Annotated in this window: 49 protein-coding genes, 1 tRNA gene, 1 pseudogene and 1 riboswitch (2 of these 52 running past the window's edge); of the genes and pseudogenes, 33 read left to right on the top strand and 18 right to left on the bottom strand. The window is 67.3% G+C overall.

The window, feature by feature from the left end; genetic code table 11:
* Positions 1–415: the 5' end (the start) of a hybrid sensor histidine kinase/response regulator gene (locus LXT13_RS10600; RefSeq protein ID WP_233371886.1), read on the bottom strand. The gene continues 746 nt to the left of window position 1, outside the view; only the first 415 of its 1,161 coding nucleotides appear in the window; the start codon lies at positions 413–415; its stop codon lies off the left edge, out of view.
* 218 nt (positions 416–633) lie between these two features.
* On the opposite strand from LXT13_RS10600, the gene LXT13_RS10605 reads away from it, so the two are divergent.
* The 5 genes from LXT13_RS10605 (at position 634) to LXT13_RS10625 (ending at position 6,577) form a co-directional block, all read left to right on the top strand.
* On the top strand, positions 634–1,101 hold the full coding sequence (locus LXT13_RS10605) for a hypothetical protein (protein ID WP_233371887.1): 468 nt from the start codon (positions 634–636) through the stop codon (positions 1,099–1,101).
* A 48-nt stretch (positions 1,102–1,149) separates the two neighbouring features.
* Entirely contained in the window at positions 1,150–1,515 is a 366-nt protein-coding gene (locus tag LXT13_RS10610) for a response regulator (RefSeq protein WP_233371888.1), read from the top strand.
* Positions 1,516–1,539: 24 nt separating this feature from the next.
* Complete coding sequence (locus tag LXT13_RS10615) at positions 1,540–3,693, top strand: chemotaxis protein CheA (protein WP_233371889.1); 2,154 nt, start codon at positions 1,540–1,542, stop codon at positions 3,691–3,693.
* 25 nt (positions 3,694–3,718) lie between these two features.
* The gene (locus LXT13_RS10620; protein WP_233371890.1) at positions 3,719–4,249 is read left to right on the top strand and encodes a chemotaxis protein CheW; all 531 of its coding nucleotides are present in this window, start codon (positions 3,719–3,721) and stop codon (positions 4,247–4,249) included.
* A 183-nt stretch (positions 4,250–4,432) separates the two neighbouring features.
* Positions 4,433–6,577, top strand: coding sequence for a Cache 3/Cache 2 fusion domain-containing protein (locus LXT13_RS10625; RefSeq protein ID WP_233371891.1), 2,145 nt, complete (start codon positions 4,433–4,435; stop codon positions 6,575–6,577).
* A 333-nt stretch (positions 6,578–6,910) separates the two neighbouring features.
* On the opposite strand, the gene alaS is transcribed toward LXT13_RS10625, so the two are convergent.
* On the bottom strand, positions 6,911–9,535 hold the full coding sequence (gene alaS, locus LXT13_RS10630) for an alanine--tRNA ligase (RefSeq protein ID WP_233371892.1): 2,625 nt from the start codon (positions 9,533–9,535) through the stop codon (positions 6,911–6,913).
* Positions 9,536–9,628: 93 nt separating this feature from the next.
* On the opposite strand from alaS, the gene LXT13_RS10635 reads away from it, so the two are divergent.
* The 4 genes and pseudogenes from LXT13_RS10635 to LXT13_RS10650 all read left to right on the top strand — a co-directional run bounded on the left by LXT13_RS10635 (position 9,629) and on the right by LXT13_RS10650 (position 12,874).
* Complete coding sequence (locus tag LXT13_RS10635) at positions 9,629–11,113, top strand: NAD-dependent succinate-semialdehyde dehydrogenase (RefSeq protein ID WP_233371893.1); 1,485 nt, start codon at positions 9,629–9,631, stop codon at positions 11,111–11,113.
* Positions 11,114–11,515: 402 nt separating this feature from the next.
* Positions 11,516–11,839 (top strand): annotated as a pseudogene (locus tag LXT13_RS10640) (helix-turn-helix domain-containing protein); the annotation flags it as partial.
* Positions 11,836–12,303 (top strand): helix-turn-helix domain-containing protein, encoded by a 468-nt coding sequence (locus LXT13_RS10645; protein WP_233371895.1) that lies wholly within the window; start codon positions 11,836–11,838, stop codon positions 12,301–12,303. The pseudogene LXT13_RS10640 and the gene LXT13_RS10645, both read left to right, overlap by 4 nt.
* A gap of 67 nt (positions 12,304–12,370) precedes the next feature.
* Complete coding sequence (locus LXT13_RS10650) at positions 12,371–12,874, top strand: VapC50 family PIN domain-containing toxin (RefSeq protein ID WP_474100262.1); 504 nt, start codon at positions 12,371–12,373, stop codon at positions 12,872–12,874.
* A 521-nt stretch (positions 12,875–13,395) separates the two neighbouring features.
* Here LXT13_RS10650 and LXT13_RS10655 read toward each other — a convergent pair.
* Entirely contained in the window at positions 13,396–16,923 is a 3,528-nt protein-coding gene (locus tag LXT13_RS10655) for a TonB-dependent receptor (protein ID WP_233371896.1), read from the bottom strand.
* A gap of 388 nt (positions 16,924–17,311) precedes the next feature.
* Between LXT13_RS10655 and LXT13_RS10660 the strand changes: the two genes are divergently transcribed.
* The 3 genes from LXT13_RS10660 to LXT13_RS10670 all read left to right on the top strand — a co-directional run bounded on the left by LXT13_RS10660 (position 17,312) and on the right by LXT13_RS10670 (position 22,672).
* Positions 17,312–18,988, top strand: a complete 1,677-nt coding sequence (locus LXT13_RS10660) for a bifunctional metallophosphatase/5'-nucleotidase (RefSeq protein ID WP_233371897.1) — start codon at positions 17,312–17,314, stop codon at positions 18,986–18,988.
* Positions 18,989–19,178: 190 nt separating this feature from the next.
* Positions 19,179–21,737, top strand: coding sequence for a response regulator (locus LXT13_RS10665; RefSeq protein WP_233371898.1), 2,559 nt, complete (start codon positions 19,179–19,181; stop codon positions 21,735–21,737).
* Complete coding sequence (locus LXT13_RS10670; RefSeq protein ID WP_233371899.1) at positions 21,734–22,672, top strand: diguanylate cyclase; 939 nt, start codon at positions 21,734–21,736, stop codon at positions 22,670–22,672. The genes LXT13_RS10665 and LXT13_RS10670 overlap by 4 nt, the downstream gene beginning before the upstream one ends.
* A gap of 743 nt (positions 22,673–23,415) precedes the next feature.
* On the opposite strand, the gene LXT13_RS10675 is transcribed toward LXT13_RS10670, so the two are convergent.
* On the bottom strand, positions 23,416–23,994 hold the full coding sequence (locus LXT13_RS10675) for a TMEM165/GDT1 family protein (protein WP_233371998.1): 579 nt from the start codon (positions 23,992–23,994) through the stop codon (positions 23,416–23,418).
* A gap of 2 nt (positions 23,995–23,996) precedes the next feature.
* A riboswitch (yybP-ykoY riboswitch) is annotated at positions 23,997–24,170 on the bottom strand.
* Between the two features lie 309 nt (positions 24,171–24,479).
* Here LXT13_RS10675 and LXT13_RS10680 point away from each other — a divergent pair.
* The 11 genes from LXT13_RS10680 to LXT13_RS10725 all read left to right on the top strand — a co-directional run bounded on the left by LXT13_RS10680 (position 24,480) and on the right by LXT13_RS10725 (position 34,039).
* Complete coding sequence (locus LXT13_RS10680; protein WP_233371900.1) at positions 24,480–25,343, top strand: STAS domain-containing protein; 864 nt, start codon at positions 24,480–24,482, stop codon at positions 25,341–25,343.
* Between the two features lies 1 nt (position 25,344).
* Positions 25,345–25,728: an STAS domain-containing protein gene (locus LXT13_RS10685; RefSeq protein ID WP_233371901.1), complete on the top strand. Its 384-nt coding sequence runs from the start codon at positions 25,345–25,347 to the stop codon at positions 25,726–25,728.
* Complete coding sequence (locus LXT13_RS10690) at positions 25,712–26,116, top strand: anti-sigma regulatory factor (protein ID WP_233371902.1); 405 nt, start codon at positions 25,712–25,714, stop codon at positions 26,114–26,116. Before LXT13_RS10685 ends, LXT13_RS10690 begins: the two co-directional genes overlap by 17 nt.
* 4 nt (positions 26,117–26,120) lie before the next feature.
* Entirely contained in the window at positions 26,121–27,104 is a 984-nt protein-coding gene (locus LXT13_RS28795; protein WP_233371903.1) for an ATP-binding protein, read from the top strand.
* A gap of 16 nt (positions 27,105–27,120) precedes the next feature.
* Entirely contained in the window at positions 27,121–27,969 is an 849-nt protein-coding gene (locus LXT13_RS10700) for a sensor histidine kinase (protein WP_233371904.1), read from the top strand.
* Positions 27,966–29,957, top strand: coding sequence for a hybrid sensor histidine kinase/response regulator (locus tag LXT13_RS10705; RefSeq protein ID WP_233371905.1), 1,992 nt, complete (start codon positions 27,966–27,968; stop codon positions 29,955–29,957). The genes LXT13_RS10700 and LXT13_RS10705 overlap by 4 nt, the downstream gene beginning before the upstream one ends.
* Positions 29,958–30,202: 245 nt before the next feature.
* Positions 30,203–30,331 carry a hypothetical protein gene (locus tag LXT13_RS28470; protein ID WP_255719361.1) on the top strand — a complete coding sequence of 43 codons (129 nt, stop codon included), beginning with the start codon at positions 30,203–30,205 and terminating at the stop codon, positions 30,329–30,331.
* A gap of 387 nt (positions 30,332–30,718) precedes the next feature.
* Positions 30,719–31,570: a hypothetical protein gene (locus LXT13_RS10710; protein WP_233371906.1), complete on the top strand. Its 852-nt coding sequence runs from the start codon at positions 30,719–30,721 to the stop codon at positions 31,568–31,570.
* Positions 31,571–31,764: 194 nt separating this feature from the next.
* The gene (locus tag LXT13_RS10715) at positions 31,765–32,175 is read left to right on the top strand and encodes a hypothetical protein (protein ID WP_233371907.1); all 411 of its coding nucleotides are present in this window, start codon (positions 31,765–31,767) and stop codon (positions 32,173–32,175) included.
* Between the two features lie 314 nt (positions 32,176–32,489).
* Positions 32,490–32,714, top strand: coding sequence for a helix-turn-helix domain-containing protein (locus LXT13_RS10720; protein WP_233371908.1), 225 nt, complete (start codon positions 32,490–32,492; stop codon positions 32,712–32,714).
* Positions 32,711–34,039, top strand: a complete 1,329-nt coding sequence (locus tag LXT13_RS10725) for a HipA domain-containing protein (protein WP_233371909.1) — start codon at positions 32,711–32,713, stop codon at positions 34,037–34,039. The genes LXT13_RS10720 and LXT13_RS10725 overlap by 4 nt, the downstream gene beginning before the upstream one ends.
* Before the next feature lie 692 nt (positions 34,040–34,731).
* On the opposite strand, the gene LXT13_RS10735 is transcribed toward LXT13_RS10725, so the two are convergent.
* Positions 34,732–34,805 (bottom strand) — tRNA-Gly (locus tag LXT13_RS10735).
* Between the two features lie 136 nt (positions 34,806–34,941).
* Here LXT13_RS10735 and LXT13_RS10740 point away from each other — a divergent pair.
* From LXT13_RS10740 to LXT13_RS10770, 7 genes are all read left to right on the top strand, one after another.
* On the top strand, positions 34,942–35,346 hold the full coding sequence (locus tag LXT13_RS10740) for a PA2779 family protein (RefSeq protein WP_233371910.1): 405 nt from the start codon (positions 34,942–34,944) through the stop codon (positions 35,344–35,346).
* Complete coding sequence (locus LXT13_RS10745) at positions 35,343–36,293, top strand: PA2778 family cysteine peptidase (protein ID WP_233371911.1); 951 nt, start codon at positions 35,343–35,345, stop codon at positions 36,291–36,293. Before LXT13_RS10740 ends, LXT13_RS10745 begins: the two co-directional genes overlap by 4 nt.
* Positions 36,294–36,348: 55 nt before the next feature.
* Positions 36,349–38,913, top strand: coding sequence for an ABC transporter permease (locus tag LXT13_RS10750; protein WP_233371912.1), 2,565 nt, complete (start codon positions 36,349–36,351; stop codon positions 38,911–38,913).
* Positions 38,910–42,074: a PAS domain S-box protein gene (locus LXT13_RS10755; protein ID WP_233371913.1), complete on the top strand. Its 3,165-nt coding sequence runs from the start codon at positions 38,910–38,912 to the stop codon at positions 42,072–42,074. The genes LXT13_RS10750 and LXT13_RS10755 overlap by 4 nt, the downstream gene beginning before the upstream one ends.
* A gap of 31 nt (positions 42,075–42,105) precedes the next feature.
* On the top strand, positions 42,106–42,606 hold the full coding sequence (locus tag LXT13_RS10760) for a chemotaxis protein CheW (protein ID WP_233371914.1): 501 nt from the start codon (positions 42,106–42,108) through the stop codon (positions 42,604–42,606).
* Positions 42,607–42,750: 144 nt separating this feature from the next.
* A complete protein-coding gene (gene rpoH / locus LXT13_RS10765) occupies positions 42,751–43,674 on the top strand; it encodes an RNA polymerase sigma factor RpoH (protein ID WP_255719363.1) in 924 nt (307 codons plus the stop codon).
* Between the two features lie 391 nt (positions 43,675–44,065).
* Positions 44,066–44,614 carry a hypothetical protein gene (locus tag LXT13_RS10770; RefSeq protein WP_233371915.1) on the top strand — a complete coding sequence of 183 codons (549 nt, stop codon included), beginning with the start codon at positions 44,066–44,068 and terminating at the stop codon, positions 44,612–44,614.
* An 81-nt stretch (positions 44,615–44,695) separates the two neighbouring features.
* Here the strand turns inward: LXT13_RS10770 and LXT13_RS10775 are convergent, their stop codons facing one another.
* The 5 genes from LXT13_RS10775 to LXT13_RS10795 are packed head-to-tail and all read right to left on the bottom strand — an operon-like array spanning position 44,696 to position 48,666.
* Complete coding sequence (locus LXT13_RS10775; protein WP_233371916.1) at positions 44,696–45,304, bottom strand: SCO family protein; 609 nt, start codon at positions 45,302–45,304, stop codon at positions 44,696–44,698.
* A complete protein-coding gene (gene cyoE, locus LXT13_RS10780) occupies positions 45,301–46,206 on the bottom strand; it encodes a heme o synthase (RefSeq protein WP_233371917.1) in 906 nt (301 codons plus the stop codon). The genes LXT13_RS10775 and cyoE overlap by 4 nt, the downstream gene beginning before the upstream one ends.
* Before the next feature lie 6 nt (positions 46,207–46,212).
* Positions 46,213–47,307: a COX15/CtaA family protein gene (locus LXT13_RS10785; protein ID WP_233371918.1), complete on the bottom strand. Its 1,095-nt coding sequence runs from the start codon at positions 47,305–47,307 to the stop codon at positions 46,213–46,215.
* Between the two features lie 8 nt (positions 47,308–47,315).
* Positions 47,316–48,014: an SCO family protein gene (locus LXT13_RS10790; protein ID WP_233371919.1), complete on the bottom strand. Its 699-nt coding sequence runs from the start codon at positions 48,012–48,014 to the stop codon at positions 47,316–47,318.
* On the bottom strand, positions 47,965–48,666 hold the full coding sequence (locus tag LXT13_RS10795; RefSeq protein ID WP_233371920.1) for an SURF1 family protein: 702 nt from the start codon (positions 48,664–48,666) through the stop codon (positions 47,965–47,967). The genes LXT13_RS10790 and LXT13_RS10795 overlap by 50 nt, the downstream gene beginning before the upstream one ends.
* A gap of 30 nt (positions 48,667–48,696) precedes the next feature.
* Between LXT13_RS10795 and LXT13_RS10800 the strand changes: the two genes are divergently transcribed.
* Positions 48,697–48,918 (top strand): DUF2909 domain-containing protein, encoded by a 222-nt coding sequence (locus LXT13_RS10800; RefSeq protein WP_233371921.1) that lies wholly within the window; start codon positions 48,697–48,699, stop codon positions 48,916–48,918.
* 54 nt (positions 48,919–48,972) lie between these two features.
* Here the strand turns inward: LXT13_RS10800 and LXT13_RS10805 are convergent, their stop codons facing one another.
* The 7 genes from LXT13_RS10805 to LXT13_RS10835 all read right to left on the bottom strand — a co-directional run bounded on the left by LXT13_RS10805 (position 48,973) and on the right by LXT13_RS10835 (position 54,870).
* Complete coding sequence (locus LXT13_RS10805) at positions 48,973–49,857, bottom strand: cytochrome c oxidase subunit 3 (protein ID WP_233371922.1); 885 nt, start codon at positions 49,855–49,857, stop codon at positions 48,973–48,975.
* Between the two features lie 49 nt (positions 49,858–49,906).
* Positions 49,907–50,149 carry a DUF2970 domain-containing protein gene (locus tag LXT13_RS10810; RefSeq protein ID WP_233371923.1) on the bottom strand — a complete coding sequence of 81 codons (243 nt, stop codon included), beginning with the start codon at positions 50,147–50,149 and terminating at the stop codon, positions 49,907–49,909.
* Entirely contained in the window at positions 50,146–50,763 is a 618-nt protein-coding gene (locus tag LXT13_RS10815; protein ID WP_233371924.1) for a cytochrome c oxidase assembly protein, read from the bottom strand. Before LXT13_RS10815 ends, LXT13_RS10810 begins: the two co-directional genes overlap by 4 nt.
* A gap of 12 nt (positions 50,764–50,775) precedes the next feature.
* Entirely contained in the window at positions 50,776–50,889 is a 114-nt protein-coding gene (locus LXT13_RS10820; protein WP_233371925.1) for a cytochrome oxidase small assembly protein, read from the bottom strand.
* A gap of 10 nt (positions 50,890–50,899) precedes the next feature.
* Positions 50,900–52,546, bottom strand: coding sequence for a cytochrome c oxidase subunit I (ctaD, locus tag LXT13_RS10825; protein ID WP_233371926.1), 1,647 nt, complete (start codon positions 52,544–52,546; stop codon positions 50,900–50,902).
* Between the two features lie 30 nt (positions 52,547–52,576).
* Complete coding sequence (gene coxB, locus LXT13_RS10830) at positions 52,577–53,767, bottom strand: cytochrome c oxidase subunit II (protein ID WP_233371927.1); 1,191 nt, start codon at positions 53,765–53,767, stop codon at positions 52,577–52,579.
* Positions 53,768–53,937: 170 nt separating this feature from the next.
* The gene (locus LXT13_RS10835) at positions 53,938–54,870 is read right to left on the bottom strand and encodes a class I SAM-dependent methyltransferase (RefSeq protein ID WP_233371928.1); all 933 of its coding nucleotides are present in this window, start codon (positions 54,868–54,870) and stop codon (positions 53,938–53,940) included.
* A gap of 23 nt (positions 54,871–54,893) precedes the next feature.
* Here LXT13_RS10835 and LXT13_RS10840 point away from each other — a divergent pair, with 23 nt between their 5' ends.
* Both LXT13_RS10840 and LXT13_RS10845 read left to right on the top strand, forming a co-directional pair.
* Entirely contained in the window at positions 54,894–55,649 is a 756-nt protein-coding gene (locus LXT13_RS10840) for a ComF family protein (protein ID WP_233371929.1), read from the top strand.
* Positions 55,642–55,815 (top strand): hypothetical protein, encoded by a 174-nt coding sequence (locus tag LXT13_RS10845; RefSeq protein WP_233371930.1) that lies wholly within the window; start codon positions 55,642–55,644, stop codon positions 55,813–55,815. Before LXT13_RS10840 ends, LXT13_RS10845 begins: the two co-directional genes overlap by 8 nt.
* Before the next feature lie 138 nt (positions 55,816–55,953).
* On the opposite strand, the gene LXT13_RS10850 is transcribed toward LXT13_RS10845, so the two are convergent.
* Positions 55,954–56,434 carry the final stretch of a type II toxin-antitoxin system HipA family toxin gene (locus LXT13_RS10850; protein ID WP_233371931.1) on the bottom strand. It continues 842 nt past the right edge of the window, so only the last 481 of its 1,323 coding nucleotides appear in the window; the start codon falls outside the window, past its right edge — the gene reads right to left on this strand; it ends in the stop codon at positions 55,954–55,956.

Below are 56,434 nucleotides of genomic sequence, written 5' to 3' on the forward strand. Positions count from 1 at the left end.
TGTGCCGTGCCCGCTCGTTGTCCGCAGCGTCGATGGCATGCAGCAGCGCCGGCACCAGGCGCGCCAGGTTGTTCTTCAGCAGGTAGTCCGATGCGCCGTTGCGCATGGCCGAGACGGCCGCGTCCTCGCCGATCTCGCCGGACACGAGGATGAACGGCATCAGCAGTTGCCGCGCCTTGATGGCCTCCAGCACATCCAGGCCGGAGTAGCCGGGCAGGTTGTAGTCCGAGATGACGGCGTCCCAGCGGCGGTCCAGCGCCGCCAGCACCGCGGACAACGCGTCCAGCCGCTCCATCTCCACGCGCACGCCGGCTCGGGTCAGCTGCGCGAGGATGAGCTGGTGGTCAAGGTCGGAATCCTCGACATGCAGCACGCGCAGGACCCGGTTCGTCCGCTCTACACCAGAAATCGTCATGGTCGCGCAGTATGCCGTCAGCCGCACGGGCAAGCCCCCCGCAGCGGCCGCGCCACCCCGCCACACTCAACGGGCCCGAGAGCGGTAATACGGCTCGTTCTCGGCCCATCTCAACGTCGACACGGGTCGAAAATGGGGTGAACATGCCATGATTGATTCGCCCTGATTACATCCATAGGGCCTTGGGACAAGAAGCAGCATCCCCTCGCGGAGAAACGATGCAGACCGATACCTCCAACGCAGCCGAACTCGACGGAGCCATGGGCGCCATGCCTTTGCTGGCGGCTGCGGAGCTGCAGGATCACCTGATGACGGTGACCAACGACCTCGAGCGGCTGCAGCGCCTTCTCGACGATGCCGGCGAGGCCCTGTCGACGCACTTCTACAGCGCGTCCGGCCAGGTCATGACGCTGCTCAGCGGCAGCGACGGCAGCGCCGCCTCTGAAGGTCTCAAGCAGATCATGCAAGACATCGCGGGCGCCATCACGGCCCTGCAATTCCAGGACATGGCGACGCAGCTGATCGCCCACACCAGCCAGCGCCTGCGCAACTGCGCCGACCAGCTAGCGCGCGACACCTTCGGCATGGACGACGAGGACGGCGTGGCCGTCGTCGAGATTGCGCCGCTGCGACCCAATCCGGTCACGCAGGATGAGATGGACGCTGGATCCATCGAACTTTTCTGAACCCCGCCACCTCCCACCCAGGCAACACGTTCCCTCGGAGATAACCAGATGACCCACTCAATCCTTGCTGTCGACGACTCGGCCTCGATGCGCCAGATGGTGGCCTTCACGCTCAAGAACGCCGGCTTCAACGTGGTCGAAGCCGTGGACGGCCAGGACGCCTGGGAAAAGTCCGGCCAGCGCGATTTCGACCTGGTGCTGACGGACCAGAACATGCCGCGCATGGATGGCATCAGCCTGACCAAGAAGCTGCGCGAGAACCCGAAGTTCAAGACTACGCCCATCCTGATCCTGACCACCGAGTCCAGCGATGCGATGAAGCAGGCCGGCCGCGCCGCGGGGGCCACGGGCTGGCTCGTCAAGCCGTTCGATCCTGCCAAGCTGATCGAGGTGATCGGCAAGGTCATCCGCTGAAGGTACGCGAGGGGAGCATCAGCCATGGGTGACATGACTTCAGAAGGCGCCAGCATCAGCGCCGGTATCGACCTTAGCCAGTTCTACCAGGTCTTCTTCGAGGAAGCCGGCGAGAACCTCGACAACATGGAGCAGTTGCTGCTCAACGTGAACGTCGAGGCTCCCGACGACGAGGAGATGAACGCCATCTTCCGCTGCGCCCACTCCATCAAGGGTGGCGCGGCGACGTTCGGCTTCAGCGACGTCGCGGAGCTGACTCACCAGATGGAGACGCTGCTGGACAAGCTGCGCCGCCATGAACTGCAGCCCACCGCCCCGATGGTGGACGTGCTGCTGCAGTCTGGCGACGCGCTGCGCGCCCAGCTCGGCCGCCATCAGGGATCGGGTGCCGACCCCGTCGACACTGCCGAGTTGCTGCAGAACATCAAGCGTTTCGTGGAAGGCGGCGGCGCCCCGGCACCCGCTGCGGCCACCCCGGCACCGGCTCCGCAAGCGGCCCCCGCTGCGGCGCCCGCCGCCGCACCCGCGGCCAAGGCCAGCCCCGGCGCCCGGCTGCTCGAGTTGCAGGTCGGCCCGCTGCCTGACCCCGCCGTGGCCGACAACCTCGTCGAGCTGTTCAAGGAAATCACCGACCTCGGCACCATCGAGCCGCTGGACGCCGGTCAGAGCTCCGACGGCATGCGCCGCTTCAAGGTGCTGACCAGCTCCACCGACAACGACCTGCTCGATCTCTTCACGTTCCACGTCGCTCGCGAACAGGTCAAGCTGATGCCGCTGGGCACGGGCTTTGGCTTCTACGACGGCGCCCCCGGCGCACCGCCGGCCGAGGCGCCGTCCACCGACCCGGGCTACGGCTTCTTCGACGACGCGCCCGGCGTGCCGGAAGGCTCGGCAGCCGCGCCCGAACCCGCCGCTGCGGCCCCTGCGCCGGCCGTGGCGACAACTGCAGCCATCGTTCCGGCCCGTCCGACCACGCCCGCCAAGACCGAGGCCAAGCCGGCCGGCGGCGGCCTGGACCAGACGACGCTGCGCGTGTCCATCGAGAAGGTCGACCAGCTCATCAACCTCGTCGGTGAACTCGTCATCACGCAGGCCATGCTCGCGCAAAACAGTCGCGAGCTGGATCCGGCGCTGTACCAGCAGCTCACCAGCGGCCTGGCCGACCTGGAGCGCAACACGCGCGACCTGCAAGAGTCGGTCATGTCGATCCGCATGATCCCGATGGCCACGGTGTTCAACCGCTTCCCGCGCATGCTGCGCGACCTGGCGGCCAAGCTGGGCAAGAAGGTCGAACTGGTCACGCAGGGTGAAGCGACCGAGCTGGACAAGAGCCTGGTCGAGAAGATCACCGACCCGCTGACCCACCTCGTGCGCAACAGCTGCGACCACGGCATCGAGATGCCCGCTGACCGCGTCGCCAAGGGCAAGTCCGAGCAGGGCACGATCACGCTCGTCGCCTCCCACCAGGGTGGCAGCATCGTCATCGAGGTGCGCGACGACGGCCGCGGCCTGAACCGCGAGAAGCTGATCAAGAAGGCCCGCGAGAAGGGCATCGACGCGCCGGACACGATGACCGACGCCGAATGCTGGAACCTGATCTTCGCGCCGGGCTTCTCGACCGCAGACGTGGTGACCGACGTGTCGGGCCGCGGCGTCGGCATGGACGTGGTCAAGAAGAACATCACGTCGCTGGGCGGAACGGTGGAAATCGACTCCGCCGAAGGCTACGGCATGAAGGTGTCCGTGCGCCTGCCGCTCACGCTCGCCATCATGGACGGCATGAGCGTGGGCGTGGGCGACGAGTGCTACATCCTGCCGCTGTCGTCCGTCGTCGAATCCTTCCAGGTGCAGGCCGACACGATCAAGACCGTCGCCGGCTCCGGCCGCGTCGTCGAGGTGCGTGACGAGTACATGCCCGTCATCGAGCTCGAGAAGGTCTTCGATGTGCCGCGCTTCGACTTCGAGCACGTGAGCTCGATCATGGTCGTCGTCGAGGCCGAAGGCGGCCGCGTCGCGCTGCTGGTGGACGAGCTGCTCGGCCAGCAGCAGGTCGTCGTGAAGAACCTCGAAGCCAACTACCGCAAGGTCAACGACGTGTCCGGCGCCACCATCATGGGTGACGGCCGCGTGGCCCTGATCCTGGACGTCGGCAGCCTGGTGCGCCGCTCGCGCCACTAACCAACTACATACGAGGAGAGGCCGCATGGAAGCCAGCAACGTCCCCGCCCTGCGCCAGACCGGCGCTGTCACCACCACGAACAAGACCCATGGGCCTGCCAGCGGCGAGTACCTGACCTTCCGGCTCGGCTCCGAGGAATACGGCATCGACATCCTGAAGGTGCAGGAGATCCGCTCCTACGAACCGCCCACGCGCATCGCCAACGCGCCGGACTTCATCAAGGGCGTCGTCAACCTGCGGGGCGTCATCGTCCCCATCGTCGATCTGCGCCTGAAGCTGAACTGCCCCACGGCCGAGTACAACAGTTTCACCGTCGTCATCGTGCTGAACGTGCGCAACCGCGTCGTCGGCGCCGTCGTGGACTCGGTGTCCGACGTGCTGGAACTCAACCGCGATGCCATCAAGCCCGCTCCGGAGCTGAACGCCGCCTCGGTGGACACCAGCTTCATCACGGGCATCGGCTCGGTGGCTGAGCGCATGCTGATCCTGATGGACATCGAAGGCCTGATGAGCAGCGCCGAAATGGGGCTGATGGAAGCCGCCGTCGCGGCCTAAGGGCCGACAAGCACCTCGAGGCGCTGCCCCCCCCAAAAGGGGCGGTTGGAGACAAGGAAGACCTGACGCGCCGGGCGCTTACGAGCCCCGGACCGCCAGGTCTTCGCCGTTCTGCCGAACTCCACGACAAGAAGGGAGCGGCAGGGCGTCACATCGTCTTGCAACCGGATTCAGGAGGTGCCCGTGCATCAACCCGTTCAGTCAATTGCCCGGCAGGTGTCGCTGTCCGGCGCCACGGCCGTCGCTGCCATTCTGCTCGTGGTCAGCCTCATCGTCGGCGCGCTGCTGAAGCGCTCTTCCCAGGACCAGGTTCAGACCTGGGTGCAGGACAAGGCCGGCACGCTCGCCGACACGATGAAGGCCATGGACGATCTGGCCGCGACGCAGACCCGGCGCGCGTTCGGATCGTTCCGCCAGGAGTTCCCGGGGAACTTCACGCTCGACGAGTCCACAGGCGAACTGCGTAGCGGCGACACCAAGATCAACGGCAACTTCGCGCAGGTGGACAGGTTCGCCGAGGTCAACGGCGGCGTCGCCACGGTGTTCGCGGCCAAGGGCTCGGACTTCGTGCGCATCACCACGTCGGTGAAGAACGAAAAGGGCGAGCGCGCCATGGGCACGCTGCTCGACCGCCAGGGCGCTCCCTACGCCGCGCTCTCGGAGGGCAAGTCCTTCACCGGCCGTGCGCAGCTGTTTGGCCGCTCCTATATGGCCTATTACGAGCCCATCAAGAGCACGGCGGGCCAGGTGGTCGGCATCCTCTTCGTCGGCTACGACCTCGAGGCCTTCGAGGCCACGATGGACCGCATGGCCCTCGGCGCTCGCTTCTTCGAGCATGGTGGCACCTACGTCGTCCAGGTGCCCAAAGACCCGACCAAGGCCAGGCTCGTCACCCACCCCACCGCCAAGGGCAAGCTGCTGACCGACGTGGCGCCGGGCATCGAGAAGGTGCTGGCCGAACAGCAGGGCACCATGGCCTTCATCGAGGATGCTCCCGACGTGCTGGGCAACGGCCTGAAGGACAACTTCGCCATCGCCCGCCGTACGGAAAAGAGCAGCTACTGGGTCGTCGCCCAGTTGTCGCGGGCCGAAGCAGAGGCCGTCGGACGCTCGACGCTGTGGTTCTTCTGGGGAGCGCTGGCGCTGACGACCGTCGCGCTGGGCTTCGGGCTGATGTGGATGATGCGCCGCTGGGTCGCACGCCCGCTGCGCACGCTGCAGCGCGCCGTCGGCGCCATCGCCGAAGGCGACCTGGGCCAGTCGGTCAGCAGCGAGCGCAACGACGAGATCGGCGCGCTGATCGAGGATGCCGAGCGCATGCGCCTGCGACTGGCCGACACCATCGGCACCGTGCGCCACTCGGTGGACAGCATCGGCACGGCCAGCACCGAGATCGCCAGCGGCAACCTCGACCTCAGCCAGCGCACCGAACAGACCGCCAGCAACCTGCAGAACGCCGCCTCGTCGATGAGCGAGCTGACCGGCACGCTGCGCCAGACCGCCGACTCGGCCCGCACGGCCAACCAGCTCGTGCAATCGGCGGCCGCGGCAGCCACGCGCGGCGGCGAAGTCGTCGGCCAGGTCGTCACGACGATGGACGAGATCAATGCCGCCAGCCGCAAGATCGCCGACATCATCGGCACCATCGACGGCATCGCGTTCCAGACCAACATCCTGGCGCTGAACGCGGCCGTCGAGGCGGCACGGGCCGGCGAGCAGGGCCGCGGCTTCGCCGTCGTGGCAGGCGAGGTGCGGTCGCTGGCCGGGCGCAGCGCCGAGGCGGCCAAGGAGATCAAGTCGCTGATCGGCAACAGCGTCGAGCGCGTAGAGAACGGCGCCCGCCTCGTCCAGACGGCCGGCACGACGATGACCGAGATCGTCACCGGCGTGCAGCGCGTGCACGACATCATGGGCGAGATCACCGCCGCCGCTGCTGAGCAGAGCGAGGGCATCGCGTCCGTCAACACGTCAGTCGTGCAACTGGACCAGATGACGCAGCAGAACGCCGCGCTCGTGGAGGAGTCTGCCGCCGCCGCGCAAAGCCTGAAGGATCAGGCGCACCGGCTGATCGAGGCGGTCTCGGTGTTCCGCGTCTCCGGCTCCGGGTCGGGGCCCACGCCGCCTGCACCGGCCCGCACGCGCTCACCCACGCTGGCCACGGCTCGTCCGCCGACACCGCCAGCCCCGAAGCCGGCAATCACCGCGCACGTGGCGAGCAACCCCGCCCCGCGCGCGAAACCGCCGGTGGCCGAGCCGGTGGCTCCGCGCCGGGCACCCTCGCCGTCGCCCGCCGCCACGGCGAGCGAAGGCGACTGGGAGACGTTCTGAGCTGCCGCCCACGCCCCAACGAACAGGCCCGCGACAAGCGGGCTTTTTTCGTGTCGGCGCCGGAGCCCCTACGACGGCCATCAATACGTATCGCTAACAGAGCCACAAGAATAGCCATTCGACGCCGGTGACCTGGCGACGTTGCGTTGCATCGCGAACACCGAGCTGGATCAATTGGATCAGCTCAACTGTGCCCGCTATGACCTGGCGCGAGCGATGACACAGAGATGGATTGACACCGGGCGGCGCAGGTAAGCCATCTGCTCGGGGCTTGGGCGCCCCCCTCTTCTAGAGCAGGCAGCTCATCAGGCTGCCAGTTGTCCCGAACCCGGATCAGACGCGCTCGGCTACCCAGCCCACAACGCTGCTCAGCGCCGCAGCCACGCCGGCCGGCTGCGTACCGCCAGCCATGGCCATGTCGGGCTTGCCTCCGCCCTTGCCGCCCACCTGCTGGGCGACAAAGTTCACCAGCTCGCCAGCCTTGACCTTGCCCACGCTGTCGGCGGTCACACCGGCGGCCAGCTGAACCTTGTCGCCGTCCACCGCTGCCAGCACGATGGCCGCGGTCTTCAGCTTGTCCTTGAGCTTGTCCATCGTCTCGCGCAGCGTCTTGGCATCGGCGCCTTCGAGCTTGGCGGCCAGCACCTTCAGGCCCTTGACGTCCACCGCTTGGGCCAGCAGCTCATCGCCCTGAGCGGAGGCCAGCTTGCTCTTCGCGGCGGTGAGCTCCTTCTCGAGCTGGCGCACCTGCTCCAGCACGCCGTGCAGGCGCTGGCCCAGCTCGTGCGGCGAGGTCTTCAGCGTCATCGCTGCCCCCTGCACGGTGGTTTCAAGCATCTGCAGGTAAGCCAGCGCGTTATCGCCGGTGACGGCCTCTACGCGGCGGATGCCGGCGGCCACGCCCGACTCGGCGACGATCTTGAACAGGCCGATGTCGCCGGTCGCCTTCACGTGCGTGCCGCCGCACAGCTCCTTGGACGAGCCGATGCTGAGCACGCGCACGGTCTCACCGTACTTCTCGCCGAACAGCATCATCGCGCCGGACTTCTGCGCGTCCTCCAGCGCCATAACCTGTGCCTGTGCACCGGCGTTGGCCAGGATCTCGGCGTTGACGAGCGACTCGACCTCGCGGATCTCCTCGGCCGTCATCGGCGCGTTGTGCGCGAAGTCGAATCGAGTGCGCTCGGCATTGACCAGCGAGCCCTTCTGCTGCACATGGCCGCCCAGCACCTCGCGCAGGGCCTTGTGCATCAGGTGGGTGGCGCTGTGGTTGCGCACGGTCTTGGCGCGGCGCTCGGTGTCGACCTTGGCGGTGAACGTGTCCCCGACCTTGACCGTGCCTTCGACGACCTGACCATGGTGGCCAAAAACATCGGCCTGGATCTTGATCGTGTCGGCGACGACGACGCGCGTCGTGCCGTTGCGCAACTCGCCAGCGTCGCCCACCTGGCCGCCGCTCTCGGCGTAGAAGGGGGTTTGGTCCAGCACGATGACGGCGTCGTCGCCGGCGTGTGCTTCATCCACCTGCGCGCCGTCCACGTAGACGGCGGTGACCTTGGCCGTCTCGACGGTGAGGCCGTCATAGCCATGGAACGCGGTAGGCGCGCCGCTGTAGGCCAGGCCCTGCGCCATCTTGAACTTGCCGGCCGCACGAGCGCGGGCCTTCTGCTCTTCCAGCAGTTCGTGGAAGCGGGCCTCGTCCACCGTCACGCCGCGCTCGCGGCAGACGTCGGCGGTCAGGTCGACCGGGAAACCGTAGGTGTCGTGCAGCTTGAAGGCGGTGTCGCCGTCGACGTTGCCGCCCTTGGACAGCGCGCCTTCCAGGATCTCCATGCCGGTGGCGATGGTCTGGAAGAAGCGCTCCTCCTCCTGCTTCAGCACGTCGGTGACGCGCTTCTCGGACTGGCGCAGCTCGGGGTAGGCGTCGCCCATCTCGGCGACCAGCGCCGCGACGAGCTTGTGGAAGAACGGCGTGCGCGCGCCCAACTTGTAGCCGTGGCGGATGGCGCGGCGGGCAATGCGGCGCAGCACATAACCACGACCCGCGTTGCCGGGAATGACGCCGTCGACGACAGTGAAGGAGCAGGCGCGGATGTGGTCGGCGATGACCTTCAACGACGGGCTGTCCTTGTCGCAGTCCCCACCGCCGGCTTCGTCCACGGCCTTCTTGGCCGCGGCCAGCAGGTTCACGAACAGGTCGATCTCGTAGTTGCTGTGCACATGCTGCAGCACCGCCGCCAGCCGCTCGAGGCCCATGCCGGTGTCCACCGACGGCTTGGGCAACTTGTGCATAACGCCGTCTTCAGTCCGGTTGAACTGCATGAAGACGTTGTTCCAGATCTCGATGTAGCGGTCGCCGTCCTGCTCGGCCGACCCCGGGGGGCCGCCTGCGACGTCGGGGCCGTGGTCGTAGAAGATCTCGGTGCAGGGGCCGCAGGGGCCCGTGTCTCCCATCATCCAGAAGTTGTCGGACATGTAGCGCGCGCCCTTGTTGTCGCCAATGCGCACGATGCGCTCGGCGGGCACGCCAACGATCTTGTTCCAGATCTCGTACGCCTCGTCGTCGTCCTGGTAGACGGTGACCCACAGCTTGTCGGCCGGCAACTTGAAGTGCTGGGTCAGCAGCTCCCAGGCGTAGGAGATCGCGTCCTTCTTGAAATAGTCGCCGAAGCTGAAATTGCCCAGCATTTCGAAGAAGGTGTGGTGGCGCGCGGTGTAACCGACGTTGTCCAGGTCGTTGTGCTTGCCACCGGCGCGGATGCACTTCTGGCTGGTCGTCGCACGCGTGTAGGCGCGCTTGTCGAAGCCCAGGAAGACGTCCTTGAACTGGTTCATGCCCGCGTTCGTGAACAGCAGCGTGGGGTCATCGCCAGGCACCACGGGGCTGGAGGCGACGATCTGGTGACCCTTGGACTCGAAGAACTTCAGAAAGGTCTGGCGGATCTCGGCGGCTTTCATCCCGGGGCTTCCTGGAAAAGGTCAGTGACAAAGAGGTCGGATTGTAGGGAGGGGGCGGCGGTAGAGTGCCCGTTGACCCGACTGGAGACCCCGATGGACGCGAATTCCCCGCTGGAGCAGCTGGACGACCCCAGCCTGCTGCGCAGCCAGGCCCTGATCAACGGCGAATGGGTGGGCGGCAGCGAAAGCTTCGCCGTGACCGACCCGGCCACCGGCCGCGAACTGGCCCGTGTGCCCAACCTGGGCCGCGCCGACGTCGAGTCCGCACTGGCCGCCGCCGGCAACGCCTTGAACGCCTGGCGCAGCAAGCCGGCCAAGGAACGCGCCGCCGTGCTGCTTCGCTGGCAGCAACTGCTCATCAAGCATGCCGACGACCTGGCCCGGCTCATGACAGCCGAACAGGGCAAGCCGCAGGCCGAGGCACGCGGGGAAGTCGTCTACGGCGCGAGCTTCCTGGACTGGTTTGGCGAGGAGGCCAAGCGCGTCTACGGCGAGACCATCCCTACCACCGACCCCACGAAGCGCTACCTCGTGCTGAAGCAGGCCGTGGGAGTGTGCGCCGCCATCACGCCCTGGAACTTCCCCCTGGCGATGATGACGCGCAAGGTCGCGCCCGCGCTGGCGGCCGGCTGCCCGGTGCTCATCAAACCGGCCGAGGCCACGCCGCTCACGGCGCTGGCCGCCGCCGAACTGGCCCAGCGCGCCGGCATGCCGGCGGGCGTGCTGAACGTGCTGACGGGCGACTCGCAGCGCTCCATCGAGATCGGTAAGCTGCTGTGCGAGAGCGACCTCGTGCGCCATCTGTCATTCACCGGCTCGACCGAGGTGGGCCGCATCCTGATGGCGCAGTGCGCCCCGACGATCAAGAAGCTCAGCCTGGAGCTGGGCGGCAATGCCCCGTTCATCGTCTTCGATGATGCCGACGTGGATTCCGCCGTCGACGGCGCGCTAGCCAGCAAGTACCGCAACGCCGGGCAGACCTGCGTCTGCGCCAACCGCCTCTACGTGCAGGCGGGCGTGTACGACACCTTCGTCGAGAAACTGGCCGCCAAGGTCGCGGCGCTGAAGACCGGCAACGGTTTCGAGGCCGGCGTCAACGTCGGCCCGCTGATCGACGAGGCCGCGCTGCAGAAGGTCGAGACCCACGTGGCCGACGCAATCGCGCTGGGGGCGCGGCTCGTCGTCGGCGGCAAGCGGCTGGCGACCGACGCCGGCCACTTCTTCGAACCGACGCTGCTGGCGGACGCGACGCCGCAGATGCTGTGCTCCCGCGAGGAGACCTTCGGGCCGGTGGCGCCGGTGTTCAAGTTCCAAACCGAGGCCGAGGCCATCCAGCTCGCCAACGCCACGGAATTCGGCCTGGCCAGCTACTTCTACAGCCGCGACGTCGGCCGCATCTTCCGCGTCGGCGAGGCGCTGGAGTACGGCATGGTGGGCATCAACACCGGCCTCATCTCCACGGCCGAGGTGCCGTTCGGCGGCGTCAAGCAATCAGGCCTAGGCCGCGAGGGCGGCCGCCAGGGCATCGAGGACTACCTGGAGGTGAAGTACCTGTGCCTGGGGGACATCCAGAAATAGGCGAAGGCTCGAAGGTCGACCTGACGAGCGATGGCCTTAGCTATGGACGTATCTGCGCTCAGGCCGGCGCGGCCCCACATCGCCGGTCGCATCATTCGACCGCACAACGATGCCGCCAGCGTGCTCGTCTCGCAACGCGGGGGCGGACCTATGTCTGCGCCCGCCGCCTGCTCCTGAAAGCAGGCGTGTACGACGCCTTCGTCGACAAGCTGGCCGCCAAGGTCGGTGCACCGAAGACCGGCCATGAGCAGGCCTCGCATGCTCACACACCCAGCTAGCCAGATCGGCGAGCTACTCCTGCATTGGTGGTCACTTGGCGGCTGATCGCGTAACCGCCTGGCACTCAATCCCTTCCCCGGTGTCAGGGGCTTCGCAGCCACGCTCGCCGCACCCGTCTCGCGCTTTGCTGCCCGCCTGATCCAGATCCGCCGCCAAGCGTCGATGACGCAGCAGGCGCTGGCCGATGCCGCCGGGGTCCATGTGAACCAGGTTCGCCGCTACGAGGCCGGCAACGCACAGCCCACGCTCGAAGCCTTGGTCGGCTTGGCGCGAGCGCTGCATGTGAGCCTGGATCAGCTCGTTTTCGACGAGGCCGAGCGCGGCCCGTCCGACGATCTGCGGTTGCAGTTCGAGGCCGTCAGCCACCCGTTTCGCTTGCTGCGCATTTCGTCTATTTCGAATAAGATCGCTGTCCAGTTACCAGCCACGCGGAGCAGTTCACCATGACCCAGTCCACCACCTTCGAAGCATCCCTGCCGGTTGCCCGCGAAGTTGCTGCGGCCACGCAAGGTCAGCGCGCACTGGCTGCGCTTCTATCGACGCAGTTCGAGACCCAGCGGATCCAAATCTTCGACGAGAAGAACGAGGCTCACGTTGTCGAGCTACCGACCTCCGCCCTGCGTCTGCTGGTCGACATCTTGTCGGAGCTGGCCGACGGCAACGCCGTCAAGGTCGTCCCCATCCACGCGGAGCTGACCACGCAGGAGGCCGCCGACATGCTGAACGTGTCACGCCCTCACCTGGTCAAGCTACTTGAGTCGGGTGCGCTGCCCTTCCACAAGGCAGGCAAGCATCGCCGAGTTCGCTTCTCTGACCTGATGTCATACAAGACAGCCCAGGAAGAGCGGAGCGCCGCGGCCATGGAAGAACTTGCTTCGCAGGCACAGGCTCTACAGATGGGCTACGAATGAAGAGCTCGCCGTTCACGGCAGTCTTCGACGCCTGCGTTCTGTATCCGCCCCGCTGCGGGACTTCCTGATGTGGCTGGCCTTGTCAGGGCGGTTCCGTGCACGGTGGACCGACCTCATCCATGACGAGTGGGTGAGAAATTTGCGGAAGAACCGCCCCGAGCTTGATCCCGCCAACCTGCAGCGCACCGTCGAGTGCATGAACGCCGCTGTTCCAGACGCACTCGTGACCGGTCACGAGGCACTGATCGAGGGGCTGAACCTTCCCGACCCGGACGATCGACACGTCCTTGCGGCCGCCATCCGCTGCGGCGCCAGCGTCATCGTCACATTCAACGAGCGAGACTTCCCCGAGGATCGACTGGCTCCCTTTGGCATCGAAGTTCAGCATCCCGACGAGTTCATCGACAACCTCTTCGATCTGGACCAGGCCGCGGTGGTGGCTGCCGCACAGAAGCAGCGCCACACACTGAAGAATCCCCCCATCGATGCCGACCGCTACCTGGAGATCCTGCTGAAGCAGGGCCTGATCCGTACGGCTAGGAACCTCGCGGGTTTCCGGACGGTGCTCTGAGTAAATCGCACCGGTTTTGAACTGACCCCCAGAAGTTGGACAGCTGGAAGCTAGCAGCTCGATGCCTTGGGACACCGCACCGCCGAGGAGCCGCTGGCGAGCGCGATGTTCAACGTGATTGTGCCCCCCTCCCCCAGCGATAGAGCGGGTCACCGCCCCGACGCCCGTAGCGCCGCCATGGATGGCACCTACCCGCCTAGAACTGCTCCTTCGAGCAAAACCGCGTCCTCACCGCCGAATAGACGCGGTTCCTGACCGCCGTTCACACCATCGGCATTCACCCCGCATCACCAGTGTTCATGCGGGTTCCAGACGTTTTGCAGGGCAGACTCGGTAGGGAACGAATGGCTTTGCTCGCTCATCCCGCGTGAGTTCGGGCTGGCAGGCGCTTCGCTGTGACCAGCTGGGAGGACTTGCACCTCCAGGATGTGCGCCCATGCTGGGCGCACCCATTAAAAAGGGCCCCTTGCGGGGGCCCTTTGCCAAAGACGGCCGCTTGTGGCGGCCTGTAGTTCTTGGAATCAGAACTCGTACTTGGCGGTGATTTGCATGGCCCACTGGGACTCGCCCTTGACCTGGCGCTGTGTGTAGTCATCCACGTTCACGCTGCCATCGTTGTTCTTCGCCACGGCGTAGATGTACTTGCCGCTGGGATCCAGACCGACGTAGTTGACAAAACCTCGCCGCTGCCCACCCGCCGACTGGAAGTTGATCTCGTTGATGCGGCCCCAACGGTTGTTGATCAGGTTGCCGAAGTTCAGGATGTCCAGCGTCAACACCCCCTTGTGCTTGGCCGTGAAGCCGGGGATTTCCTGGCTCACCCGCACATCGAAGCTGTTCACGAAGGGCGAGAAGGCGCTGTTGCGCTTGACCACGCCACCCTTGGCGTCACGCAAGGCCTTGCTTGAATTCACGACGCTCCAGAACAGATCTTCATTGCTGTGGTTGGAGGCCGTGTCGCCGAAGAACACCACCTCACCTGAACCCGGCGCCTTCGGGATGTACATCAGGTCATTGCCCGACACACCGTCGCCATTCAGGTCGTTGCGGTAGGTCCAGCTGTAGGGCTTGCCCTTGCGACCTTCATAGAACACGCCCACGGTCGTCTTGTACTTGCCGATCAGGGCCTGGGACCAGTTCAGGGACGCGTTGACGCGATCCTTCACCAAGTAGATCGAGTTCGCATCGACGTTCTCGTTTGGGTTGAAGACCGAGCGGCCGTTGAAGTTGGAGTTGGACACCGAGGAGGACAACGGGCTGACTTCCGTGGCCGATGTGCGGGTATAGGCGACCTGCCAGTTCAGCCCGTAGATCGGCTTGTTGTTGCCCAGCGAAAGGGTGACCGCATTGCCGCCGCCCTTGTTGGTGCCGGTCGCGAGCAGCACGTTGTTGTAGAGGTCATTCGACAGCGCCCGGCTGCGCACCCCGGAGTTCGTCGCCGAGGTGGCGCAGGCCGCACCCGTCGTGATGGTGCCGCCGGTCGAGTTCCAGCAGGCGGGGTTGTACGCGGCCGGCGTGTAATAGAGCTCCCGTCCGTCCGTGCCCGTGCGCGTCGGTGCGCCAAGGTTCAGATGCTGGTAATAGAGGCCATCCTTGACCTTCGTATTCACCCATTCGGCGCCTGCGACCAGGTTCATGGGCAGTTCGGCATCGAAGGCCAGGTTGAACTTCCAGACCGAAGGCTGCCTCAGCGACGCATCGATGAGGTCGACGTTCGCTGCCGCAGCACCGAAGCCAGTGGTAGGTTGTTTGCTCGGGTCGGGGTTGAACTTGCCGTCGTCCGTGGTCGTGCCGACGACGCAGTTCAGGAAGCCGGTATTGCCGCAGCCCACGAAGCCCGTGGCCAGCCCCGTGTTGGAGAAGGGATTGGACATCCACACCGTGGCCGCAGCGCCCTGGAACAGACCGAAGCCGCCACGGACCTGCTTCTTCTGGTTGGCCTTGTCGTCGAGCACGTAGCTGAACCAGGCGCGCGGCTGAGCCAGATCCCGGCCGTCGGCCGTGATGGCATTGTTCAAGCCAAAGCCACCCTTGGCACGGGTCACCAGGCTACCGTTGACCGAACCGACCACCGGCGCGGCCAGCACCGACGCATTCTGGGCGGGAGCGTCCGGCACCGACGTGCGGTCATAGCGCAGCCCGACGCCGAGCGTCAGCCGGTTGTTGACCGTCCAGGTGTCCTGCAGGAACAAGCCGGTATTCGCCATGGACCACTTAGCGATGCCGTCGTCCAGCGTCTTGCCCTTCTGAGGGATCTGGACCTGGAACCCGCTGTAGCGGCCTCGGGTGAAGTTCTCCAACACCGCCGCTTCGACTTGCGAAGCCAGGAACGTCAACTGCGCGGGCGTCCAACCTGTCGTGTTCGGCGAGCAGTTCATGGTCCCGCCCTTGGCAATGCCGGGGACGTTGTCGTAGGTGAAGGTGTTGGAGCAGTTGAACGTGTAGTTGCCGTTCACGTTCTGGAAGAACGCGTTGTAGATCTTGTTGTTGCTGTAGTCGGCACCGGCCTTGAGCTCATGGTCGCCCAGCACCCAGTTCGCACCGAAATACCCGTCGACGGTTTTCGTGTCGAGCACGTTGAACTGACGGCTGAGTTCTGTGCCGAAATTCAAGAATCGCGTGCCGGTGTTGACACCGGTCGGCGCACCCGCCGGCGCGGGACCGGAGAACGACAGCCCGATCGCCGGCAGCTTGCTGTTGTTCTGCGGCTCGCTGTGGTAGTCACGGTTGGAGAGCTTGAGCTCGGTCGAGAAGTTGGGCGTCCAGTCGGCGAACCACTGGCCGACGACGGTCTCGATCGTCTTCTTCTGGTTCCACCACCACGACGTCAGGTTCAGGCCCGTCGCACTGAAGGCGCCGAAGTTCGTTTCGTCCTGGTCCGTCTTGGTGTAGCGGAAATTGGCCCGATGGTTCTCGTTGATGTTCCAGTCGAGCTTGATCAGCGCGTCCTTCACGGTCACGGGCGCCGGAGCGTTGGTGTCGCCCACAGCAATCCCGTACTTGTCTTTGGCGATCTTCGTCGCAGCATCGATCGCGGTCTGCGTGATCGCCACGTTCGTCAGCGGTCCGCCGACCGGGCCGAACTCAGGCTGGGCACGGTTGCTCTTCAGTTCCTCGTAGCTGGCGAAGAAGAAGAGCTTGTCCTTGATGATCGGACCACCCAACGTGGCGCCGATGGTCTTTTCCGTGAATGGCAGGAAGCCGAACTGTGTGCCCTTCTGGCGGTCATAGCGGCGACCGGTCATCTCGTCGTCGCGGAACACGTAATAGACGCTGCCCTTGAAGTCGTTGGTACCCGACTTCGTCACCGCGTTGATGTTGGCGCCGGTGTAGCCCTGCTGGGTGACGTCGTAGTTGGAGATGTTCACCTGCACCGACTGGATCGCATCGATCGAAATCGGCTGCTTGATGGTCGGCAGGTTGTTGGCTTCGAGACCGAAGGTGTCGTTGATCTTGACGCCGTCGACGGTGATCGAGTTGAAACGCGAGTTCTGGCCGCCGGCTGAGATCTCGCCGCGCTCCTTGTCCGTCTGAGCCAGTCGCGGGTCCTGGCGGGCGTAGTCCTGCAGGTTGCGCGCGATGGACGCGTAGGCATCCAGCTCCTGGCGACCCAGGCTCGTACCCGCGCCCGCGTTGGAGCTGTTGAACTTGTTGTTGGCCGAGGCAGCGGTGCCCGTCACCACCACGGCCTGCAGCGTCTGCGAGCCCAGGCGGATGTCGTAGTTCAGGCTCTCGGCGAGCTGCAGGTAGATGTCATCCTGGCTCGTGCGGTCTGCGCCCTTGGTGACCGTCACGGTGTACGGGCCGCCGACGCGCAGGCCGCGGGCGCTGTAGCGGCCCTCGGCATCGGTCAGCAGCGTGTTCGTCGAGCCCGATTCGCGGTGCACGATCGTGACGGTGGCACCAGCCACCGGCTGGCCCTCGGGCGTCGTGACGCGGCCGCCGATCGCTGCCGTCGTGTTTTGCGCCATCGCGGGAGCTGCAGCGACGATGGCCACTGCTGCACACAACGCCGACAACGGCCATCCGCTACCAAGCCTGCTGTTCATTCCATCACTCCTGTGTAGTCGTGCTCCGGTCACCCGCGGGCTGGCTGACACGACGTCGTCATGCAGGAGCCTCAGGGTTACCGCCAAGCGTTCTCAACGATGGAGCGAAATTGTCATGAAGTTTTATGACGAATCTTTACGGGTAAGTCAGAAGCGCGACACAAAGGGCTGAAAACGAGGTCCGAACCGCACCGGTTTGGTGTGAGTTTTCAGGCTGGAAGAAGGCTTCTTTCGTGGATCTACCCTGTGAGGCAACGCGCCATCGGCGCACCAACGCCGCGCGTTTCACCCTGTTTTGGGCCATTCCCCCATTCCGGCGACACGCGTGGCGAAAGTGCGACAGGTTAGTAAAACAACGACACTTCCGGCTCCTTCCCCCTCCCCTGCCATGGCTTCCAAACCGCTTTTCACCGCCCTGGGCCTCGCACTCGCGGCCGCGCTGGCCGGCTGCGCCACGCCTGCACCGCCGCCGCCCGTCGAGCTGACGCTGCTGTCCATCAACGACTTCCACGGCAACCTGCAGGCCAGCCGTCCCACGCCGGTGATGGCCCGTGCGCCGGACCCGTCCACCGGCAGCGTCAAGGCGCAGCCGGCAGGCGGCGTGGCCCACCTCGCCACGGCGATGGCAGAGCTCAAGGCCCGCCACCCGGACGCGCTGGTCGTGGCCGGTGGCGACCTGATCGGCGCGTCGCCGCTGATCTCCAGCCTGCTCCACGACGAACCGTCGCTCGCGGCGATGTCGGAGCTCGGCATCGCCGCCAGCGCGCTGGGCAACCATGAGCTGGACGCCGGCCTGCCCGAACTGCAGCGCAAGGCGCGCGGCGAATGCGCACCGACCGAATGCCTGTGGCCTGGCTTCAAGGGGCCGGGCTTCCCGTACCTCGGGGCCAACGTGCTGGACGCCGCCACCGGCCAGCCGCTGCTGCCCACACACGTCATCCGCCAGGCCGGCAGCATCAAGGTGGCCATCGCCGGCGTCGCGACGATGACGACGCCGCAGGTCATCGTGGCTCGCGCCATCCAGGGCATCCGCTTCGCCGACGAGGCCGACACGCTCAATGCCCTCGTGCCCCAGCTGAAGGCCGAAGGTGCGCAGGTGCTCGTCGCCGTCATGCACGAGGGCGGCTTGCAGGGCCCCGGCAGCGATGCCAACGACCCGAGCTACGCCTGCCCGACGCTGACCGGCCGCGTGCAGGACATCGCCCGACGCCTGGACCCGGCCTACGCCATCATCATCGGCGGCCACACCCACCACGCCTACACCTGCAAGATCAATGGCCGCCTCGTCGTGCAGGCGGGCAGCTACGGCGGCTGGATCACCGAGAGCCGACTGAAGGTGGACGCCCAGGGCCATGTGCTCGACGCGCAGGCCGTCAACCACCCGGTGCTGCAGTCCGCCTACGCGCCCAACCCGGCACTGGCCGCGCTGGTGGCACGCGCCGCCGCGATGACGGAGGCCGTGCGGCTGCGACCCGTCGTCACGCTCAGCCAGGGCGCCACCCGCCACCCGAAAGAGCCGTACGCCGACGCCCCGCTGGGCAACCTCATCGCCGACAGCCAGCTGACGTTCGCGCGCAAGCAGGGGCCAGCCGACATCGCCTTCATGAACCCGGGCGGCATCCGTGCCGATCTGGTCGTGGAACCCGGCAAGCCCACGACGATGAGCGACCTGCTGGGCATCCAGCCGTTCGGCAACGACATCGTCGCGCTGACGATGACTGGCCAGCAGCTCCGAGACATGCTGCAAAGCCAGCTGCCCAAGGCCGGCGCTCAGCCGCATCTGCTGCAGCCGTCGTGGACGCTGCGCTACCGCTGGCGCACGGCGGCCGATGGCACGCCGGAGCTCGGCGACGTGCTTGTCGATGGCCGACCGCTGGAGCCCGGGCGTGACTACCGCGTCGTCGTGAACGGCTTCCTGGCCGAAGGCGGCGAGACCCAGGGCGGCTTCCGGCTGGGGCGCAATCGCGCCGTGCTGGGCACCGACATCGACGCCCTGACGGAAACGCTGCGCGGCGACCCGCAGGCGCTGCAGCGTGCGGCGCCCGGCCGCATCGTGCGGGACTAGGCTTGACGCCTGCCGGGCCTAGGGAGAGTCCTTAGTCCCGGACTGTCGCCGGTTGCGGCGACCCCACACTGGCCGGCGGCCCGCTCGTCCTAGACTCGGCAGGCCCGGCGCGGCAGCCGGGCTCCAGCGGTTCGGGGGTGCGATGGCGGCATCGAGCATGCAGCGCAGGTCGGAGACCGAAGGCGGGCCCATGACAGCGGCGCTGGCACCGTTCCTGCCGGAGGTGCTGTCTCACCTGCCCTGCGGCCTCGCCGTCTTCGACGCCGAGCGCCGGCTGGTGACGCACAACCCGGAATTCGAACGCCTGCTCGACGCGCCGGCCTCGCTGTTCGCCCGCCAGCCGCTGCACTTCGACGACCTCGTCGCGTTCTTCGCCGCACGCGGCGACTACGGCCAGGGCGACGCCGCGCGGGCCAGCGTCGAGGCCGCACTGGCCCTGGGCCGCCGCACCGTCGGCGGGCGCCTGGAAACCTGCCGCAGCGGCGACCGCCTCATCGAGGCACGCACCGCCATCCTGCCCGAAGGCTCGGCGCTGCCGGGCGGCCTCGTACTCACCTGCCTGGACCTGACGCCGCTGTCCCAGGCCCGCCTGGCCGCCGAGCGCGCCTCCCAGGCCAAGACGCGCTTCCTGGCCAACATCAGCCACGAGATCCGCACGCCGATGAACGCCGTGCTAGGCATGCTGCGGCTGCTGCAGCGGACGCTGCTCGACGCCCGCCAGCGTGACTACGCCGTCAAGGCCGAGGGCGCCGCCCGCGGGCTGCTGGGCCTACTCAACGACGTTCTGGACTTCTCGAAGATCGAGGCCGGCCACCTCGGGCTCGACCCGCACCCCACGCGCCTCGACGAGCTGCTGCGCGACCTGTCCGTCATCCTCGCCGCGCAGAACGACAAGCACGACCTGGAGCTGCTCTTCGACCTGGACCCGGACCTCCCGCCGCTGGTGGTCGCTGATGCGATGCGGCTGCAGCAGGTCCTCGTCAACCTGGCGGGCAATGCGGTCAAGTTCACCGCCGCGGGTGAGGTGGTGATGGGCATTCGGCGCATCTCCCGCACGGCAGACGCCGTCACGCTCGTCTTCACGGTGCGCGACACCGGCATCGGCATCGCACCGGATCAGCTGGAGCGCATCTTTGCTGGCTTCACGCAGGCCGAAGCGTCCACCGCGCGACGCTTCGGCGGTACCGGCCTGGGCCTGGCCATCAGCCGCCACCTGGTGCGGCTGATGGGGGGCGACATCCATGTCGACAGCGCGCCGGGCCGGGGCAGCTGCTTCAGCTTCACGCTCGGCTTCCCGCTGCCTGCCGACATGCCCGCCACCGCGCCGCGCCAGCCGCTGCGGGCCCTGGTGGTGGACGACCACGCGGAGGCACGACGCCTCATTGGCGCGCTCGCCGAGTCGCTCGGCTGGCAGGTGCGGGCGGCCGGCAGCGGCGAGCAGGCGCTGGCGCAAGCGAGTGCCGAGCCCCCGGACGTCGTGCTGCTGGACTGGGTCATGCGCGGCATGGATGGCTGGCAGACCGCCGTGCAGTTGCGCCGTCAGCTGGGACCGGAGCCGCTGATCCTGATGGTCACCGGCCACGACCGCGAACGCCTGGCGCAGCGCTCGGCCGCCGAACAGGCGCTGCTGGACGGATTCCTCGTCAAGCCCATCACCGCAGCCATGCTCAACCAGGCGGTGTCGTGCGGGCGGCAGGCCCGCAGCAGCCACGCCGCGGCCCCCGAAGCGGCACCGCAGCGGCTGGCCGGGCTGCGCCTGCTGGTCGTGGAAGACAACCCCGGCAACCAGCAGGTCACCCGCGAGCTGCTGGAACTCGAAGGCGCGGCCGTCACGGTGGCCGGCGACGGCCAGCAGGCGTTGACGCTGCTGGCGCAGACGCGCGGCCAGGTCGGCTTCGACGCCGTGCTGATGGACGTGCAGATGCCCGTCATGGACGGCACCACGGCTACGCGGCTGATCCGCCGCCAGCTGGGCCTGACGCTGCCAGTCATCGCGATGACGGCCGGCGCCCTCGCACAGGAGCGCCAGGCCTGCTTGGACGCCAGCATGGACGAACACATCGGCAAGCCCTTCGACCCCGACACCGTCGTCGCCGTGCTGATGCGCCGCTGTGGGGTGGCGCCGGTGCCCGGCCCACACCCGGCCGCCCCCCCCGAGCTGCCGCCAACGCTGCTGGACGACGCCGGTCGCGCGGGCATCGCGTTGGCCGAGGCACTGGCGCGCATGTCGGGCCGCGTGGAGCTCTTCGAGCGCACGCTGGCAGCCCTCCACGAGCAGGACCGAAAACTGGTGAGCCAGTTGGCCCAGGGCGGCAGCGCCGCCGCCCGCAGCCTGCACGGCTACCGCGGCCTTGCGGCGATGCTGGGCGCCGAGCAACTGGCCGCGCTGGCCGGCGAGGGCGAGCACGCGGCCCGGCCCGATGATGAATGGCGCCGTCGCTTCCTAGAACGCCGCGAGGCCGACCTGGCCGCATTGGACCGCTTCGCCGCCGACCTGACGGCGGGCCGGCAGCCGCCGCCCGAGCTCGCGGCCGCCGACGCGTCCAGCCTCGCTGCGAAGCTCGACGTGCTGATCGACCGCCTCGCCGGCTCCGACCTGGAAGCCCTGGACCTGCACCAGGCCCTGCGTCAGCAGTTGCAGGATGCCCGCGCCGCCAGGCTGGACGAGGCCATGGCGCTGCTGGACTTCGACCGCGCGCTGGACCTCTGCCGCCAGCTGCGCACGACGCTGAATACGGTGCCGTCATGATGCAGCTCAGCCTGCCGGAGCACACGCCACTGCAGCCCGGGCAGTCCGCGCCCGGCCGCCGACCGCGCCTGCTGGTGGTCGACGACCAGCCGGCCAACATCCAGGCGCTGCATCGCGTCTTCGCCGCCGACTGCCAGGTGCTGATGGCCACCCACGGCGCCCGTGCGCTGCAGTTGTGCCGCGAGCGCCAGCCCGACGTCGTGCTGCTGGACGTGCAGATGCCCGGCATGGACGGGCATGAGCTCTGCGCCGAGCTCAAGGCCGACCCGCTGCTGCGCGCCATCGCCGTCATCTTCGTCACGTCGCAGGACCGGCCCGAGGACGAGACGCGCGCGCTGGACGCCGGCGCGGCGGACTTCATCACCAAGCCCTTCAATCCCACTGTGGTGCGCGCCCGCGTGCGCACCCAGCTGACGCTCAAGGCGCAGTCGGACCTGCTGCGCACGCTCGCCTTCGTCGACGGGCTCACGGGCGTCTACAACCGCCGCCACTTCGACGAGCGCTTCCTGGCCGAATCGGGACGCGCCCAGCGCACCCGCAGCCCGCTGGGCGTCGCGCTGGCCGACGTGGACCATTTCAAGCATTACAACGATGCGCTGGGCCACCTAGCCGGCGACGACTGCCTGCGCCGCGTGGCCGGCACGTTGCGCGCCTGCCTGCGCCGACCCACCGACCTGCTGGCCCGCTATGGCGGCGAGGAATTCGTCTGCCTGCTGCCCGACACCGACCTGGCCGGCGCCATCGGCGTGGCGCAACTGATGGAGGAGCGCGTGCGCTCGCTGGCGCTGCCGCATCCCGGCGTCGGCGGCTGCGTGACGATCAGCCTGGGCGTCAGCGCCGGCTGCCAGGCCGACGGCCTCGTCGAGGCGGCCGACAAGGCGCTCTACATCGCCAAGGCGGCCGGCCGCGGGCGTGTCAGCTGGGTGGGGAGCTGAGGCTCCCAGCCAGCAGAAACGACGCAGGGTCTCGGCCGCTCGCAAACTGTTTTTCGCTTCAGCCCCCGGTCTTAGCTGGAGGAGACAGGCCAACACGGTTTGAAAAATCGCCTTCAGGCGATGTGGTCCCGCCATCGTTCAAAGGCGATTTCTTGATTTAGTCGCCCGGGCAGCAACCGACCGGCTTCGACAGGGTCGACTACGAGCCGATGAACGACGAGGCGGTCGCACGGCCGACGGTCAAGCCAAGAACTTCTCCATCTTCCTGCTGCCCGGCGACGGCTACCGCATGACTCCGCTTTACGACGTCATCTCGGTCTGTTCCGCTCTAGGAACGTGCACTACCAACTTGACCGCATCCAGACGCGCCATTGGCAGGGCTAGCCCAACGCAGCGGGGTGGAAAAGGTGCCTGGGAGGCGATGCAGGCGCTGGTGGCCAGGGTGGAGCCGGCCATCGCTGCGGTGAAAGGGCCACTACCGGCGGGCTTTCCCGAGCGCACCGCCGGTGCCATCTTCGACGGAGCGCGACGCCAGCTAGGCAGGTGGCAGGCGGGGCTGCAGTGCCCGGCTGAGCCCGCTGGAGGCGGCTGAACCCGGTTCTGTTGCCGGGCCGTCAGCCGATTCGATCAGTGTCGAGGGCTACCGACTGGACGGCGAAGGCCAGGAACCAGGCGCTGGGTTCATGGCAATGCCATCCGTGAAGAGCGCAGATTGTCGGCAGCAAATCGCGCTGGAACGCCCGTCAAAAGCCGAGTGCTGCCCCTGCACCCAGGAGTGTCGCTACGCCCAACAGCGCGAAGATGGCTGCCGCAATGGAGTGCACCAACTTCATCGGAATTCGGTTGGCCAGCTTGTCACCAAGGAACACTGCTGGCACGTCAGCCAAAAGCATGCCCAGCGTCGTGCCGATGACCACCCAGACGGGGTTGGCGAAGTGAGCCGCCATCGCCACCGTGGCGATCTGCGTCTTGTCTCCCATCTCAGCCAGGAAGAAGGTCAGCGCCGTAGCGCCGAAAACGCCGAAGCGCTTGGCGACCTGCGTCTCCTCTTCCTCGATCTTGTCCGGAATGAGCGTCCAGATGGCCATGCCGATGAACGACGCGCCCAGCACCCAACGCAGGACGTCAGGAGACACCGCCGACGTGATCCAGGCACCCAAGGCGCCGGCAGCGCCGTGATTCACGATGGTCGCGCACAGGATGCCGGCAATGATGGGCCATGGCTTCTTGAAACGGGCTGCCAGGATGAAGGCCAGGAGTTGAGTCTTGTCACCGATTTCGGCCAGGGCCACGACGCCCGTTGAGACAAAGAGTGCTTCCACAAAGGTTCCACGGCCGGTTCCAAGACGAATGACCACGTCGCCTCCCCGGCCAGTGCGGAGGCGATGTGGTCAAAGGTCTTGCCAGGTCTGGAACTGCTGACGCCATGGCCTGCGGGCCAAGTGTGTTGACGTCAGCCTCTTCGGACGAAGAGCGGCTACTCCCCAGTGACGGCAACATTATCGCGCGCCCCCGGAGTCAGCGACGCTCGCTCTGGGCAAATTCCAGCTGACGATCTACAGCCAGAAAATGGCCACGGCCCATGCATACGCCTCCATGGGCGACATACACCTGCCCAGCTGCGGTCGGGTGCTGCGACAGCGGCCATGGACCGCGTCGTTAGGGAAGCGGCGCCAACCAGCCAGGCGGTGACTTCTGCCCCGACCCTCACCACGGGTAATATGAGCCGAGGGCTTCGGTCTGCGCTGCCGTCCGCTCCCCAGTCCCCCCCACCCGCCCGCCCAGGGCTACTCTCGCTGAGGACAGTATGAACAAGCCCATGGCAGCGGTCGGCGCGCTACTGGACGAATCCCGTGACCAGGTCCTCGCCGAGTGGCAGACGGAAATTGCTGCCCACGAGGGCAGTCGGTCCAGCACCGCCGATCCCCGCGAGACCGCTGGACTGCTAGACGCCCTGGCCACGGGCGTGCGCAGCGGCAGCGCGGCCGATGAGTTCGACACTGGCGCGGCATGGATGGCCCTGCGCGCGAACCTCGAAGCCCTGTCGAAATCGCGTGCGGCCCAAGGCTTCACCGCGGCCGACACCAGCCGCCTGGTGCTGGCGCTCAAGCGGGCGCTGTTCGCCGGCCTGCAGCGCCGCCACGCCGGTGATACGGCCACCTTGCTGGACCTGACGTGGGAGATCTCCACACTGGTCGACAAGATGGCGCAGTTCACGGTGACGACCTACCAACGCACCCGCGAAGAGATCATCGTCCGCCAGCAGCAGGAGCTGCTGGAGCTGTCCACCCCAGTCGTCAAGCTGTGGGACGGCGTGCTCGCCGTGCCGATGATCGGCACCCTCGACAGCGTCCGGACGCAGCTCGTCATGGAGGCGCTGCTGCAGCGTATCGTCGAGACTGAATCCGAGCTGGCCATCATCGATATCACCGGGGTTCCGACGGTCGACACGCTGGTCGCGCAGCACCTGCTGAAGACCGTCACCGCCATCCGCCTGATGGGCGCGGACTGCATCATCAGCGGCATCCGCCCACAGATCGCCCAGACGATCGTGCACCTCGGCATCGACCTCCAAGGCATCACGACGAAGGCGACGCTGGCCGACGCGCTGGCGCTCGCGCTCAAGCGCGCTGGGTTCGTCGTCTCACGCGGCAAAGTCACCGCACCCTGACATGCAGCGCATCCCGATCCTCCAGATGGGCAGCTGCCTGCTGGTCACCATCCAGGTCGACCTGCAGGACCAGACCGCGCTGGCACTGCAGGACGACCTGGCTGCCAAGATCGAACGCAGCGGCGCCCGCGGCGTGCTGATCGACATCTCCGCCCTCGAAATCGTCGACTCCTTCATCGGCCGCATGCTGGCCAGCATTTCCGGGATTGCCCGCGTGCTGGACGCCATGACCGTCGTCGTGGGCATGCAACCGGCGGTGGCCATCACGCTGGTCGAGCTGGGCCTGTCACTGGACGGTGTGCGCACCGCCCTCAACGTCGAGCGCGGCATGCACCTGCTGCGCGCGGCCCAAGCCGAGGCCGCCACCGATGACGCCGCCGAGTGAAGGGCACCTGCCGGTCGCCAGCGAGACCGATATCGTGCTGGCACGTCAGCAAGTCCGCAAGCTCACACAGGAGCTCAAGTTCTCGCTGGTCGACCAGACCAAGATGATCACCGCCGCGAGCGAGCTGGCCCGCAATACGCTCATCTACGGAGGCGGGGGCGCGATGGAGTGGTCGCTGGTGCACAACGGCGTGCGCTCCGGGCTGCGGCTGTCGTTCGTCGACCAGGGCCCGGGCATCCCCGACCTCGACCTCGCGTTGAAGGACGGCTGGACCTCCGGCGGCGGCCTTGGCATGGGCCTGTCGGGCAGCAAGCGCCTCGTCAACGAGTTCGAAATCGATACTGCGGTCGGACGCGGTACGCGCGTGACCATCACACGCTGGAAGTGAACCCGTGACACCGCATCAACGCTTCGCCGTCGAAGAGGCGAGCCAAGTGGGCGAAGCCCGCCGTGCAGCGAAGGCGATGGCGCAAGACAACGGATTCGACGAGGTGGCCGCCGGCAGGCTGGCGCTGGCCGTGACTGAATTGGGCACCAACCTCGTCCGCCATGCGCGCGAGGGCGCGATGTTGTTCGGCCGGGGCGCGCAGGGCGAGATCGACGTGGTGGCCTGGGACCGCGGCCCCGGCATGGACCTGGCGCGCTGCGAACGTGACGGTTTCTCGACCGCGGGGTCCGCCGGGCAAGGGCTGGGCGCCGCGCGGCGCGCGGTCGACCGCTTTTCGGCCTACTCGCTACCGGGCCGCGGCACCGTCATCGCAGCGCGTATCCGCGGCGCGGCGCCGAAAGAGGATGCCAGCCGCTTCGACGTGGCAGCCCTCGGCCTGCCAGCGCCTGGGGAGCGCGTCTCCGGGGATAGCTGGGGCGAGCGCCGTGATGGCAATCAACTTCTATTGCTGCTGGCCGACGGTCTGGGCCATGGCGTCGACGCCGCCGTGGCGGCCGACACCGCGATCGCCAGCCTGGCCGAGACGCGCACCAACAGTCCGGCTGAACTGCTGCAGCGCGCCCACGAGTCGATGCGCCACACCCGGGGAGCCGCCGCCGCGCTGGTGCACTGCGATGCCGACGGTCTGCGCTTCGCCGGGGCGGGCAACATCTGCGCGCGCCTGATCTCCGGCGTGCAGGACCGCAGCCTCATGTCACAGCACGGCACGCTAGGCGTGCAGATACGCCGGTTGCAGGACATGCGCTACGACTGGCCGGCGCATGCGATTCTCGTGCTCCATTCGGACGGCATCGTCACGCGCTGGACGATCGACGACGCGCCGGGCCTGCTGCAGTGCGACCCGGCTGTCATCGCCGGCTGGATATTGCGTGATCATTGCCGCGGGCGTGACGACGCAACGGTCGTCGTCGTCAAACGACGCCCTTGAGGAGTTGTCTTCCGCCATGAGCAGCACGCTTCAACAGGAACTGGCCGACGCGCGCACCCAGCTCGCCGCCCTGCAGGCCGAGCTGGATGAGACCAACCGGGGCGTGCTGGCCCTCTACGCCGAGCTCGACACGCAGGCCCAGCAACTGCGCCAGGCCACCGAACTCAAGAGCCGCTTCCTGGCCTACATGAGCCACGAGTTCCGCACCCCGATCTCTTCCATCCGCAGCCTCACGCGGCTGCTGCTGGACCGTGTGGATGGGCCGCTCACCGTCGAGCAGGAAAAGCAGATCAACTTCATCCGCACCACCTCGGAGGAGTTCGCCGAGATGGTCAACGACCTGCTCGACCTGGCCAAGGTGGAGGCCGGCCGCATCGACATCTCCCCGGCCTGGTTTGATCTCGTCGACCTGTTCGCCGCGCTGCGCGGCATGTTCAAGCCGGTGCTCGTCAACCCGGAAGTGCAGCTGATCTTCGAAGACCCTCAGGGTGCCGCGCCGCTCTACACGGACGACGCCAAGCTCTCGCAGATCCTGCGCAACTTCATCTCCAATGCGCTCAAGTTCACGCAGCGCGGCGAGGTGAGGGTGACAGCCGTGCGAGGTGACGATGACACCATGACGTTCTCCGTCGCCGACACCGGCATCGGCATCGCGCCGGAGTTCCATGAAGCCATCTTCCAGGACTTCACGCAGGTGAACTCGCCCATCCAGAAGCGCCTGCGTGGCACGGGGCTTGGCTTGTCGCTAAGCCGGCGCCTGGCCGAACTGCTGGGGGGCCACGTTGCATTGGAGAGCAGCATCGGGATGGGCTCCACGTTCTCCGTCACTGTGCCGCTGCGGCTGCGCGCGCAGGAGCCTTCATGACCGACCTGGACGCCCTCGACGGCGGCCAGCGCAGCGTGGACCGCTCGCGCCACCGGTTACTCATCGTCAACGACGACCCGGTCGGCCGCTACACCACAGTACGCCAGCTCGGCGCCGCCGGCTTCCCTACGTTGGAGGCGGCCACCGGCGCCGAGGCGCTGATGCTGGCCGACGGGGCACTCGGTGCGATCGTGCTGGACATCCACTTGCCCGACATCGATGGCTTCGAAGTGTGCCGCCGGCTGCGCGCGCAGCCGGGCACACGCCGCGTACCCATCGTCCACCTCACCGCCGCCTTCCTCAGCGACGAGGACAAGGTGCGCGGCCTTGATGCCGGCGCCGACGCGTACCTGACCCACCCGGTGGAGCCGGCCGTCCTGGTGTCGACCATCCAGGCGCTGGTGCGCACCCGCGCCGCAGAAGATGCGATGCGGCGCAGCGAGTCGCGCTTCAGGGCGGTGTATGCGCGAGCGCCGGTGGGCGTGTGTCTGCTGGACAGCGTCAACGGTACCGTGCTGGACGCCAACCCCGCCATGCTGGCGCTGCTGCGCCGTGACGCGGGCCAAGTCGTCGGCAGGCCATTGGCCGATTTCGCCACTCCGGAGCGCCGTGCGCAGGCATCGGCCTTTGGTGCAGCGCTCGCCAGCGCGCAGGACAGCGCCACGCGGGAACTCGCCCTGCAGGACCCCGACGGCAACGAGATACCGCTGGAATGGTCGACCGTGCCGGACATCGAGCCACGCGTTTGCCTCGCGATGGCCGTCGATCTTCGGCCCCGCATCGAGCTGGCCCGCCAGCGCGAGTCGCTGCTGGATCGCGAACGGGACGCGCGCAGCGAGGCTGAGCGCATCAGCCGCATGAAGGATGAGCTGATCGCCGTGCTGTCGCACGAGCTGCGGACGCCACTGAACGCCATCATGGGCTGGGCGCATGTGCTGCAGAAGCGCCCAACGCCCGACATGCTGGAGCGCGCCGCAGCGGCCATTGACCGCAACGTCACCGTGCAGGCGCGCATGATCTCGGACATCCTAGACATGTCCCGGATGAACATCGGCAAACTGCCGCTGGCACTCGAACCCGTGGACCTGCGCGAGCTCATCGACGCGACGGTTAACGCGGTGCAGGCGACCTTCAACGAGCGCAACCAACGACTGAAGCTGGAGCTCGACGCCATTGACCAACCGCTGCACGCCGATGGCTCTCGCATCCAGCAGGTGCTGTGGAACCTGCTTGGCAACGCGGCCAAGTTCTCACCCGCCGGCAGTGAGATCACGCTGCGCACGCGCGACGTTGGCGGGGGGGTCGCCATCGCTGTCATCGATCAGGGCCAGGGCATCAGCGCGGAGTTTCTGCCACACGTTTTCGAGAGGTTCACCCAGAGCGATGTGGCCAGCAACCGCAGGCACGGTGGCCTCGGGCTGGGGCTCTCTATCGTGAAGCACATCGTCGAATTGCACGGAGGCCGCGTCAGCGCACATAGCCAAGGGACGGACCGTGGCGCCACCTTCGAAGTCTGGCTACCGCTTCAGGCGGGTAGCGTGGCGAGCGACCCGGCGTCGCCTGTGCCACCGGTAGAACGAGAGTCTGACTCTCACGCCAAGTCGTTGCAGAACCGGCGAGTGCTCGTCGTGGACGACGACCGCGATGCTGGCGCGATGCTCCGTCTAGTGCTGGGCGAGAAGGGTGCGCATGCCGTGGTCGTCACCAGTGTGGACGACGCGCTGGCTGCGGTCGCGCAGCAATCCTTCGACGTGTTGATCAGCGACATCGGCATGCCCGGCAAGGACGGCTATGCGCTGATGCGCGAGCTCCGTGCCCATGCCGTACGCGCACGTCACGGTCAACCACTGAAGGCGATCGCCCTGACAGCGTTCGGACGTCCCGAAGACCGCCACCAATCGCTGGAAGCTGGCTTCGACGAGCATTTCGCGAAGCCGCTGCGCCCCCATCTACTGTTGCAGGCGCTGGAACGGCTGCTGGCCGAGTGACGTAGTGACGATTCGGCGCTGTGCCCCGCACGTCGCAAGTCACTATTGCCTGGATCCGTGGGCTCACCTCTGAAGGCGCTCACACTGCTGGTGCTGGCTGACCAGCGACATCGCCCGCAGCTACCTGGGCTTGCTGGTGGGGGCAAGAGCGACTTCGATGCCATCGAGAACCTGCGTGGCGACAAGTTCTTCTTGCAGGCTGGGGCATCGGACTGCTGCCACCGAGCCCGACGCTGCGCCAGCGCATGGATGCGCACGCCGTGCCGCTGGCCGAGCGGGTGATGTCCATGACCGAGCGACTGCTCGTGCGTCATGCGCCCGACTACGGCGTGCTGTCGTGCCGCTGTCTGCCGCTTGATATCGACGTTAGGTGACCCCCACCTGAGGAGGTTACCAGGCGGTCTGGGCAACCGTCGACGCATCACCGAATCCGGGTAGGCTAAGCGTTGTGAAAACCAGCCAGGCCGTCCGCACGATGTTGGCACGCGTTCCCGCCCCATGGGGAGCTGCGCTAGGCATTTGCGCCTTCGTTGCAGCCGGTCTCTTGATCGCACGGCTTTCGCCTCCGCTGCGAGACTCAGAAACGGAGTCCAGGGAGTGCGCAAAGCAATGTGCGCCCCGACTAGGCCAACTCGCGAGGGACATGGACTACCCGATGTCAGCAAAAGGGCAGTACAGGCTGGTCTGCAAGTGTCAGTGAACCAAGAGAACGTCTGCAAGGGTTGCCTCCGGCCACCTATTGGGAACAATCCGGAGGGCTTATGAAACTCATCATCGCCTTACTGGTGAGCTGGCTGCTCGTCGCGTTCAACACAGCGCAGGCCGCCGATTTGGATTGCACCCCTTCACCACTGGTCCAGCTCGAGAAGATTGAAGCTCGAGTCATCATCGTGGGCGAGCTTCACGGAACCGAGCAGACTCCCGCATTCGTCGGCCAACTGGTGTGCGGACTGCTTAAGTTGGGGCGCCCAGTCGTCCTTGCGCTGGAGCGCGACGGCAGCGAGCAGCTGGCGCTGAACCAATACCTCGCGTCGGACGGGCTAGCAACCGACGTTCAGGCATTACTCGCTGGCGGAGCTTGGCGACAGTCGGTCCAGGATGGACGGAACAGCCAAGCCATGCTTGCGTTGATCGAACAGGTGCGCCGCTGGCATCGCGCTGGGCAGCGCGTAGGTGTGTTGGCGATGCAGATGGACTGGTCGCCCGTCCTGCCCGAGAGCGAGCTCGGCAAGGAGCCTTGGGCGAAGGCTGACGCTGACTATTTCACGGCCATGAACGACCGTGCCATGGCCGACAAAGTCAGGGGCACCGCCCTCGCCTACCCTGCATACACGGTAGTGGCACTGGCAGGCAACATGCACACTGCGCTAGGGTCGGCATCACGAGCGATGCAGGTCGCGTCCCCCTCATTCAGTGATCTGTTGACACGGCAGATGGCTGTGCACATCGTCGGCGTCGGCAGCCAGGGCGGCAGTGCCTGGAACCTAACGGCCGAGGGAATGGGGGCGAAGACCGTAATGCGCGGCCCCCTTTTTAGAAGTGATTCGCGCGTCGACTCCCAAGTCGACCTTGGCCGAATCACTGCTTCCGCTCCCGCGAACATGGGCTCTTAAACCCCGAAGGCGGCCAAGCTGACCAAAGTCCCGAGCGACAGCACTAGGAAGACGACGCCTGACTGCCATTTTCCGAACGGTGACTGCCGACGCGCCACCACAGCCGTACCGACGTAGCCACCGACCACGACGACACAGAACACGACCACTAGGGCAAACAGCTTGAGCCCCCCTGTGGTGTGTGTAGCTGCTGCATGCAGCAGGGCAACGAGTGCAAGACCAAGAACGAAGCACAGAATTCCGCTTGCCAGTTGCGCGAGTCGCCCTTCGACATGCTCAATGAGCCCGGCCAAGCGGTCAAACTTGAGGCCAACTTCGTGGAGGAGGGTATTCAAGGAGCCGAGTGCCATCAAGCACATGCAAATGACGCCGAACGCAACGAATGGCACGCCATCGGCGAAGAGGCCATCCGGCAAGGTTTCGTGCGGAGTAATGCCGTGCTGCTTGAGCGTGTGTTGCAGCAAGGTCAACAAGCCTACTGCGGCTCCAAATACGCCGAAGAATGCGGCGTCACGGCGAAGTTCATGCCCAAGACGGGCCATGACAGGTTTGATTGCATCGTTCATGTTTTCGAGCGCTGGCGCGGCAGTTCAGGGTTAAGTTGAGCGGCCTATGGCATGGGCCTCATTTACATATAGCGTTTTGCGACGTCCACTCTGCCAGTTTTAGAAAATTGGCCTGAGAGACGCACCATCTGCACTCAACCTACCCGGCCCAAGATGTAAAGAGACGCCGGTCGTAGACATTTTCTTGTTTACCCTCTGCTTGCAGACGAAATACCTACGATCGTAGACATTTCTTGCACGCCTGGCCTTAAGGCTACAAAATGTCTGCAGCCGCAGACATTTTTATGAAACACCCAATTCACTCCCCTGAAGACCTGGGCTTGGTCATCCGTGCGGTTCGTAAGAGCACTGCAGTGCGCCAGGACGACTTGGCCGGTGCTGCGGGCGTGAGCCGCCAGTTCGCCGTCGACGTGGAGAAGGGCAAACCCACGATTCAACTGGGGCGCGTGCTTCTGCTGCTACAGGAGCTCGGCATCTCGCTGAGCGTCGACATTCCCGACGAGGCATCGAAGACCCTGTCGATGCTGAAGGCCCGACGTCAAGCCAAGCGCGAGACGAGCGAGGACTCGGGTGCATGAGGGGTCTGAACGTCTTCATCGACCGCCGTCTCGTCGGCACGCTGCACGAAGGCGACGACCTCTGGCGATTCGAGTACGACAAGCAGTGGGCCGCGGCGCTCGATAGTTTCGACCTGGCGCCTGACTTGCCGCGTGCCCAGGGTGAGCACGTGGACGGCGGCACCCGCCGCCCCGTCCAGTGGTACTTCGACAACCTGCTGCCTGAAGAATTGCTGCGTCAGGCCATCTCCAAGGAGGCCGGCATCAAGGGCGAGGACGCCTTTGCGCTGCTGGAATACCTGGGCGCCGAATCGGCCGGCTCGCTCACCCTGCTGCCGCCTGGGCAGATGCCATCGGAAGCCAGGGCATTGCGCGAACTGTCAGACGAGTCCTTGAGCAAGCGTATTCGGGCCTTGCCCAGGCAGACGCTGACGAAGGGCGCGCCCAAGCGCATGTCCCTGGCCGGTGCCCAGCACAAGCTGCTCGTGGTCAGCCGGGACGGCAAGCTCTTTGAGCCCGAAGGAGCGACGCCGTCCACGCACATCCTCAAGCCTAGCCATCCGGACAGTGACGGCTACCCGGCCTCGGTGCTTAATGAGTTCGTGACGATGCGCTTGGCCGAAGCAGCCGGCTTACCCGTTCCGCATGTGGAGATGCGCTACGTCCCCGACCCGGTCTATATCGTGGACCGTTTCGACCGACGCATTGCAGCCAGGGGCATGGCCGCGGGTGGAGGCCCTGATCGCGACGTCGAGCGCCTACACATCATCGACGCCTGTCAACTCCTGGGCCGGGCCCGCACCTTCAAGCACAGCGGTGCCTCCTTGCAGGCACTGCGCGACATCATCGAACGCACGACGAACAAACTGCACTCCCGCCTGCAACTGTTCCGCTGGCTTGCCTTTAATGTCCTCATCGCCAACGACGACTGCCACCTCAAGAACCTGTCCTTCTTCGTGGCCGCCGACGGCATCCAGTTGTCGCCGCACTACGACCTCCTGGCAACCGGTGCCTATTACACAGGGACACTGGCCGATGACCGATCTATTTGGCCCGATGTGCCGATGGCCTTTGAGTTACCGGGGGCGCGCTTGTTTGGCGAGGTCACCCGACTCGTCGTATTGCGAACTGGCGATGAACTGGGCGTGCCGGCCGCCGCGGCACAGCGCATCTTGAATGAGGTGCTGCAGCGTGTGCCCGCAGCATTCAAGCGCGAGGTAGCTGACTTGGAAAAGCGGCATGCAGCGCTCGCACCTGCGGCCCAAATCAACCGTGGCCTGGAGGACCGCTTCATGCGTGTGCTGGACCGCATCGTCCTCCATGACATGCAGCAGCGCCTGGTTTGAACTCACATCCACACCTCAGCTGTCAGAGTGAGAGTGCAGCTTTAGAACGATCGCGGTAGAGACACCCATTGCTGAGTGCCCCCGCACAGATCCGTACGGGCCCGATTCGGGCATACGGCTCCTACCTTGGGTGGTTGACGGCAAAGCGCTGTGATGGCCATGGGTGAAGGCCTCGGGGGAGCGGAAGCCACGCGGCAGCGATCCGTGTCATCCGGGCCCACGTGATGTGGTCCTTCTGGCTGCGCCGCCGAAGCGTGCGCCGCCATAAGTTGGTGACGTGGTATCGGAACGCACTGAGCGCCCGACTGTTCGTCGGGACCGCGTGATACGCGAAGAAGCCGGCCACCACCGCTTTCAGCCACCTACCTTGTTCAGGGATGGGTTTGTGCACGTGGCGACGCAGCTCCGCCTTGATCTCCTGGAGCTTCGCCCGCATGCGGTCACGTCGTGTCGGTCACGTCGTGTCTTGCGCTGGAGCAAGAATGCCCCGCGCCGCCACACCTCAGCCGCGCCCCGCCATCAACAATCCGGCAGCCGCACACCCTTAAAAAGGACTTGTCTGTGGACTCAAAAGTCCTGGCTATCAGCGGGCCGCTGCGGACGACCTTGGAAGATCGGAGGCCGGAAAATCGTTGTGCGACGACGACTTACGAACCACCTTGGATTTCCCTGAAGTCCTCAGAATGATGCAGTGGAGCGGGTGAAGGGAATCGAACCCTCGTATGAAGCTTGGGAAGCTGCCGTTCTACCATTGAACTACACCCGCATCGGGACGGAGTTTACGTGATCGCCGGCTGGTAACGGCCTTGTAAAAGCAACGCGGGGATCGAAACGCCACGGGCCTTTCGCGTGGAAGGCGGCCCTAGCATCGCGGCCGTTCCCACTTTCATCCCTCGAACAATATGAACTCCCCCGTCCGGCGCGCGATTGCGTCACTCGTCACTGCGTCACTCGTGTTCAGCGGCATGGCGCAGGCTGCGCCGACGGCGCTCATCAGCACCGAGCAGGCCGCTGCGGCGCAGCAGCCGGCCGAACGCAGCGAGGCCCACGCCCGCCTGCACGCCGCACTGGACCGCGCAGACTTGGCCGCGATGCTGCAGGCCCGCGGCGTGTCGACCGACGAGATGCGCGCGCGTGTCGACGCGCTGACCGATGCCGAGGCCCAGCAGCTCGCCCAGCAGATCGACCAGGCGCCCGTCGGCGCCAGCGATGTGGTCGGCATCCTCTTCACGATCTTCATCATCCTGCTGGTGACCGACATCCTGGGCCTGACCAAGGTCTTCCCGTTCACACGCTCGGTGCGTTGATTCCTCGTGCCACCGCGGCGCTGGCCGCCTTGCTGCTGAGCGGCTGCGCGAGCTTCTTCACGCCGCCGCAGACGGCCGCTCTGCTGGCGCGGCCGCCGCAGGACCTGCCCGAGCAGATCGAGCGCCGCGGAGTGCCCTTCTTCCCGCAGACGAGGGACCACTGCGGCCCGGCGGCGCTGGCCACCGCGCTGGCGGATGCGGGCCTGCCGGCAGACACCGAGCGCCTGGCCGAGGCGATCTTCCTGCCCGCCCGGGGCGGCAGCCTGCAGCTCGAGATGCTGGCCGGCGCGCGCCGCCAGGGTGGCGTCGCCACCCGACTGCCACCGCAGCTGCAGGCGCTGCTGCGCGAAGTCGCGGCCGGCCACGCGGTGGTCGTGCTGCAGAACCTCGGCCTGGACTTCCTGCCGCGCTGGCATTACGCCGTCGTCGTGGGCTACGACATCGGCCGGCGCGAGCTGGTGCTGCGCAGTGGCACCACCGAGCGCGAGCTGCTGCCGCTGCGCACCTTCGAATACACCTGGGCCCGCGCGGGCCGCTGGGCCATGGCGGTGCTGCAGCCGGACCGTCTCCCCGCCACGGCCACCGAAGCCGACGCGCAGGACGCCGCCCTCGGCTTCGAGCGCTCTGCGCCACCGGCCCAGGCCGCGCTGGCCTACCGCACGCTGCTCGCGCGCTGGCCCGGCAACCTGCTGGCCGGTATCGGCCTGGGCAATGCGTTGAACACGGCCGGCGATGCGGCCGGCGCCCGGGCGGCCTTCGAGGCCGTGGCTGAACGCCACGACAGCGCGGTGGCCTGGATCAACCTTGCTCGCCTGCGGCTGGACGCAGGCGACCGAGCAGGCGCGCGCGCCGCGGCGGAGCGCGCGATCCGGCGCGCCGACGCCGCCGAGCCACGCTGGCGCGATGCCGCTCATGCGGCGCTGGCATCGACGGCAACAGGCCCGTAGGGGCCAAGCCCACCCGCGCGGCGGCCCCGCAAAGCCGGCGGCTAAAGTCGCGCGCATGACCGCCGCTGCAGTACCCCTCCGCCCGCCCGCCACGCTGTCGATTGCCTGGCGCCAGCTGCTCAGGGACTGGCGGGCCGGCGAGCTGCGCCTGTTGATGCTGGCCGTGGCACTGGCCGTGGCCGCGCTGTGCGCTGTGGCCTTCCTGTCAGACCGGCTGGACCAGGGCCTGCGCCGCGACGCGGCCCAGCTGCTCGGTGGCGACGCCGTCGTGGCCAGCGACCAGCCGACGCCGCAAGCCCTACTGGACCTGGCCGCTGGCCTGAAGCTCACGACGGTACGCAGCGCCAGCTTCCCGAGCATGGCGCGCGCAGCAGACGCCCAGGGCGGCAACAGCCGGTTGGCGGCCGTGAAGGCGGTCGGCCCGGGTTACCCGCTGCGCGGACGCATCGCGCTTCGCGATGCCCTGCCCGGCCGCGGCGGTGCCCCGGCGCCGGGCGAGGTATGGGTGGACCCGGCCGTGGCCGACGCGCTGGGCCTGAAGCTGGGCGACCCGCTGCTGCTGGGGGACAGCCAGCTGACGCTGGCTGCCATGATCGAGACCGAGCCGGACCGCGGCGCCGGCTTTCTGAACTTTGCGCCGCGCGTCATGCTCGCCGAGCGCGATCTGGCCGCCACGCGACTGGTGCAGCCGGCCAGCCGCATCACCTATCGCCTGGCGCTCGTGCCGGGGCCGGGCGCCGCGCCGGACGCGGTGCGCCGCTTCGTCACCGACGCCGAAAAACTCATCGAGGCCCAGAAACTGCGCGGTCTGCGGCTGGAGTCGCTGGAATCGGGCCGCCCCGAGATGCGCCAAACGCTGGACCGCGCGGCCCGCTTCCTGCGGCTGGTGGCGATGCTGTCGGCGCTGCTGGCGGCCGTGGCCGTCGCACTCGCCGCGCGCGACTTCGCGGCCCGGCACCTGGACGCGTGCGCGATGCTGCGCGTGCTGGGCCAGCCACAACGTCGCATCGCCTGGGCCTACGGCCTGGAGTTCCTGCTGGCCGGCCTGGCCGCCAGCGCGGTCGGCGTGCTGGCGGGCCTCGCGCTGCACCAGGTGTTCGTCGTGCTGCTGGCCGGCCTCGTCGACGTGGCACTGCCGGCGCCCAGCATCTGGCCGGCGCTGCTGGGGCTGGGGCTGGGGCTGTCGCTGCTGATGGGCTTCGGCCTGCCGCCGGTGCTGCAGCTGGCCGCCGTGCCGCCATTGCGCGTCATGCGCCGCGACCTGGGCGCACCCAAGGCCGGCTCGCTGCTGGTGCTGGCGGCCGGCATCACGGGCCTGGCGGCAATCCTTGTCGTGCTGGCGGGCGACATGGCGCTGGGCGCCATCGCGGCGGCCGGCTTTGCGGGCGCGGTGCTGCTGTTCGCGCTGCTGGCGTTTGCGGCAGTCAAGCTGTTGCGTCGCGTGGTGCCGGCCGGCGGCAGCGGCGGCGGCGTGCCGCGCTGGCTCGTGCTGGCCACCCGGCAGGTGGCGGCGCGACCGGCCTTTGCCGTCATGCAGGTGGCGTCGCTCGCCGTGGGGCTGCTGGCACTGGCGCTGCTGGTGCTGCTGCGTACCGACCTCATCGACAGCTGGCGCCGCGCCACGCCGGCCTCGGCGCCGGACCGCTTCGTCATCAATATCCAGCCCGACCAGGCGGAGGCCTTCCGTCAGACGCTGGCTGCCGCCGGCGTCAAGCAGTACGACTGGTACCCGATGATCCGCGGCCGGCTGAGCGGCATCAACGGCGAGGCGGTGCAGGGCAAGCGCTTCGCCGAGGACCGCGCGCAGCGCCTGGCAGAACGGGAGTTCAACCTGAGCCACACCGACGCGCTGCCGGCCCACAACGAGCTCGTCGCCGGCCGCTGGGGCGGTGCCGCGCCGGGCGAGCTGGGCCTGAGCGTGGAGGAAGGCCTGGCCAAGACGCTGGGCCTGAAGCTCGGCGACCAGCTGGGGTTCGACATCGCGGGCCAGCCGGTGCAGGGCCGCATCACCAGCCTGCGCAAGGTGGACTGGTCGTCGATGCGGGTGAACTTCTTCGTGCTGTTCGAGGCGGCCGCGCTGCCCGACCTGCCCGCCACGCAGATCGCCGCGTTCCGCCTGCCGGCGGGCGCGACGCTGGACCGCACGCTGGCGCGGCAATTCCCGAACCTGACCGTCATCGACGTGTCGGCCCAGCTCAACCAGGTGCAGGGTGTGCTGGACCAGGTCATCCAGGCCGTGCAGTTCCTGTTCGGCTTCACACTGGCGACCGGCGTCGTCGTGCTGCTGGCCGCCGTGGGCAGCACACGCGAGGCGCGCACGCGCGAGTTCGCGCTGATGCGGGCGCTGGGCGCACCGTCGTCGCTGCTGGCCCAGGTGCAGCGCGTCGAGCTGCTGGGCGTGGGGGCGCTGGCCGGCTTCCTGGCCGGTGGCGTGGCGCTGCTGCTGGCCGCGCTGCTCGCGCGCTTCGTGTTCGAGTTCGAATGGCAGATCAAGCCGTGGGTGCCGCTGGCGACCGCGGGCTGTGGCGCCCTGCTGGCCTGGAGCGCCGGCTGGTGGAGCCTGCGCGGCGTGCTGCAGCGGCCGGTCGTGCAGACGCTGCGCGAGGCCCAGGCCGAATGACGCGTCCCGCCCCGCCCGCAGCCGGTAGCTACCTGCTGCTGTCCGTCGGCATTGCGCTCGTCTACTACCTGCTGGGCCGCCTGGGCCTGCTGGTGGTGCTGCCGCCCTACGAGCTGGCGCCACTCTATCCCGCGGCCGGCTGGGGCCTGGCCGTACTGGTGGTCGGCGGGCTGCGCTACATGCCCGCTGTGGCGCTGGGCAGCTTTCTGGTGCAGGCGACGACGCTCGGCGCGTTCAGCGCCCATCCGTTGTCGCTGGGGCTGGCCATTGGCGTCGGGGCGGCCGCGCAGGCGGCGGCCGGCGCCTGGCTGATGCGGCGCTGGTGCGGCCAGCCACTGGTGCTGGCGTCGCCACGCGAGGTGGGCGGCTACCTGGCCGCAGCCACGCTCGCCGGCCTCGTGAGCCCCAGCTGTGCAACGCTGGCCCTGCGAGCGGCGGACGCGATCGCCACGCCACAGCTGGGGCAGGTGTGGTCGGTGTGGTGGATCGGCGACCTGATGGGGGTGCTCATCGCCACGCCGATCACGCTGGCTCTGATCGGTCGACCGCGCTCGGCCTGGGCGCCGCGGCGCTTCAGTGTGGGCCTGCCGATGCTGCTGACGACGCTGCTCGTCGCGCTGGGTGTGGCGGCAACGATGGACTGGGACCGCCAGCGCAACCGTGCCGACTTCACCCGCGTGGCGACCACGGCGGCACAGGACCTGGCGGCCCAGCTTCGCGAGCCGCTGCTGACGCTGGAGGGGTTGCACGGCCTGCTGAAAATCAAGCCGCGGCCGACGCGGGAGGAGTTCGCGCGCGCCACGAGCGGGCTGATGGACGAGGACAGCCCGTTGATCGCGCTCGGGCTGGCGCTGCGCGTGCCGCGCGAGCAGGTCCCCGCCTTCAACGCAGCCGCCGCGGCGGACCACTTCCCCGGGGGCTACCAGGTGCGCGACCGGCGCCGCGCCGGCGACCACCGCACGTCGGCGGATGAGGACGTCGTCGCGATCCGGCTCATCGAGCCGCTGTCGCGCAACGCCGGGGCCCTGGGCGTCAATGTGCGCAGCGTCAGCGGCGCGCGCGAGGCGCTGGAACGCGCGGTGGCGGGCGGCCGCCCTGCCGCTTCGGCCGGCTTTGAGCTGTCCCAGGACAAGGAAGGCGCCGTCGGCGTGGTGGTCTACCAGCCGGTCTTCCGCGACCAGGAGCTCGACAGCTTCGCGTTCGCGACGCTGCGGCCGGATGTGCTGATGTCGCGCCTGTCGACCACCTGGCCGGAGCACCTGGGCGCCTGCCTGGTAGACCTGGACCCGCATGCCACCTTCCCGCGGCTGGCCGGGCGGCGCGGCTGCGAGGCTGTCCAGCGTGCCGACGACGCGATGCTGCCGCTCGTGAAGCTGCCGCTGACCTTCGGCGGCCGGCATTGGGAGGTGCGGGTCTACGACCTGCCCGGCACACCGCTGCCCCCCGGGCGCAGCTGGTCCTTTGCGCTCGTGGGCCTGCTGTCCACCGCCATGGTGGGCGCGTTGCTGCTACTGATGTCGGGCCGCACGCAGCATGTCGAGGCCATCGTGAGCGAACGCACCGCGGCGCTGGAGCGGGAGATCGCCAGCCGCGCGGTAGGCGAGCAGGCGCTGCGTCAGAGCGAGCAGCGCTTCCGCAGCATCTTCGAGACAGCACCGATCGGCATCGCGTTCACGGACCTCAGCGGCGGCTTCAAGGAAGTGAACACGTATTTCTGCAACCTGCTCGGCTATTCGCCCGATGCACTCATGAGTCGCCGCGCCACCGACGTGACGCACCCCGATGAGCGGGAGGAAGGCATCCGCATGGCACGCCGGCTGATGCGCGGCGAGCTGCCGTTCTACCGCCAGGTCAGGCGCTACATACGGGCCGACGGCAGCACCGTGCATGCGCGAGTGCTGGTCAGCCTGCTGCGCGGCGATGACGGCCGGCCTTTACGGCTCGTTGGCGTCGTGGAGGACATCACCGACCAGCTTCGCATCGAGGAGCTGGACCGCGCGCGCGAGGCGGCCGAGGCCGCCAACCAGGCAAAGAACGAGTTCCTGTCGCGGATGAGCCACGAGCTGCGCACGCCGATGAACGCCATCCTCGGCTTCGCACAGCTGATGCAGATGGACCCGGCCGAGTCGTTGCCACCCGCCCAGCGCAACCGTGTTCAGCAGATCGTGCAGGCGGGTTGGCACCTGCTGGAGATGATCAACGACACGCTGGACCTGTCGCGCATCGAGTCGGGCTCGCTGCGCCTGGACCTGGCGGCGCTGGAGCTGGCACCGCTGCTGTCGCGCGCGCTGGCCCTCGTGCAGCACAGCGCCTCGGAGCAAGGCCTGTCCATCCAGCAACGGCTGGAGCCGGCGGCCCAGCGCGTGCTGGGCGACCCGACACGCGTCACGCAGGTGCTGACCAACCTGCTGAGCAACGCCATCAAGTACAACCGGCCCGGCGGCCGCATCGACATCGAGGCCCGCAGTCCGGAGGCGGGCTGGGTGGAGGTCACCGTGCGCGACACCGGCCTGGGCCTGTCAGAGGAACAACGCGCCGCGCTCTTCCAGCCCTTCAATCGGCTGGGCCGCGAGAGCGGCGGCCTGCCCGGCACGGGCATCGGCCTCGTCATCAGCCTGCGCCTGGCCCAGATGATGGGCGGCAGCCTGCGCGCCGAAGCCGTGGACGGCCCCGGCGCCTGCTTCGTGCTGCGGCTGCCGGCCGCCGACGCAGCACCCCGCGGCGCTGCGGCCTCGGACCTCGGAGAACCGGTCCGGCCGGCGGGCAACGGCCATCAGCGGCTGCTGTACGTGGAGGACAACCCGCTCAACGCCGAGGTCATGCGCGGCATCCTCGAGCAGCGGCCCGGACTGGCGCTGGACGTGGCGCCTACCGTGGAAGAAGGACTGAAGGTCGTCCGCGAGCGTCGGCCGGCACTGTTGTTGCTGGACTGGGAGCTGCCGGATGGCGACGGCCTGATGCTGCTGACCCGGCTGCGCGAGCTGGACCTGACGCCGCCGCCGGTCGTCGTCGTATCGGCCAACGCGCAACCGGAGCAGATCGCGCTGGCACGCGCCGCCGGTGCTCGGCACTACTTGACCAAGCCGCTGGACGTGCGCGAGCTGTTGGCCCTGGTCGATGAATTGTTGGCAGCAGCGCCGGGGCAGGTGCGGGCAGAATGACGGGTTGAACCCACCCGAGCGCAGCCTCCCGATGAGCTCCACCGATCTCGTTCCCACCGCCGGCACATCCGCCGTGCAAACCCAGGCCCGCACCGACGGCCAGCAGTTCTTGACCTTCCGCGTTGGCGGCGAGGAGTACGGCATGGACATTCTGCGTGTGCAGGAAATCCGTTCCTACGAAGCGCCCACCCGCGTGGCCAACGCGCCCAGCTTCGTCAAGGGCGTGGTCAACCTGCGTGGCGTCATCGTGCCCATCCTGGACCTGCGCATCCGCCTGGGCCAGCCGAGCGAGTACAACGCCTTCACCGTCGTCATCGTGCTGAACGTCGCCGGCCGCGTGGTGGGCGTCGTGGTGGACTCCGTGTCCGACGTGCTGGAGCTGTCCGCCGAGGACATCAAGGCCCGTCCTGAAGTGCCGGCGGCGATGGACTCGCGCTTCATCACCGGCCTCGGCAAGATCGGCGAGCGCATGCTGATCCTGCTGGACATCGAGGCGATGATCAAAAGCCCGGATTTCGGGCTGGTCGATTGACATAAGTTAGTGCCTGCCCACTGTTTCACGCGCATCAACACTGCATTCCACAGCAGCCATCGTCTCGCTTAGCACTCGACGGATCAGAGTGCTAATATCTTTCTCACCGCCACATCTCGTGGCGGTCTAGTAAGGATCAAGACGATGTCTGTGTCTGCCTCTTCTGCCATCGCGGTTGCCAACCCCTGGGCCCTGGTGCCCTCGCTCGGCAACCTGGACGCCTACATCTCCGCCGTCAACCGCCTGCCGCTGCTGACGGCCGAGGAGGAAGCCTCTGCTGCGCGCAACCTGCGCGACAAGGGCGACCTGGAAGCCGCCGGCCGGCTGGTGCTGTCGCACCTGCGCCTGGTGGTGTCGATCTCCCGCCAGTACATGGGCTACGGCCTGCAGCAGGGCGACCTGATCCAGGAAGGCAACGTCGGCCTGATGAAGGCCGTCAAGCGCTTCGATCCGGACCAGGGTGTGCGGCTGGTCAGCTACGCGATGCACTGGATCAAGGCCGAGATCCACGAGTACATCCTGAAGAACTGGCGCATGGTCAAGGTCGCGACGACCAAGGCCCAGCGCAAGCTGTTCTTCAACCTGCGCTCGATGAAGCACGCCATGAAGGCTGACCAGACCGATGGCGCGACGCACCGCAACACACTGACCGAGGCCGAGGTGGCCCAAGTCGCGCGCGAGCTGAACGTCAAGCGCGAGGAAGTGCTGGAGATGGAGACGCGCTTGTCCGGCGGCGACGTGGCCCTGGAGCCGCAGACCGACGACGACGGCGAGAGTTTCGCCCCCATCGCCTACCTCGCTGACGAGAACAGTGAGCCGACCCGCGTCATCGAGGCCCGCTCGCGCGACGAACTGGCCGGCGACGGCATCCAGCGCGCGCTCGACGTGCTGGACCCGCGCAGCCGCCGCATCGTCGAGGAACGCTGGCTGAAGGTGAACGACGACGCCTCCGGCGGCATGACGCTGCACGAGCTGGCCGCCGAGTACGGCGTGTCGGCCGAGCGCATCCGCCAGATCGAGGTGGCGGCGATGAAGAAGATGAAGAAGGCGCTGACCGAAGCGGCCTGAACGTTCACTCTCGCCGTTCGACAAGGCCCCATCTGGGGCCTTTGTTGTTTCTGGTGCTATGTGCCGCGGACGCCGCGCAGTTCCGGGATCAGGGCGAGCGTCTGGCGACGCCACCTTGACGCAGTCCAGAGGGGGAGCACTTCAACAACGTGCATCCGCACTCCAGCCTGCGGATGCAGCCGCGTGAAACCTTGCCCATCGCTAGCAGCGCAGCCAGCAGCGCACACTCGCCGTGTCGCCGTTTCGGCGACCCAAGGTCACGATGGGCGTCCATCCGAGACGCCAAAGTTCCTCCATTGACTGGCGTAACATTGCGCCCTGCACGGAGCTAATTACCCCGCAGTCAGGCGTCATCGTCGGCGATCGACGAAGCTCAAATCTGACTGCGCTCATGACGTACCAACCGGCCTTCCCCGCTGCCATCCAACCGGCAGCACTGGCATTGCTGGAAGCAATGACCACCTCGCAGCTTGCCCGTGTGCATCAGGGATTCCAGGTCAACTTGCAGGGCGAGCTGCTCTCCGCTCCCGCACGTCTCTACTGCTCGCCAGGCGACCTGCGAGCATTGATCGACCATGCCACTGGCGACCACCGCACTCTCGCGCTGTGCCTTGGCACGCGGCACTGGAATGGATACGTACGAGAGGAGTGCTTGCGTCGCTTCATCGCGACGGATCGCCCTTGGACCGCCCCGTTCTTGGTCCAGCTCCTTGGCGAATATGTCATCGAGATCGTCGAGCTGATTGCTTCAACCACCCCGCAGGCGACGGTCCAAAACCTGGCTGACTTCGCACGGGAGAACCCAAAGTTCATGGCGCTCACCAGGCAAAGGGCAACAAGCTATTGGGATTGCTACTTCCGGCGTCACTTCCCGTCGCTACAAACCTACCCCGCCATCAGAACCCTGAACGCGATGGACGCGTTGGCTCAAGCCGCATAGGGTAGTCAACCCAAGGTCACGACCAACGTGCTCTACCCTGCCATCGCCGCCGCAGAGGCTAGGTGAGCGTCGCCCCGGACATCAATTGCTCGACTTGTTCTCTGCCAGCAGCAACTTGATGTCGTGCGCCAGGGGCTCGGCCCCCGCGCCGTAGCGGGAATAGACGCGCACACGACCTTCGGTGTCGAAGATGAAGCTCGCGGCCGTGTGGTCCATCGTGTAGCTCTCGGGTGTCTTGCCCGGCACCTTGGCGAAGAAGACCTTGAACTCCTTCGCCGCGGCCTGGGTCTGCTCGTCGCTGCCGCGCAGGCCGATGAAGCTGGGGTCGAAGCTGGCGAGATAGGACTTCAGCAGCTGGGCCGTGTCCCGCGCCGGGTCGATGGTGACGAAGATGCCCTGCACCTTGTCGCCGTCGGCGCCGAGCGAGCGCTTGACCTCGGCCACCTCGGCCATCGTCGTCGGGCAGACGTCGGGGCACTGCGTGTAGCCGAAGAAAACCACGAGCACTTTGCCCTTGAAGTCCGCCAGGGAGCGGCTGCGGCCGTCCTGGTCGCTCAAGTTGAGCTGGCGGGCGTATTCAGCACCAGTGAGGTCCACGCCCTTGAAGGCGGGCCGGCCGGTCTCCGCCTTCTGGCAGCCGGCCAGGGCCAATGCGGCGAGGGCCGCCACAGCAAAACGACGAGTGGTCATGGGAGGTAGTGGTCGATCAACAAGGCGGCGAACAGCAGCGACAGGTGCCAGATGGAGAACCAGAACGTTCGCCGCGCCAGCATCTCCGAATACGAGCGCCACAGCCGGAAGGCATAGCCGCAGAAGCCCAGCCCCAGCATGACGGCGCTGACGAGGTAGAACCAGCCGCTCATGCCGGTCAGGAAGGGCAGCAGCGTCGCGGCGAACAGCACCCAGGTGTAGAGCAGGATCTGCAGCCGCGTGTAGTCGTTGCCATGGGTGACGGGCAACATGGGCAGCCCCGCACGGGCGTAGTCCTCGGCGCGGTAGAGGGCCAGCGCCCAGAAGTGCGGCGGCGTCCACAGAAAGATGATGAGGCACAGCAGCCAGGCTTCGAACCCGACCTCGCCGCGCAACGCCGCCCAGCCCAGCACCGGCGGCATCGCGCCCGAGGCGCCGCCGATGACGATGTTCTGCGGCGTCATCGGCTTCAGGATGACGGTGTAGATGACGGCATAGCCGACGAACGTGGCAAAGGTCAGCCACATCGTCAGCGCGTTCACGTAAACCGCCAGCAGCGCCATGCCGGCCGCGCACAGCAGCGCCGAGAACGCCAGCGTCTGCGGGCGGCTCAGCTCGCCCTTGGCGGTGGCGCGCCAGGCGGTGCGCTTCATGCGGGCGTCGATGCCGTCCTCGATGAGGCAGTTGAAGGCCGCGGCCGCACCGGCCACGAGCCAGATGCCGCCGATGGCGGCGAGCATCGTGACGGCCTGGTCCAGCGACGGCAGGCCCGGCACGGCCAGCGCCATGCCGATCGCGGCGCAGAAGACGATGAGCTGGACGACGCGCGGCTTGGTCAGCTGGTAGAACTGCTGCCAGCGCGGGCTGGGCGCGATGGCGCTGACGGTTGATGTGGAAGCCATGGTCGATCAGGAAGCGCGCCCGCCGTGGACTCTGGCGAGCAAGGTGGTGAGCAGGGCCAGCAGCACGGCGGCGCCCGCAGTGTGGGCCAGGGCGGCGACGATGGGCCAGTCCAGCACGACGTTGGACAGCCCGGAGGCGAACTGCCAGCCGGCGGCGGCCAGCAGCAGGCGCGACCAGGCCGCCGCGCGCCCGCGCAGTGCCCAAGCCAGCGCGAGGATGGCGGTGAAGACGACGGCCGCGCCAATGCGGTGGGCCATGTGGATGGCAGCCAGCGCCTCGAAGCCGAGCAGCTGCCCGTCGGCGCGCCGGCCCAGGTCGCGCCAGAGCTGGAAGCCCTGGCCGAAGTCGAGATGCGGCGGCCACCACTGGCCGCCGTGGCAGGTGGGGAACTCGTCGCAGGCCAGCACCGCGTAGTTCGTGCTGACCCAGCCCCCGAGCGCCACCTGCACCAGCGTCAGGACGAGAACGCCCGCCACGGCGCGGCGCAGCACCGCCGGCACGGCCAGCGGCTGCGGCTCGTAGGCCTCGCGCTGCCAGGCCAGCAGCATCAGCAAGCCCAGGCCGAACAGCAGATGCAGCGTGACGATGGCCGGGAAGAGCTTCATCGTGACAGTCAGCGCGCCGAAGGCGCCCTGCACGCAGACCCACACCAGCGTCAGCGTAGGCCACCATGGCGACGGCGCCGCTTCGCCAACGCGGCGCTGGAGCCGCCAGCTCAAGCCGGCCATGACCAGGATCAGCAGCCCCACCGCGCTGGCGAGATAGCGGTGCAGCATCTCGATCCACGCTTTGCCGTGCGTCACCGGGCCGGTGGGCATGGCGGCCTGCGCGGCGTCGATGTGCTCGCGCGCGCCGACGGGGCTCGCGGCGCTGTAGCAGCCGGGCCAGTCCGGGCAGCCCAGGCCGGAATCCGTCAGGCGCGTGAACGCGCCGAAGACGATGAGGTCGAACGTCAAAAACAGCGCCAACAGCGTCAGGGCGCGCAGGCGCCCCGCAGGCGTCGCAGCGCGGGAGCGCTGGCGCCACCACAGCAGCGGCCCGAGCGCCACCGCGCCGCCGATGGCGGCGACCTGACCGAGGGGCAACAGCAGCTCGTTCACCGTTGCACTCAGCGACCCGAGGTGTCCCAGCTGGCGCTGGCCTTGAGCAGCTTCTCCAGGTCGGCCTTGAGCTTGCGCGGTTCAGGCTCGGCCGGTGCGCGCTCCATCCAGCGGCCCATCGGGTCGACGATGTAGAAATGATCGGACATGCTGCGGCCCGGCGCGGGCTTCAGCCAGGCCGCCAGGCGCTCGCGCGGCGCGCGCAGCACCGTGACCTCGGCACCGCGCTGGCCGACGGCTGCGAGCAGCGCCGGCGCGGGCGTGCCGTCGTCAGGGATCAGCCAGAGCTTGTCGACGCGGTCGCGCTCCTTGCCCAGCATCTCCCGGATCTGGCGCTGCACGTAGAGCTGGCGCTCGCAGGCTTCACCGCACGCGGACGGCTGCACGACGGCCAGCAGCCACTGGCCGTGCAGCGACGGCGCGGCGACGGCGCGGCCCTGGAGGTCGGTCAGCGGCAGGTCGGCCGGCATGTCGACGGTCGGCGCGACCAGCTCGCCATAAGCCGCCCCTTTGGGCTTGATCACATAGAACGTGAAGTACGAAGCCACCACCGGCGCGGCGCAGACGGCCAGGACCACAAACATCTTCCAGCGCCCGGCCCGCTGCTGCGTGGCCACGCGGGGGTCGGGCAGGCTGTGCACCGCGAAGCTCAACGGCTCAGGGCTGCTGGCGGCGGAGCCGGGGGCGGAGGTGTTGGAACCAGACATAGAGGGACAGGATCAGCGCGCAGAGCGCGAACCATTGGAAGGCGTAGCCGTAATGCGTCTGCAGGCCGAGGTCCGGTGCCGGCCAGTGACGCAGCAGACCATCGTCAGGGCCGGCGGTCTGGATGACGGCCAGCGGCAGCAGCCGCAGCCCGGTCTCGGCGCCGAAGGACACGGTGTCCAGATTCTGCCGGATCGTTCCGCCCGCCCCTTCGCCCAGTTGATAAACCCGGGAGGTCGAAGCGGCCAGGCGGCCGAGCACTTCCACCTCGCCGGACGACGTGTTCAGCGGCGGCAGCTGCGTGCGCTCGGCCACGTTGCGCGGCGCCCAGCCGCGCTGCACGAGGATGGCATCGTCGCGGCCGGAGAGCCGCAGCGGCGTGACGACGTAGAAGCCGGCGCGGCCGTCCATCGGGCGGTTGTCGAGCCACACGGTGTGCCGGGCATCCCAAGTGCCACGCAGCACGACACGCCGGTGCAACGCGTAGCCGCCAAGCTGGGCGTTGGTCAGCGCCGGCTTGGCCGCCTCCGCCTCGATGTCGGCCTGCAGCGCGAGCTTCTGCCGGGCGCGGTCCAGCTGCCAGACGCCGAGCCGGGCCGTCAAGGCGGCCGCGAGCAGTGCGGCCAGCAGCATCAGCAAGTGCCGCGCGGTCATGCCGACACCCCGGGTCGATAATCCGGCGTCATGAACGTCGTCATCGTGCTCGCCTTCATCGGCATCCTCGGTGCCCTCGCGGCGGCCGGCTTCTTCATGCTGCGCAAGGGTGGCAGCAAGGGCAAGGGTGACATGGCCCGGGCACTCGCGTTGCGGGTCGCGCTGTCGGTGGCGCTGTTCCTGTTCATCCTGCTGAGCTGGCAGATGGGCTGGATCCACCCGACGGGGCTGCCGCTGAAGCCGGCGACTTGAGCCAACAAAAAAGCGCCGCGACCGCGGCGCTTTTTGTTGGCGGCGTCGCCCGCGTCACATCCAGTAGACAATGACGTACAGGCCCAGCCACACGACGTCGACGAAGTGCCAGTACCAGGCGGCCCCTTCGAAACCGAAGTGGCGCTCCGGCGTGAAGTGGCCCTTCATCAGCCGGATCGTGATGAACAGCAGCATCAGCGCCCCCACGCAGACGTGGAAGCCGTGGAAGCCGGTCAGCATGAAGAAGGTCGAGCCGTAGATGCCGGAGCTGAGCTTGAGGTTGAGCTCGCTGTAGGCATGGTGGTACTCGTAGGCCTGGAAGCCGAGGAACGTGGCGCCGAGCAGCACGGTGACCCACATCCACGCAATCGTCTTCGCACGGTTGCCGGCGATCAGCGCGTGGTGCGCAATCGTCAACGTGACACCCGAAGTCAGCAGCAGCGCTGTGTTGATCGTCGGGATGGGCCACGGGCCCATCGTGCTGAAGGCCTCCACCGTGCCGGCCGGCGACGCCGTGAAGCCGGGCGCCGTGCTGGGCCAGATGGCCTTGAAGTCAGGCCACAGCAGCGAGTTCTCCAGGCTACCGAGCTGCGGCACGGAGTACATCCGGGCCCAGAACAACGCGCCGAAGAAGGCGGCGAAGAACATCACCTCCGAGAAGATGAACCAGCCCATGCTCCAGCGGTAGGAGAGGTCGATGCGGTCGCTGTAGAGGCCGCCCTCGCTCTCGCCGATGGCGTCGCGGAACCAGGCCTGCAGCACGAATGCCCAGAACAGCAGGCCGCCGAACAGCGAGTACATGCCCCAGCCATGGCCGTTGACCCACTGGCCGGCGCCGAGGATGACGAAGAACAGGCCCGTGGCGGCCATCACCGGATGCCGCGAGGGCGCCGGGACGAAGTAGTACGGGGCCTTGCCCGAAGTTGTCGCTGCCGACATGTCGTTCTCCTAGCTCTTGTCTCGTTCTGAACCTTGTTGCGGCCGGCGCTCAGCCACCGGCCACGCCACTGCCGACGACCCAGCGGACCAGCAGCACCAGCATCAACACGAACACGGCCGCGCCGAGCACGCCCGCGATGATCACGTGCACCGGATTGAGCTTGGCCATGTCGTTTTCATGATCCTTGCCCCGGCGCACGCCGAAGAAACTCCAGGCGACGGCCGACACCGTCTGGCCGAGCGACGCCTTGCGCGATACCGCGTCCTTCAGGTCCTGACCGGGCCGACTCACAGCGCAGCTCCCGTCGTGGCCCGCGGCGCCTGGCCGACGTTCACACCGCCCTTGCCCGCCACTTCGAAGAACGTGTAGGACAGGGTGATGGTCTTTACGTCGCGCGGCAGCTTGGGGTCGATGACGAACACGACTGGCCACTGCTTGGTCTCTCCCGGCTTGAGCGTGTATTCGTTGAAGCAGAAGCACTCCAGCTTGTTGAAGTGCGCGCTGGCCTGCATCGGCGCGTAGCTCGGGATGGCCTGCGCGGCCATCGTGCGGTTCTGGACGTTGCGGAACTCGTACATCACCTGCGTCAGCTCACCGGGGTGCACGGTCAGATGGCGCACCGCGGGCTTGAAATCCCAGGGGCCGCGCGCGTTGGTGTCGAACTCGACGGTGATCTCGCGGCTGTAGTCGATCTGCCCGTTGCCATTGGCCACGCCCTTGTCCGCCAGCGCCGTCTGTCGCTCGGCGAGCGACAGCACGTTGATGCCCAGCGCGCTGCAGATGGCCTTGTAGAACGGCACCATCGCATACGCAAAACCGAACATCAGCGTCACGACGACCGCCAGCTTGAGCAGCAGGTGGTCGTTGTCGCGACGCAGCGCGGCGGCAAGCGAGCGAAGGACCATGGATGCGCCGGTTCAGTGGTGGCCGAACATCGTCATCTTGACGATGAAACCGACACCGAAGGCCAGGGCCACGGTGAAGAGGATCAGCCCCAGGCGGCGGTTGGCTTTGCGCTGTTCGGGCGTCATCGGAACGTCCTCAGGCGACGATGCGGGTCGCCGACGCGTCCAGCTTGGGCGGCTCCTCGAAGGTGTGGAACGGCGCCGGCGACGGCACCTCCCACTCCAGCCCCTCGGCCGCTTCCCAGGGCTTTTGCGGCGCCTTGGCACCCTTGCCACGCATCATCGGGATGACGACGAACAGGAAGAAGTAGACCTGCGCGAGGCCGAACGCGAAGGCGCCGATCGACGCGATCTGGTTGAAGTCGGTGAACTGCATCGGGTAGTCGGCATAGCGACGCGGCATGCCGGCCAGACCCAGGAAGTGCATCGGGAAGAAGGTCACGTTGAACGCGATCAGCGACCACCAGAAGTGCAGCTTGCCGCGGAACTCGGAGTACATGACGCCGGTCCACTTCGGGCCCCAGTAGTAGACGCCGGCAAACAGCGCATACAGCGAGCCGGCCACCAGCACGTAGTGGAAGTGGGCGACGACGTAGTAGGTGTCCTGGATCTGGATGTCGATGGGCGCCATCGCGCAGATCAGGCCGGTGAAGCCACCCATCGTGAACACGAAGATGAAACCCACGGCCCACAGCATCGGCGTCTCGAAGGTCATCGAGCCGCGCCACATCGTCGCCAGCCAGTTGAAGATCTTCACGCCCGTGGGCACGGCGATCAGCATCGTCGCGTACATGAAGAAGAGCTGGCCCGTCACTGGCATGCCGGTGGCGAACATATGGTGCGCCCAGACGATGAATGACAGGATGGCGATGGAGGCCGTCGCGTACACCATGGAGGCGTAGCCGAACAGACGCTTGCGGGCGAAGGCCGGCACGATCTGGCTGATGATGCCGAAGGCCGGCAAGATCATGATGTAGACCTCGGGGTGCCCGAAGAACCAGAAGATGTGCTGGTACATGACCGGGTCGCCGCCGCCGGCCGGGTTGAAGAAGGCGGTGCCGAAATGGCGGTCCGTCAGCGTCATCGTGATGGCGCCGGCCAGCACGGGCATGACGGCGATCAGCAGGTAGGCCGTGATCAGCCAGGTCCAGCAGAACATCGGCATCTTCATCAGCGTCATGCCGGGGGCGCGCATGTTGAGGATGGTCACGATGATGTTGATCGAGCCCATGATGGAGCTCGCGCCAAGGATGTGCATCGCGAAGATGCCGGCATCCATCGACGGGCCCATCTGCAGCGTCAGCGGCGCGTAGAGCGTCCAGCCCGCCGCCGGCGCGCCGCCGGGCATGAAGAAGCTGCTGACCAGCATGATGGCCGCGGGGATCATCAGCCAGAAGCTGAAGTTGTTCATCCGCGCGAAGGCCATGTCACCGGCCCCGATCTGCAGCGGAATCATCCAGTTCGCGAAGCCGACGAAGGCCGGCATGATGGCCCCGAACACCATGATCAGACCGTGCATGGTCGTGAACTGGTTGAACAGCTCGGGGTTGAAGAACTGCAGACCCGGCTGGAACAGCTCGGCGCGGATGCACAGCGCCAGGATGCCGCCCACCATCAGCATCGTGAAGCTGAACAGCAGGTACAGCGTGCCGATGTCCTTGTGGTTGGTGGCGAAGACCCAGCGCCGCCAGCCGCTCGGGGCATGGTGGTCGTGATGGTCATCATGGGCGTGATCGCCAGCGTGGCCGCCGTGAACGCCGTGATTGGGAAGCACTGCACTCATTTGGATTCCTTTGGAGTCGGCGTTCGACGATTACTTGCGGGCCGCGACGATCTCGGCTGGCTGGACCAGCTGGCCCGTCTTGTTGGACCAGCTGTTCTTCGTGTACGTGATGACGGCCGCGATCTCGGTGTCGCTCAGCTGCTTCCACGACGGCATGCCCTTGTCCATGCGGCCGTTGAGCAGCACCTGGACCTGGTCGAGGTGGTTGTCGGACAGCACGACCGGCGAGTGGTCCAGCGCCTTGACCGGGCCGGCGCCGGCGCCATCGGCCTTGTGGCAGGCCGCGCAGTTGGCCGTGTAGACCTTCTCGCCGCGGGCGATCAGCGCCGGCAGTTCCCAGACCTTGCTGGGGTCGTCGGCCTTGGCGGCGGCTTCCTTCTTCTTGGTATCCACCCAGGCGGTGTAGTCCTGGGCGGACACGACCTTCACATGGATGGGCATGTAGGCGTGCTCCTTGCCGCACAGCTCGGCGCACTGGCCGTAGTAGTCGCCGATCTTCTCGGCCTTGAACCAGGTGTCGCGCACGAAGCCAGGAATCGCATCCTGCTTCACGCCGAAGGCCGGGATCATCCAGGCGTGGATGACGTCGTTGGCCGTCGTGATGATGCGGACCTTCTTGTCCACCGGCACGACCAGCGGGTTGTCGACCTTCAGCAGGTAGTTGTCGACCGGCTCGGGATGGCCCGAGTTGGAGGCTTCGCGCTGCTCGGTATCCAGCGTGGCCAGGAAGCCGATGCCCTCGCCCTCGCCCTTCAGGTAGTCATAACCCCACTTCCACTGGTAGCCGGTGGCCTTGATCGTCAGGTCGGCATTGGTCGTGTCCTTCATCGCGACGACCACCTTGGTGGCGGGCAGCGCCATGCCGATGACGATCAGGAAAGGCACCACCGTCCAGGCGATCTCGACGGTCACGCTCTCATGGAAGTTGGCCGACACCGCACCCTTGGACTTGCGGTGCTTGAAGATGGAATAGAACATCACGCCGAACACCGCCACGAAGATGACGAGGCAGACGATCAGCATGAAGTTGTGCAGCCACATCTGGTCGGCTGCGATCCGGGTGACCGGTTCGTGCAGGTTGATCTGATTGACGCCCGGGCCACCCTTGAGGTCGTTCACCGCGAGGGCAGAACCCGTCGCCAGGGCCGCCGTCGCCGCCACGGCGGCCCGCCGGGCCCCACCGCGTGAGGCGCAATGCACTCGTGCGTTCATCATCGTCATGGTTGTCTCGTGGTTCTGGAAGAACGGGCCTGCAAACCGGCCTGTCCGGCCCTGCGGCCGAAACTGTGTCGCGAGTCCCGTGGAGCGAGCCGGCAATGCTCCGACCCTCGTAGCGCCGCCAAAGTTTATCCGGCGCTGCTGGCTTGAACGGGCCGCCAGACCCCGGGGAATCACCCCCTTGCGTGCCCTTCTCGGCCCTGTCGAAGGCTGGCGCGCAGGTCATCCACGGACACATGGGTCTCGCTCGCGACGGCCAGCCGCGGCGCGGCCTTGAACGCATGCCCGAAGACCAGTTCCACCGTCAACGCGAGCCGGCCGTCGGCCGCGCGCAGCGTCTCCAGCTCCTCTAACAGCTGGCGCCGCCAGCCGCGCCCGCGCAGCCCGGCAAACCGTGAGGGCGCCAGGTTGCCGCCGAGCGCCCGCAGGTCCGCCAGCAGGTTTTCGGGGGTGGCCCAAGTCAGCCGCAAGCGCTCCTGGTCCATGACCGGGTCGGCAAACCCCGCCTTCAGCACCAGGTCACCCACATCGTGCATGTCCCACCATTCCGGTGCAGGCCGGTCCCAGCCGGCACGCTGGTACAGACGACGAAGCTCGATGAAGCTGTCCGGCCCCAGGCAGGAGAACATGACGAAGCCCCCCACGGCCACGCTAGCCTGCCACGCGCCCAACAGGTCTGGCAGGTCCGCGTTGGCGTGCAAGGCCATGTTGGACCACAGCATGTCGACGCGCGGCTGTACCGGCCAAGACGTCACCTGGCCGGCCGACGCGCCGCGCAACTTGCGCCACCAGCCGGGCGTGCGGTCCTGCAGGGCACGCTCGGCCAGCGCCGCATCCGCCTCATGCCACAGCATCTCGGCCTGCGGGTAGGCGCGGCGCAGCAGCTCGCCGCTGGCCCCAAGAGCGGGCGACGCATCGAGCACGCGGGCGGGTTGCAACTTGATCAGCGGCAGGCGCTCGGCCATGCGCCGGGCCACTTCGGCGTGCAGCCACGGGGGCTGCTGCGCCTGAGCCAGCCGCCGCCCCTGACGGGCCACCGCGGCGACGTCGAGATCCTGAGGCCGTGGCCCCTTGTTTGAAGTAGGGGGCGACGCCAGCTCACTCATGGGCCGGTCAGTATATTGACCCGATGCCGGACCGCTCCCTGCACTCGCCAAAGCCAGCACTCGTCGAGCGGGTGTTGATGCGCTGTGCCGGCCAGTGCGCAGTCTGCCGCACATGGAGCGACCAGACGGTCTGCGACGACTGCCTGCAGCGCTACGCGCGGCCGGTGCCACGCTGCTGGACCTGCGCCGCACGCCTGCCGCTGGCGCTCATCGGCAGCCCCCGCCCCCAATGCGGGCGCTGCTTGGCCGACCCTCCCCCGCTGGACCGGGCCGTCGCGGCGCTGGACTACCGCTTCCCGTGGGACGGTCTGCTGCAGCACTTCAAGTACCACCAGGCGCTGGAGCTGCGCGAATCCCTGCTGCAGCGCATGAACTTGGCACTGACCGCCGCCGAAGTGCAGCAGCCGGACTGGCTGCTGCCGGTGCCGCTGTCGGTCGAGCAGGTGCGCGAACGCGGCTACAACCAGTCTCACGAGCTGGCCAAGGCGCTGGCCAGGCGCCGCGGCCTGCGCTGTGACCCCGGCCTGCTGCTGCGCTTGCAGCACAACGACCGCCAGGCCGGACTCAAGATGGCCGACCGCACGGCGAATGTCCGCGGCGTGTTCGCCGTGGAGCCGCAGAAGGCACGCCAGCTGCGCGGCTGCAGCGTCGCGCTGCTGGACGACGTGATGACCAGCGGCGCCACGCTGTTCGAGCTGGCCCGCGTGCTGCTGCAGGCAGGCGTCATGAGCGTGCAGGCCTGGGTCATCGCAAGGACGCCGGAACCTGGAGATGAATGAAGTCCCGCGATGCGGCGCTGCCGTGCGCAACCGCTCGGAAGACCTGCACCTGCCGGTCAAGGACATCGCCGCAAACGGCTTAACGGGCGTGCGTCGAGTGAGCCAGCAAGAAGGCCCCAAGCTGCCGATGGCCCTCGCATCCCGGGTCGAGCGCGAGGCCGGATAGGCGGCGCCATCCCGGCAAGATCCCCCAATTCACGGCGGCGGCGTCCCGGCCGTGAAGGTCCACAAATGCAAACGCCAGAGCAAAGTATTGCGTCCCGGCTGTGAAGTCCAAAGGGCGGACGTATCTGCCAGAGGATGACTAGCGCTGCCCCAGCAGTGGCGAGCGGCCCATCTTCTCGACTTTCGCGGCCTTGATGGGCTCTGGGTCAGAGAACTTAGCCGCAGCGATGGGCTCGTCCAGTGAAGGCAGGCTCCAGGTCTTCTGGAGACGCAGGCTGTTCATCCCGTCATTCCACGCGTGCAGCATGCGTTTGCCCGTCTCATAGAACGCGGGGTAGCGCTCTGTTGCCTCGACAACCTGAGGTGTGACCTGAACGATGGCCTCACAGATGCGTTCGACGCGCTTTAGCGTCTGCGCCGGCATCACGTTGCACCTGGCCTGCAGAAACCGCTCCAGGGCTTTGCCAGGCATCCACGTGCTGCGCCCTTCGATGGGCATGCCCGGCGGGTTCTTCGCATAGTCGTCGTAGACCGTGATGGTCAGCATGTCGTAGACGGGTGCCAGCTCGATGTGTTCGCGCGAGCTGTAGAGCAAAGCGATGTTCTTGGTGTGGCAATCC

This window comes from Pelomonas cellulosilytica, from assembly GCF_021353265.1.
Classification (GTDB): Bacteria; Pseudomonadota; Gammaproteobacteria; order Burkholderiales; family Burkholderiaceae_C; genus Pelomonas; species Pelomonas cellulosilytica.

What these genes read in the sequence shown, in the direction of transcription:
- LXT13_RS10845 (WP_233371930.1), top strand. Translation starts at nt 55,642, where the DNA reads ATGAATGAAGTCCCGCGATGCGGCGCTGCCGTGCGCAACCGCTCGGAA.
- LXT13_RS10770 (WP_233371915.1), top strand. Translation starts at nt 44,066, where the DNA reads ATGACGTACCAACCGGCCTTCCCCGCTGCCATCCAACCGGCAGCACTG.
- LXT13_RS10660 (WP_233371897.1), top strand. Translation starts at nt 17,312, where the DNA reads ATGGCTTCCAAACCGCTTTTCACCGCCCTGGGCCTCGCACTCGCGGCC.
- LXT13_RS10760 (WP_233371914.1), top strand. Translation starts at nt 42,106, where the DNA reads ATGAGCTCCACCGATCTCGTTCCCACCGCCGGCACATCCGCCGTGCAA.
- LXT13_RS10670 (WP_233371899.1), top strand. Translation starts at nt 21,734, where the DNA reads ATGATGCAGCTCAGCCTGCCGGAGCACACGCCACTGCAGCCCGGGCAG.
- LXT13_RS28470 (WP_255719361.1), top strand. Translation starts at nt 30,203, where the DNA reads ATGGATGCGCACGCCGTGCCGCTGGCCGAGCGGGTGATGTCCATGACC.
- LXT13_RS10775 (WP_233371916.1), bottom strand. Translation starts at nt 45,304, where the DNA reads ATGACCACTCGTCGTTTTGCTGTGGCGGCCCTCGCCGCATTGGCCCTG.
- LXT13_RS10665 (WP_233371898.1), top strand. Translation starts at nt 19,179, where the DNA reads ATGACAGCGGCGCTGGCACCGTTCCTGCCGGAGGTGCTGTCTCACCTG.
- LXT13_RS10645 (WP_233371895.1), top strand. Translation starts at nt 11,836, where the DNA reads ATGACCCAGTCCACCACCTTCGAAGCATCCCTGCCGGTTGCCCGCGAA.
- LXT13_RS10805 (WP_233371922.1), bottom strand. Translation starts at nt 49,857, where the DNA reads ATGTCGGCAGCGACAACTTCGGGCAAGGCCCCGTACTACTTCGTCCCG.
- LXT13_RS10835 (WP_233371928.1), bottom strand. Translation starts at nt 54,870, where the DNA reads ATGAGTGAGCTGGCGTCGCCCCCTACTTCAAACAAGGGGCCACGGCCT.
- cyoE (WP_233371917.1), bottom strand. Translation starts at nt 46,206, where the DNA reads ATGGCTTCCACATCAACCGTCAGCGCCATCGCGCCCAGCCCGCGCTGG.
- alaS (WP_233371892.1), bottom strand. Translation starts at nt 9,535, where the DNA reads ATGAAAGCCGCCGAGATCCGCCAGACCTTTCTGAAGTTCTTCGAGTCC.
- LXT13_RS10725 (WP_233371909.1), top strand. Translation starts at nt 32,711, where the DNA reads ATGAGGGGTCTGAACGTCTTCATCGACCGCCGTCTCGTCGGCACGCTG.
- LXT13_RS10790 (WP_233371919.1), bottom strand. Translation starts at nt 48,014, where the DNA reads ATGTCTGGTTCCAACACCTCCGCCCCCGGCTCCGCCGCCAGCAGCCCT.
- LXT13_RS10655 (WP_233371896.1), bottom strand. Translation starts at nt 16,923, where the DNA reads ATGAACAGCAGGCTTGGTAGCGGATGGCCGTTGTCGGCGTTGTGTGCA.
- LXT13_RS10705 (WP_233371905.1), top strand. Translation starts at nt 27,966, where the DNA reads ATGACCGACCTGGACGCCCTCGACGGCGGCCAGCGCAGCGTGGACCGC.
- LXT13_RS10710 (WP_233371906.1), top strand. Translation starts at nt 30,719, where the DNA reads ATGAAACTCATCATCGCCTTACTGGTGAGCTGGCTGCTCGTCGCGTTC.
- LXT13_RS10615 (WP_233371889.1), top strand. Translation starts at nt 1,540, where the DNA reads ATGGGTGACATGACTTCAGAAGGCGCCAGCATCAGCGCCGGTATCGAC.
- rpoH (WP_255719363.1), top strand. Translation starts at nt 42,751, where the DNA reads ATGTCTGTGTCTGCCTCTTCTGCCATCGCGGTTGCCAACCCCTGGGCC.
- LXT13_RS10715 (WP_233371907.1), top strand. Translation starts at nt 31,765, where the DNA reads ATGCAGCAGGGCAACGAGTGCAAGACCAAGAACGAAGCACAGAATTCC.
- LXT13_RS10750 (WP_233371912.1), top strand. Translation starts at nt 36,349, where the DNA reads ATGACCGCCGCTGCAGTACCCCTCCGCCCGCCCGCCACGCTGTCGATT.
- LXT13_RS10700 (WP_233371904.1), top strand. Translation starts at nt 27,121, where the DNA reads ATGAGCAGCACGCTTCAACAGGAACTGGCCGACGCGCGCACCCAGCTC.
- LXT13_RS10635 (WP_233371893.1), top strand. Translation starts at nt 9,629, where the DNA reads ATGGACGCGAATTCCCCGCTGGAGCAGCTGGACGACCCCAGCCTGCTG.
- LXT13_RS10605 (WP_233371887.1), top strand. Translation starts at nt 634, where the DNA reads ATGCAGACCGATACCTCCAACGCAGCCGAACTCGACGGAGCCATGGGC.
- LXT13_RS10740 (WP_233371910.1), top strand. Translation starts at nt 34,942, where the DNA reads ATGAACTCCCCCGTCCGGCGCGCGATTGCGTCACTCGTCACTGCGTCA.
- ctaD (WP_233371926.1), bottom strand. Translation starts at nt 52,546, where the DNA reads ATGAGTGCAGTGCTTCCCAATCACGGCGTTCACGGCGGCCACGCTGGC.
- LXT13_RS10815 (WP_233371924.1), bottom strand. Translation starts at nt 50,763, where the DNA reads ATGGTCCTTCGCTCGCTTGCCGCCGCGCTGCGTCGCGACAACGACCAC.
- LXT13_RS10610 (WP_233371888.1), top strand. Translation starts at nt 1,150, where the DNA reads ATGACCCACTCAATCCTTGCTGTCGACGACTCGGCCTCGATGCGCCAG.
- LXT13_RS10820 (WP_233371925.1), bottom strand. Translation starts at nt 50,889, where the DNA reads ATGACGCCCGAACAGCGCAAAGCCAACCGCCGCCTGGGGCTGATCCTC.
- LXT13_RS10685 (WP_233371901.1), top strand. Translation starts at nt 25,345, where the DNA reads ATGCAGCGCATCCCGATCCTCCAGATGGGCAGCTGCCTGCTGGTCACC.
- coxB (WP_233371927.1), bottom strand. Translation starts at nt 53,767, where the DNA reads ATGACGATGATGAACGCACGAGTGCATTGCGCCTCACGCGGTGGGGCC.
- LXT13_RS10840 (WP_233371929.1), top strand. Translation starts at nt 54,894, where the DNA reads ATGCCGGACCGCTCCCTGCACTCGCCAAAGCCAGCACTCGTCGAGCGG.
- LXT13_RS10620 (WP_233371890.1), top strand. Translation starts at nt 3,719, where the DNA reads ATGGAAGCCAGCAACGTCCCCGCCCTGCGCCAGACCGGCGCTGTCACC.
- LXT13_RS10680 (WP_233371900.1), top strand. Translation starts at nt 24,480, where the DNA reads ATGAACAAGCCCATGGCAGCGGTCGGCGCGCTACTGGACGAATCCCGT.
- LXT13_RS10690 (WP_233371902.1), top strand. Translation starts at nt 25,712, where the DNA reads ATGACGCCGCCGAGTGAAGGGCACCTGCCGGTCGCCAGCGAGACCGAT.
- LXT13_RS10795 (WP_233371920.1), bottom strand. Translation starts at nt 48,666, where the DNA reads ATGACCGCGCGGCACTTGCTGATGCTGCTGGCCGCACTGCTCGCGGCC.
- LXT13_RS10650 (WP_474100262.1), top strand. Translation starts at nt 12,371, where the DNA reads ATGTGGCTGGCCTTGTCAGGGCGGTTCCGTGCACGGTGGACCGACCTC.
- LXT13_RS10800 (WP_233371921.1), top strand. Translation starts at nt 48,697, where the DNA reads ATGAACGTCGTCATCGTGCTCGCCTTCATCGGCATCCTCGGTGCCCTC.
- LXT13_RS10755 (WP_233371913.1), top strand. Translation starts at nt 38,910, where the DNA reads ATGACGCGTCCCGCCCCGCCCGCAGCCGGTAGCTACCTGCTGCTGTCC.